This window comes from Allobosea robiniae, from assembly GCF_900102525.1.
Taxonomy (GTDB): Bacteria; Pseudomonadota; Alphaproteobacteria; order Rhizobiales; family Beijerinckiaceae; genus Allobosea; species Allobosea robiniae.
Map to the genome: position 1 here is coordinate 445,624 of NZ_FNBZ01000004.1, position 54,974 is coordinate 500,597.

58 protein-coding genes and 1 pseudogene (1 of these 59 running past the window's edge) are annotated in these 54,974 nt (G+C 64.9%); 22 read left to right on the forward strand and 37 right to left on the reverse strand.

Translation table 11 applies throughout. The annotated features are described in order from the left end of the window. The 3 genes in view from BLQ70_RS13960 to pdxR are tightly spaced (at most 58 nt apart) and all read right to left on the reverse strand, a layout consistent with a single transcriptional unit that may run on beyond the window. Nucleotides 1–717, reverse strand: the 5' portion of a protein-coding gene (locus tag BLQ70_RS13960; RefSeq protein ID WP_170843411.1) for an aminotransferase-like domain-containing protein. Its footprint begins 489 nt before the window's first position; 717 of the gene's 1,206 nt are visible here — the first part of the coding sequence; the start codon lies at nt 715–717; its stop codon lies off the left edge, out of view. Nucleotides 718–735: 18 nt separating this feature from the next. Then, complete coding sequence (locus BLQ70_RS13965; RefSeq protein ID WP_091857511.1) at nt 736–1,518, reverse strand: 2-keto-4-pentenoate hydratase; 783 nt, start codon at nt 1,516–1,518, stop codon at nt 736–738. Between the two features lie 58 nt (nt 1,519–1,576). Then, nucleotides 1,577–3,061, reverse strand: a complete 1,485-nt coding sequence (pdxR, locus tag BLQ70_RS13970) for a MocR-like pyridoxine biosynthesis transcription factor PdxR (protein WP_170843412.1) — start codon at nt 3,059–3,061, stop codon at nt 1,577–1,579. A gap of 200 nt (nt 3,062–3,261) precedes the next feature. Here pdxR and BLQ70_RS13975 point away from each other — a divergent pair, with 200 nt between their 5' ends. The 6 genes from BLQ70_RS13975 to BLQ70_RS14000 all read left to right on the forward strand — a co-directional run bounded on the left by BLQ70_RS13975 (nt 3,262) and on the right by BLQ70_RS14000 (nt 8,041). Beyond that, nucleotides 3,262–4,038: an ABC transporter ATP-binding protein gene (locus tag BLQ70_RS13975; protein ID WP_210184292.1), complete on the forward strand. Its 777-nt coding sequence runs from the start codon at nt 3,262–3,264 to the stop codon at nt 4,036–4,038. 11 nt (nt 4,039–4,049) lie between these two features. Further along, nucleotides 4,050–4,847 (forward strand): transporter substrate-binding domain-containing protein, encoded by a 798-nt coding sequence (locus BLQ70_RS13980; RefSeq protein WP_091857514.1) that lies wholly within the window; start codon nt 4,050–4,052, stop codon nt 4,845–4,847. A gap of 82 nt (nt 4,848–4,929) precedes the next feature. Then, nucleotides 4,930–5,628, forward strand: a complete 699-nt coding sequence (locus tag BLQ70_RS13985) for an ABC transporter permease (RefSeq protein WP_061968616.1) — start codon at nt 4,930–4,932, stop codon at nt 5,626–5,628. Nucleotides 5,629–5,630: 2 nt separating this feature from the next. Further along, on the forward strand, nt 5,631–6,359 hold the full coding sequence (locus BLQ70_RS13990) for an ABC transporter permease (protein ID WP_091857515.1): 729 nt from the start codon (nt 5,631–5,633) through the stop codon (nt 6,357–6,359). Next, on the forward strand, nt 6,349–7,155 hold the full coding sequence (locus BLQ70_RS13995) for an inositol monophosphatase family protein (protein ID WP_091857516.1): 807 nt from the start codon (nt 6,349–6,351) through the stop codon (nt 7,153–7,155). The genes BLQ70_RS13990 and BLQ70_RS13995 overlap by 11 nt, the downstream gene beginning before the upstream one ends. 40 nt (nt 7,156–7,195) lie before the next feature. Continuing rightward, nucleotides 7,196–8,041, forward strand: a complete 846-nt coding sequence (locus tag BLQ70_RS14000) for an inositol monophosphatase family protein (protein WP_091857518.1) — start codon at nt 7,196–7,198, stop codon at nt 8,039–8,041. Here the strand turns inward: BLQ70_RS14000 and BLQ70_RS14005 are convergent. The 4 genes from BLQ70_RS14005 to BLQ70_RS14020 all read right to left on the reverse strand — a co-directional run bounded on the left by BLQ70_RS14005 (nt 7,980) and on the right by BLQ70_RS14020 (nt 11,235). Beyond that, nucleotides 7,980–8,252, reverse strand: a complete 273-nt coding sequence (locus BLQ70_RS14005; protein ID WP_091857520.1) for a mechanosensitive ion channel domain-containing protein — start codon at nt 8,250–8,252, stop codon at nt 7,980–7,982. The genes BLQ70_RS14000 and BLQ70_RS14005 overlap by 62 nt on opposite strands. Next, a complete protein-coding gene (locus BLQ70_RS14010) occupies nt 8,242–9,255 on the reverse strand; it encodes a DUF1214 domain-containing protein (protein ID WP_210184293.1) in 1,014 nt (337 codons plus the stop codon). Before BLQ70_RS14010 ends, BLQ70_RS14005 begins: the two co-directional genes overlap by 11 nt. Nucleotides 9,256–9,382: 127 nt before the next feature. After that, entirely contained in the window at nt 9,383–10,210 is an 828-nt protein-coding gene (locus tag BLQ70_RS14015) for an acid phosphatase (RefSeq protein ID WP_091857816.1), read from the reverse strand. Nucleotides 10,211–10,257: 47 nt separating this feature from the next. Continuing rightward, nucleotides 10,258–11,235, reverse strand: coding sequence for a hypothetical protein (locus BLQ70_RS14020; protein WP_139163545.1), 978 nt, complete (start codon nt 11,233–11,235; stop codon nt 10,258–10,260). 50 nt (nt 11,236–11,285) lie between these two features. Between BLQ70_RS14020 and BLQ70_RS14025 the strand changes: the two genes are divergently transcribed. Beyond that, on the forward strand, nt 11,286–12,284 hold the full coding sequence (locus BLQ70_RS14025) for a helix-turn-helix transcriptional regulator (protein ID WP_091857526.1): 999 nt from the start codon (nt 11,286–11,288) through the stop codon (nt 12,282–12,284). A 150-nt stretch (nt 12,285–12,434) separates the two neighbouring features. Here BLQ70_RS14025 and BLQ70_RS14030 read toward each other — a convergent pair whose 3' ends face one another. The 7 genes from BLQ70_RS14030 to BLQ70_RS14060 are packed head-to-tail and all read right to left on the reverse strand — an operon-like array spanning nt 12,435 to nt 17,811. After that, entirely contained in the window at nt 12,435–13,613 is a 1,179-nt protein-coding gene (locus BLQ70_RS14030; RefSeq protein WP_091857528.1) for an MFS transporter, read from the reverse strand. Next, nucleotides 13,610–15,016 (reverse strand): FAD-dependent oxidoreductase, encoded by a 1,407-nt coding sequence (locus BLQ70_RS14035; protein ID WP_091857530.1) that lies wholly within the window; start codon nt 15,014–15,016, stop codon nt 13,610–13,612. Before BLQ70_RS14035 ends, BLQ70_RS14030 begins: the two co-directional genes overlap by 4 nt. Nucleotides 15,017–15,072: 56 nt before the next feature. Next, nucleotides 15,073–15,390, reverse strand: coding sequence for an ArsR/SmtB family transcription factor (locus BLQ70_RS14040; protein ID WP_091857532.1), 318 nt, complete (start codon nt 15,388–15,390; stop codon nt 15,073–15,075). Nucleotides 15,391–15,449: 59 nt separating this feature from the next. Next, nucleotides 15,450–16,502 carry an ACR3 family arsenite efflux transporter gene (gene arsB / locus BLQ70_RS14045; RefSeq protein ID WP_091857819.1) on the reverse strand — a complete coding sequence of 351 codons (1,053 nt, stop codon included), beginning with the start codon at nt 16,500–16,502 and terminating at the stop codon, nt 15,450–15,452. Between the two features lie 7 nt (nt 16,503–16,509). After that, entirely contained in the window at nt 16,510–16,935 is a 426-nt protein-coding gene (gene arsC, locus BLQ70_RS14050) for an arsenate reductase (glutaredoxin) (protein WP_091857534.1), read from the reverse strand. Then, nucleotides 16,935–17,462 carry an arsenate reductase ArsC gene (locus BLQ70_RS14055; RefSeq protein WP_091857535.1) on the reverse strand — a complete coding sequence of 176 codons (528 nt, stop codon included), beginning with the start codon at nt 17,460–17,462 and terminating at the stop codon, nt 16,935–16,937. Before BLQ70_RS14055 ends, arsC begins: the two co-directional genes overlap by 1 nt. Then, a complete protein-coding gene (locus tag BLQ70_RS14060; protein WP_061971467.1) occupies nt 17,455–17,811 on the reverse strand; it encodes an ArsR/SmtB family transcription factor in 357 nt (118 codons plus the stop codon). The genes BLQ70_RS14055 and BLQ70_RS14060 overlap by 8 nt, the downstream gene beginning before the upstream one ends. A gap of 272 nt (nt 17,812–18,083) precedes the next feature. Between BLQ70_RS14060 and BLQ70_RS14065 the strand changes: the two genes are divergently transcribed. After that, nucleotides 18,084–18,536, forward strand: coding sequence for an SRPBCC family protein (locus BLQ70_RS14065; protein ID WP_091857537.1), 453 nt, complete (start codon nt 18,084–18,086; stop codon nt 18,534–18,536). Nucleotides 18,537–18,725: 189 nt separating this feature from the next. Here BLQ70_RS14065 and BLQ70_RS14070 read toward each other — a convergent pair whose 3' ends face one another. Genes BLQ70_RS14070 through BLQ70_RS14100 form a run of 7 tightly spaced genes read right to left on the reverse strand, consistent with a single transcriptional unit; the run spans nt 18,726 to nt 27,035 of the window. Further along, entirely contained in the window at nt 18,726–19,625 is a 900-nt protein-coding gene (locus tag BLQ70_RS14070; RefSeq protein WP_061968609.1) for an ABC transporter permease, read from the reverse strand. Nucleotide 19,626: 1 nt separating this feature from the next. Then, on the reverse strand, nt 19,627–20,595 hold the full coding sequence (locus tag BLQ70_RS14075; protein WP_061968607.1) for an ABC transporter permease: 969 nt from the start codon (nt 20,593–20,595) through the stop codon (nt 19,627–19,629). 47 nt (nt 20,596–20,642) lie between these two features. Beyond that, nucleotides 20,643–22,220: an ABC transporter substrate-binding protein gene (locus tag BLQ70_RS14080; protein WP_091857539.1), complete on the reverse strand. Its 1,578-nt coding sequence runs from the start codon at nt 22,218–22,220 to the stop codon at nt 20,643–20,645. Nucleotides 22,221–22,263: 43 nt separating this feature from the next. After that, a complete protein-coding gene (gene ggt, locus BLQ70_RS14085) occupies nt 22,264–23,862 on the reverse strand; it encodes a gamma-glutamyltransferase (protein ID WP_170843419.1) in 1,599 nt (532 codons plus the stop codon). 22 nt (nt 23,863–23,884) lie between these two features. Beyond that, nucleotides 23,885–25,288 (reverse strand): dipeptidase, encoded by a 1,404-nt coding sequence (locus tag BLQ70_RS14090; RefSeq protein WP_091857542.1) that lies wholly within the window; start codon nt 25,286–25,288, stop codon nt 23,885–23,887. Then, nucleotides 25,285–25,665 (reverse strand): AtuA-related protein, encoded by a 381-nt coding sequence (locus tag BLQ70_RS14095; protein ID WP_091857544.1) that lies wholly within the window; start codon nt 25,663–25,665, stop codon nt 25,285–25,287. Before BLQ70_RS14095 ends, BLQ70_RS14090 begins: the two co-directional genes overlap by 4 nt. Continuing rightward, a complete protein-coding gene (locus tag BLQ70_RS14100; protein WP_244512018.1) occupies nt 25,662–27,035 on the reverse strand; it encodes an acyclic terpene utilization AtuA family protein in 1,374 nt (457 codons plus the stop codon). The genes BLQ70_RS14095 and BLQ70_RS14100 overlap by 4 nt, the downstream gene beginning before the upstream one ends. A 142-nt stretch (nt 27,036–27,177) precedes the next feature. Here BLQ70_RS14100 and BLQ70_RS14105 point away from each other — a divergent pair, with 142 nt between their 5' ends. The 5 genes from BLQ70_RS14105 (at nt 27,178) to BLQ70_RS14125 (ending at nt 31,579) form a co-directional block, all read left to right on the forward strand. Beyond that, nucleotides 27,178–28,065, forward strand: a complete 888-nt coding sequence (locus tag BLQ70_RS14105) for a LysR family transcriptional regulator (RefSeq protein WP_091857548.1) — start codon at nt 27,178–27,180, stop codon at nt 28,063–28,065. Nucleotides 28,066–28,459: 394 nt separating this feature from the next. Next, entirely contained in the window at nt 28,460–29,845 is a 1,386-nt protein-coding gene (locus BLQ70_RS14110) for a YncE family protein (RefSeq protein ID WP_210184294.1), read from the forward strand. A gap of 12 nt (nt 29,846–29,857) precedes the next feature. Further along, nucleotides 29,858–30,298 (forward strand): DUF305 domain-containing protein, encoded by a 441-nt coding sequence (locus BLQ70_RS14115; RefSeq protein ID WP_091857550.1) that lies wholly within the window; start codon nt 29,858–29,860, stop codon nt 30,296–30,298. 1 nt (nt 30,299) lies between these two features. Continuing rightward, the gene (locus BLQ70_RS14120) at nt 30,300–30,815 is read left to right on the forward strand and encodes an RNA polymerase sigma factor (protein ID WP_091857552.1); all 516 of its coding nucleotides are present in this window, start codon (nt 30,300–30,302) and stop codon (nt 30,813–30,815) included. Continuing rightward, nucleotides 30,812–31,579 carry an anti-sigma factor family protein gene (locus tag BLQ70_RS14125; protein ID WP_061968592.1) on the forward strand — a complete coding sequence of 256 codons (768 nt, stop codon included), beginning with the start codon at nt 30,812–30,814 and terminating at the stop codon, nt 31,577–31,579. The genes BLQ70_RS14120 and BLQ70_RS14125 overlap by 4 nt, the downstream gene beginning before the upstream one ends. 313 nt (nt 31,580–31,892) lie before the next feature. Here BLQ70_RS14125 and BLQ70_RS14130 read toward each other — a convergent pair whose 3' ends face one another. Both BLQ70_RS14130 and BLQ70_RS14135 read right to left on the reverse strand, forming a co-directional pair. Further along, complete coding sequence (locus tag BLQ70_RS14130; protein ID WP_061968591.1) at nt 31,893–33,248, reverse strand: sensor histidine kinase; 1,356 nt, start codon at nt 33,246–33,248, stop codon at nt 31,893–31,895. Then, nucleotides 33,245–33,961, reverse strand: a complete 717-nt coding sequence (locus BLQ70_RS14135) for a response regulator (RefSeq protein WP_091857824.1) — start codon at nt 33,959–33,961, stop codon at nt 33,245–33,247. The genes BLQ70_RS14130 and BLQ70_RS14135 overlap by 4 nt, the downstream gene beginning before the upstream one ends. A gap of 417 nt (nt 33,962–34,378) precedes the next feature. On the opposite strand from BLQ70_RS14135, the gene BLQ70_RS14140 reads away from it, so the two are divergent. The 5 genes from BLQ70_RS14140 to BLQ70_RS14160 all read left to right on the forward strand — a co-directional run bounded on the left by BLQ70_RS14140 (nt 34,379) and on the right by BLQ70_RS14160 (nt 37,960). Then, nucleotides 34,379–34,693, forward strand: a complete 315-nt coding sequence (locus tag BLQ70_RS14140; RefSeq protein WP_091857554.1) for a cysteine rich repeat-containing protein — start codon at nt 34,379–34,381, stop codon at nt 34,691–34,693. A gap of 89 nt (nt 34,694–34,782) precedes the next feature. Then, on the forward strand, nt 34,783–35,307 hold the full coding sequence (locus tag BLQ70_RS14145) for an SH3 domain-containing protein (RefSeq protein ID WP_091857556.1): 525 nt from the start codon (nt 34,783–34,785) through the stop codon (nt 35,305–35,307). Between the two features lie 107 nt (nt 35,308–35,414). Next, nucleotides 35,415–35,864 (forward strand): hypothetical protein, encoded by a 450-nt coding sequence (locus tag BLQ70_RS14150; protein ID WP_091857558.1) that lies wholly within the window; start codon nt 35,415–35,417, stop codon nt 35,862–35,864. After that, entirely contained in the window at nt 35,857–37,089 is a 1,233-nt protein-coding gene (locus tag BLQ70_RS14155; protein WP_091857560.1) for an HlyD family secretion protein, read from the forward strand. The genes BLQ70_RS14150 and BLQ70_RS14155 overlap by 8 nt, the downstream gene beginning before the upstream one ends. Nucleotides 37,090–37,507: 418 nt before the next feature. Continuing rightward, nucleotides 37,508–37,960 (forward strand): DUF2721 domain-containing protein, encoded by a 453-nt coding sequence (locus BLQ70_RS14160; RefSeq protein WP_061968582.1) that lies wholly within the window; start codon nt 37,508–37,510, stop codon nt 37,958–37,960. Nucleotides 37,961–38,246: 286 nt separating this feature from the next. Here the strand turns inward: BLQ70_RS14160 and BLQ70_RS14165 are convergent, their stop codons facing one another. Continuing rightward, nucleotides 38,247–39,152 carry a LysR substrate-binding domain-containing protein gene (locus tag BLQ70_RS14165; protein ID WP_091857562.1) on the reverse strand — a complete coding sequence of 302 codons (906 nt, stop codon included), beginning with the start codon at nt 39,150–39,152 and terminating at the stop codon, nt 38,247–38,249. A 93-nt stretch (nt 39,153–39,245) separates the two neighbouring features. Here BLQ70_RS14165 and BLQ70_RS14170 point away from each other — a divergent pair, with 93 nt between their 5' ends. Then, nucleotides 39,246–40,271: an amino acid ABC transporter substrate-binding protein gene (locus BLQ70_RS14170; RefSeq protein WP_091857564.1), complete on the forward strand. Its 1,026-nt coding sequence runs from the start codon at nt 39,246–39,248 to the stop codon at nt 40,269–40,271. A gap of 7 nt (nt 40,272–40,278) precedes the next feature. Then, a complete protein-coding gene (locus tag BLQ70_RS14175; protein WP_170843413.1) occupies nt 40,279–41,607 on the forward strand; it encodes a threonine synthase in 1,329 nt (442 codons plus the stop codon). Nucleotides 41,608–41,802: 195 nt separating this feature from the next. Here BLQ70_RS14175 and BLQ70_RS14180 read toward each other — a convergent pair whose 3' ends face one another. From BLQ70_RS14180 to BLQ70_RS14195, 4 genes are read right to left on the reverse strand one after another with little or no spacing between them, the layout of a single operon-like run. After that, entirely contained in the window at nt 41,803–42,690 is an 888-nt protein-coding gene (locus BLQ70_RS14180) for a glycine betaine ABC transporter substrate-binding protein (RefSeq protein ID WP_091857568.1), read from the reverse strand. 41 nt (nt 42,691–42,731) lie between these two features. Next, entirely contained in the window at nt 42,732–43,472 is a 741-nt protein-coding gene (locus tag BLQ70_RS14185; protein WP_280140809.1) for an ABC transporter permease, read from the reverse strand. Further along, nucleotides 43,465–44,577, reverse strand: a complete 1,113-nt coding sequence (locus BLQ70_RS14190) for an ABC transporter ATP-binding protein (RefSeq protein WP_091857570.1) — start codon at nt 44,575–44,577, stop codon at nt 43,465–43,467. The genes BLQ70_RS14185 and BLQ70_RS14190 overlap by 8 nt, the downstream gene beginning before the upstream one ends. After that, the gene (locus BLQ70_RS14195) at nt 44,574–45,227 is read right to left on the reverse strand and encodes an ABC transporter permease (protein ID WP_091857572.1); all 654 of its coding nucleotides are present in this window, start codon (nt 45,225–45,227) and stop codon (nt 44,574–44,576) included. Before BLQ70_RS14195 ends, BLQ70_RS14190 begins: the two co-directional genes overlap by 4 nt. A 279-nt stretch (nt 45,228–45,506) precedes the next feature. On the opposite strand from BLQ70_RS14195, the gene asnB reads away from it, so the two are divergent. Then, complete coding sequence (asnB, locus tag BLQ70_RS14200; RefSeq protein ID WP_091857574.1) at nt 45,507–47,036, forward strand: asparagine synthase (glutamine-hydrolyzing); 1,530 nt, start codon at nt 45,507–45,509, stop codon at nt 47,034–47,036. Between the two features lie 130 nt (nt 47,037–47,166). On the opposite strand, the pseudogene BLQ70_RS14205 reads toward asnB, so the two are convergent. The 9 genes and pseudogenes from BLQ70_RS14205 to BLQ70_RS14245 form a co-directional block, all read right to left on the reverse strand. Further along, nucleotides 47,167–48,055, reverse strand: a pseudogene (locus BLQ70_RS14205) (ribokinase). A gap of 17 nt (nt 48,056–48,072) precedes the next feature. Continuing rightward, complete coding sequence (gene rpiB / locus BLQ70_RS14210; protein WP_091857576.1) at nt 48,073–48,519, reverse strand: ribose 5-phosphate isomerase B; 447 nt, start codon at nt 48,517–48,519, stop codon at nt 48,073–48,075. A gap of 62 nt (nt 48,520–48,581) precedes the next feature. Continuing rightward, a complete protein-coding gene (locus BLQ70_RS14215; RefSeq protein WP_244512026.1) occupies nt 48,582–49,337 on the reverse strand; it encodes a transporter substrate-binding domain-containing protein in 756 nt (251 codons plus the stop codon). A gap of 60 nt (nt 49,338–49,397) precedes the next feature. After that, nucleotides 49,398–50,150, reverse strand: coding sequence for an amino acid ABC transporter ATP-binding protein (locus BLQ70_RS14220; RefSeq protein ID WP_091857580.1), 753 nt, complete (start codon nt 50,148–50,150; stop codon nt 49,398–49,400). A gap of 14 nt (nt 50,151–50,164) precedes the next feature. Continuing rightward, a complete protein-coding gene (locus tag BLQ70_RS14225; protein WP_091857582.1) occupies nt 50,165–50,833 on the reverse strand; it encodes an amino acid ABC transporter permease in 669 nt (222 codons plus the stop codon). Between the two features lie 10 nt (nt 50,834–50,843). Next, nucleotides 50,844–51,527 carry an amino acid ABC transporter permease gene (locus tag BLQ70_RS14230; protein ID WP_091857584.1) on the reverse strand — a complete coding sequence of 228 codons (684 nt, stop codon included), beginning with the start codon at nt 51,525–51,527 and terminating at the stop codon, nt 50,844–50,846. 8 nt (nt 51,528–51,535) lie between these two features. Further along, on the reverse strand, nt 51,536–52,459 hold the full coding sequence (locus tag BLQ70_RS14235) for an NAD(P)-dependent oxidoreductase (protein WP_244512027.1): 924 nt from the start codon (nt 52,457–52,459) through the stop codon (nt 51,536–51,538). Nucleotides 52,460–52,467: 8 nt separating this feature from the next. Continuing rightward, nucleotides 52,468–53,217, reverse strand: a complete 750-nt coding sequence (locus BLQ70_RS14240) for a FadR/GntR family transcriptional regulator (RefSeq protein WP_244512019.1) — start codon at nt 53,215–53,217, stop codon at nt 52,468–52,470. Between the two features lie 547 nt (nt 53,218–53,764). Continuing rightward, complete coding sequence (locus tag BLQ70_RS14245) at nt 53,765–54,199, reverse strand: CBS domain-containing protein (RefSeq protein WP_091857590.1); 435 nt, start codon at nt 54,197–54,199, stop codon at nt 53,765–53,767. Nucleotides 54,200–54,552: 353 nt separating this feature from the next. Here BLQ70_RS14245 and BLQ70_RS14250 point away from each other — a divergent pair, with 353 nt between their 5' ends. Beyond that, a complete protein-coding gene (locus BLQ70_RS14250; RefSeq protein ID WP_082617690.1) occupies nt 54,553–54,969 on the forward strand; it encodes a DUF1236 domain-containing protein in 417 nt (138 codons plus the stop codon). Nucleotides 54,970–54,974 lie beyond the last annotated feature (5 nt).

The window sequence follows — 54,974 nt, forward strand, 5'->3', positions numbered from 1 at the left end:
CGCCAGGATCTTCGAGAAACTGCCGAGATAGATCACGCGGCCTTCGGTATCGAAGCTCTTGATCGGCGGGATGCGCTCGCCCTCGAAGCGGATCTCGCGATAGGGCGAATCCTCGAGGATGATGATGTCATGGGCATTGGCGATCTCGACCAGGCGCTTGCGACGCGCCAGGCTCATGGTGACACCGGTCGGATTGTGGAAATCCGGAACCGTGTAGATGAACTTCGCGCCCGGATTGGCCTTCAGAGCCGCGTCGAGCGCCTCGACATCCATGCCGTCCTCGTCCATGCCGACGGTGACATAGCGCGGCTCGCAAGGGTTGAAGGCGATCAGCGCGCCGAGGAAGGTCGGGTCCTCGACGACGATGACGTCGTCCTTGTCGACCAGCATCTTGGCGACGAGGTCGAGCCCCTGCTGGCCGCCCTGGAGGATCAGTACCTCGTCGGTGGTGCAGGGCACGCCGTCGCGCGTCATGCGCTCGGCGATCTGACGGCGCAGCAGCGGCATGCCGTTCGAGACGGTGTATTGCAGCGCCTCCTGTCCGTTCTCGGCCAGCGTCTTGCGGAAGACCTCGTCGAGCCCCGCGATCGGGAACAACGAGGCGTCGGGATAGCCGCCGCCGAAGGAGATCACATTGGGATCGGCACCGAGCCGCAGGAGTTCGCGGATGGCCGATGGTTTGACCCGGCTCATCCGGGCAGCGAGGCGAGACGTCATGATCGTACTTTCCGGCACTCAAGTGATGACATTGAGTTCGACGGCGCCGATGCCTTCGAGCTCGAAGCGATAGATTTCGCTCTCGGTCGGGAAGCGGGTGGTGACGAGGCTGCCGGTCATCACGATCTCGCCGGATTTCAGGCTCTGCCCCTTTGCCGCCAGCGCATTGGCGAGCCAGGCGAGCGGCGCGAAGGGATGGCCCAGCGCGTCGCGACCATAGCCGCGATCGATCTCCGTGCCATTATGGCTGATCGTGCCCGAGACGGCGTCCAGCGCCGGCCAATCGCTGCAGAATCTCGACAGGATCACGCCGCCATTCCAGGAGTTGTCGGCGACCAGCGAAAGCACGTCGAGCTCGGCATAATCGGCGGCCCGGTCGTCGACGATCTCGATCGCGGCGCAGACGCCGGCGACATGGGCCGCGATGCTCTCCTGCGTCCAGGCCGGCCCTCCGATGGGGAGATCGCTGGCCATGCGCACCGCGATCTCGAATTCGAGACCCATGCGGCCGTAATCGGCGATGGCGAGGCGTGCGCCGGAATGATGCAGCCGGTCGGCCAGTACGACGCCCGCGATCGGATGGGGAATGCCGCACATCGTCTGCATGCGCTGCGAGGTCAGGCCGATCTTGTAGCCGACGGCAGCGCCGCAGCGCGGCTTCAGCAGCGAGACATAGCGCTCCTGCACCGCGTAGGAATCCTCGAGCGAGGCGATGCCGTTCGCCGCGGCGAAGGGCCGGAACTGCTCGTTCCGGTCATGCTCGTCGATCAGCCTGTTGGCCAATCCGTCCGTGTCGATCATCCCGTCCTCCTGTCCCGGTCCTGCTGATGCCCGGGGTAGCGATCGATTCCAAAAAGCCCTAGGCGGCGGCCATGATCTCGGCAAAGCGCCGCACCGCCGGAGTTATGCGTTCCGGCACGGTATTGCCGAAGCCGAAGACGAAACCCGTCGCCGTGCGGTCCTGCAAGCGGTAGCGCGACAAGGCAGGCGCATCGATGCCGCGCTGGCGCGCAGCATTGGTGACGGCCGCATCATCCAGCGGCCCCAGCGCGTGGGCCGTCAGGTGCAATCCCGCGGTGACATCTGGGATGAGGAGCCGGTCACTGAGAGCCTGACGCAGCGCGTCGACCAGGATGGTTGCCCGCTCGCGATAGATCAGCCGCATGCGCCGGACATGCTTGGCGAGAACGCCGCGGCCCATAATGTCGGCCACCATCTGCTGGAGGGGCGGCGGCAGGTAGCAGGAGAAGACGAGCTTCGCCCGGTAGAACAGCTCGACCAGGTCCGGCGGCAGCACCAGATAGGTCAGGCCCAGCGAGGGCGAGAAGATGCGGTTGATATTGCCGATGAAGATCACGCGCTGGTCGGCATCGAGCGAGAGCAGCGAGGCGAGCGGCTGGCGGTTGATGCCGATCGGGCTGCTGTAATCATACTCGATCACCCAGGCGTTGCGGGCCCGCGCCCAGGCGAGCAGGGAAAGCCGGCGCTCCATCGACATGGTCGAGCCATAGGGAAACTGGTTGGTCGGCGAAGCGATCACCATGCGGGCATCATGCGTTTCCGGCCCGAAGCGATCGATGCAGAGCCCCTCCAGATCGACGCGCTGCGGCAGGATGCGGGCGCCGTTCGCCACCATCGCTGCCGTCCGCGTCGGATAGCCGGGGTCCTCGATGACGACGCCGTCGCCAGGGTCGAGCAGCAATTGCGCCAGCAGGATGAAGGCCTGCGTCGTGCTGGCGACAACGGCGATCTGCTCCGGCCGGCAAGGCACGCCTTCGTATTCCCCCAGATATTTCGCGATCTGCTGGCGCAAGGCGGGCAGGCCGAGGCGCTCGCTGAAATTGAACTGGGGCCAGGGCTCCGAACCCCAGTACTCGGCGGTGCTGCGGCTGATATCCGCGAACGGCAACTCGTCCAGCGCCGGCAGCAGGGGGCTGAGATCGTAGCCGAGCTCGCGCTCGCTCGGCAGCGGCAGCCCCATCAGGGCGCAGCCGCGCGCCGCCAACACGCGCGGCTGCGGGGGCGGCTGCGGAGCGGGCGACGGCTCGCCGATCCGGCGGTGCATGTCTTCGGGCAGATCCTTCTCGATATAGGTGCCCGCGCCTGTACGCCCATGCGCGTAGCCTTCGTTCTTCAGGCGGTTATAGGCGAGCACGATGGTCGATCGGGAGACGCCGAGCTCGTCGGCCAGCTTGCGCGAAGGCGGCAGATGCATGCCGCGGGGGATCGCGCCGTCGACGACCAGCGCCCGAATTTGCCCGGCGATCTGGTCATAGAGCGGCTCCGGCCCGTCCGGCGCCAACGCGATCGTGTTCCAGAAAGGGTAGTTGAAGCTCGCGTTCATATCCTGTCGCGGTCGGGGCGGGTCCGGTCGGTAGCTCTCGGCGATTGAGCGGCGCGTCGCACGAGCGGTCAAGCATGTCGCCGGATTGGTATGCTCGACTCGAAAGAATTGGTACTTGAGGCTGTTTTTAGCCGTCGGTACCGTCCCTGCCAATCGCGATCGGACAAAGCCGGTCATCCAGCGCAAGCGGAGGGGAAAACGTGTCTCGACCCGAGGCGAAGACCGTCCTCACGGCGGACGGCATCCACAAGAGCTATGGCGACTTCCCGGTTCTCAAGGGCGTCAGCCTGGCAGCCCGCGAACGCGACGTCATTTGCATGATCGGGGCGAGCGGCTCGGGGAAAAGCACCTTCCTGCGCTGCATCAACCTCCTTGAAACGCCCGAAGCCGGCTCGATCCACTTCGAAGGCGAGCAGCTGAACCTCGGGCGCCGTGGCAATGGCGCTGCGGCTCTGGACGCCCGCCAGATCAACCGCATCCGCAGCCGGATGGGCATGGTCTTCCAGAGCTTCAACCTCTGGAGCCACCTCACCGTCCTCGACAATGTCATGATCGCGCCGATCAAGGTTCTGGGCGTGCCCAAGGCGGAGGCCAAGGAGCGAGCCGAGATCTTGCTCGCCAAGGTCGGCCTGTTCGACAAGCGCTTCCACTACCCCGCCCATATCTCCGGCGGCCAGCAGCAGCGCTGCGCCATTGCCCGTGCACTGGCCATGGAGCCCAAGCTCCTGCTTTTCGATGAGCCGACCTCGGCCCTCGATCCCGAACTGGTCGGCGAGGTGCTGGGCGTCATGCGGCAGCTCGCGGAAGAGGGACGCACCATGATCGTCGTGACCCATGAAATGGCCTTCGCTCGCGAAGTCTCGAACGAGGTGCTCTTCCTTCACGAGGGGAAGATCGAAGAGCGCGACACGCCGGAGAACATCTTCGGCAATCCGACGTCCGAGCGGTGCAGGCGCTTCCTGCAGCGGGTTCTGTGAGGAGAAGAACCATGAAGAAGACGGCACTCACCCTACTGACCGGCGCAGCGCTGCTGCTGGCCGGCTCCGCCTTCGCCCGCGAGGTCAAGGTTGGCACCGAATGCACCAACCCGCCCTTCAACTATCGTACGGCGGGCGGAGAGCTGACCGGCTTCGACGTCGACCTCGCCCGCGAGATCGGCAAGCGGGCGGGCTTCGAGTTGCAATTCGTCTGCCAGGCATTCGAGGGACTGATACCGGCCCTCTCGGCCCGCAAGTTCGATCTCATCCTCGCCAGCCTTTCGATCACGGAAGCGCGCCAGAAGAGCATCGATTTCAGCATTCCCTATCGCGCCTCGACCGGCCGCTTCGTCGGCCCGAAGGGTTCCAAGCTGCAGCCTGTGACCGCGGATGGGAAGCCAAATCCCAAGGCGCTCGACGGCAAGGTCGTGGGCATGATCCGCGCCAGCACCTATGACCGCTATTTCACCGAGCTGTTCCCCGGCGTGCAGATCTCGCGCTACGAGAATTACGAGACCTTGCTGCTCGACCTCATCTCGGGCCGGGTCGACCTGATCATGGCCGGACCGATCAAGATGGCCGGCTTCTTCGAGGACAAGCAGGGCAAGGACTTCGCCTTTGTCGGCCCCGAGCTGGAAAGCATCAAGTATTTCGGGCCGGGTGTCGGCGTCGGGCTGCGCAAGAACGAGCCGGAGCTGCTGGCCAAGGTCGACGAAGCGCTGAAGGGCATGTTCGCCGACGGCACCTTCAAGGCGATCAACCAGAAATACTGGAAGTTCACGGTCATGCCGAGCGTCTGGGCCGACTGAGCCGCCCCGGCTGCAAGGGCATGGTCCGATGCCGCAGGTGCCGGCCATGCCCGGCGCTATCCTCCCCTGACGGGAACGCAATATGACGGCAGACCTCTTTCAGGGCTGGGGCACCCAGCTCTTCTGGGGAACGATGGTCACGCTCAAGGTCGCGTTCCTGGCCTTGGCGGCGGGGCTCGTGATCGGGCTCCTCGTCGCGCTCGCCAAACTCTCTTCGTCGCGGTTTCTGCGAGCGGCCGGCGATCTCTACACCACCTGCATTCGCGGCACGCCGGAGCTGCTGATCATCCTGCTCGTCTATTTCGGCAGCACCGTCGCCTTGTCGGCCGCGCTGCGCTGGATCGGCGGGCCGAACACCTCTTTCGAGATGCCGGCGCTCGGCGCCGGCGTGCTGGCGCTGAGCCTGGTCTTCGGCGGCTACGCGGCCGAGATCTTCCGCGGCGCCTTTCTCGCCATTCCGCCCGGCCAGATCGAGGCGGCCAAGGCCTTCGGCATGTCGCCGCTGACGCTGTTCATCCATATCCGCCTGCCGCTGATGTGGCGCTACGCCCTGCCGGCGCTCGGCAATATCTGGATCTCGCTGATCAAGAACACCTCCCTGATCTCGGTGGTCGGCCTCGAGGAGCTGATGCGCGTCAGCTACATCGCGACCTCGGTGACGCGCAGCCCGTTCCATTTCTACATGCTGGCGGCGCTCATCTATCTCCTGCTGACGATCGCCAATTCCCTCGGCATCGAATGGCTGGAGACCCGCGCGAACCGCGGCGTCCGGAGGGTCTGATCATGGACCTCTCGCTCATGATCGAGAGCCTGCCGCGTCTGCTGGAAGGCGCGGTCCTCACCCTCAAGCTCCTGCTGCTGACGGAGCTCATCGGCTTCATCTGCGCGCTGCCGCTCGGCATCCTCTATGCCAATGGCAGCCGTGCCGCCCGCACGCCGATCTACGCCTTCGTCTATTTCTTCCGCGGCACGCCGCTCTTGGTGCAGATCTTCATCGTCTATTACGGGCTCGCGCAGTTCGATTTCGTCCGCCAGAGCGTCCTCTGGCCCTGGCTGCGCCAGCCCTTCGTCTGCGCCCTGCTCGCCTGCGCGCTGCATTCCACCGCCTATACGACGAACATCCTGCGCGGCGCGATCCAGGCCGTGCCGGCCGGCGAGGTCGAGGCGGCGCGCGCCTGCGGCATGTCGGCCTTCCAGGTCCAGCGCTTCATCGTGCTGCCGATCGCGTTCAGGCTGATGCTGCCCGCCTACAGCAACCAGGCGATCGGCATGCTGAAGGGCACCTCGCTCGCCAGCACGATCACGCTGATGGAATTGACCGGCGTCGCCAACACCATCGTCGCCAGCACCTTCCAGCCCTACGAGGTCTTCATCATGGCGGCGCTGATCTACCTCACGATCACGCTCGTGATCACGCGCTGCTTCAAATACCTCGAATATGCGCTGAGCAAGCACCAGCGCCCCCTCAAGAGCAGTGCTGCGATCCCCGGACAGGTCCGTCATGCCGACTAGCGACATCAGGAACTTCATTGCCTTCGCCCAGGGGCTGGCCGACGCAAGCGGCGCGATCATCCGCGAGGCCGCCAGCCGGAACAACGCCTTCGTTTCCAAGGGCGACGACAGCCCGGTCACGGAGATCGACCGCGGCGTCGAGACGGAACTGCGCCGCCGCATCGGCGCGGCCTTTCCGGATCACGGCATTCAGGGCGAGGAATTCGGCGCGCAGGCGACCGATGCCGAGTATGTCTGGGTGCTCGACCCGATCGACGGCACCAAGGCGTTTGTCGCCGGCATTCCGGTTTTCGGCACGCTGATCGCGCTCACCCGCCGCGGCATCCCGATCCTGGGCGTCATCGACCAGCCGATGACCCGCGAGCGCTGGATCGGTGCCGAAGGCTACCCGACCACGTTGAACGACACCCGCGTCGCGACCTCAGACCGGAAGCTCCTTACCGAGTCCGTCCTCTCGACCAGCAATATAGAGCTCTACGATCCCGAAACCTTGCCGGTTTTCCAGGCGCTGCGCACGTCGGTGCATTGGTGCGTCTATGGCGGGAGCTGCTACTCCTATGGGCGCCTCGCCTCAGGCGGGATCGATATCGCGATCGACCGCTTCACCACCCCGCATGACGTGCTCGCCCATGTCCCGGTCATCGCTAATGCCGGCGGCGTCATCTCCGACTGGGACGGCGCGCCGCTGACCCTGCATTCGAGTGGCCACTGCCTCGCGGCGGCCAATTCCGATCTGCACCGGGCGGCGCTCACCCAGATCGCGGCTCCGCGCGCCGGAATGATGTCGGCGGCGTGAGCCGTCCGAGCTGTGTACCAACTCAACCAGGCTAGCCGTCATGACCATCAAGCCCCGGACACGCAAAGAGATCGTCGAGGCCATGAAGGAGGCCGCGCGCATCGGCGGCGCCTCGCTCGCCGCGAATTTCGGGCGCCTCTCCGCGCTGCCCATCCTGGAAAAGGGTCCCTCGGACTTCGTCTCCGCCGCTGATATCGAATCTGAGCGCCTGATCGTCGCCCATCTCAACGCGAAGCTGCCCGAAGTCGCCGTGCTGGGCGAGGAGGGGGCGGCCTCTCCCGATGCCGGTAACGGGCTCAGGATCATCATCGACCCGCTGGATGGCACCAACAATTTCCTGCATGGCATCCCACAATTCTCGGCCTCCCTCGCCCTGATGGAGGGCGACGAGGTGACAGCCGGCGTGACCTTCAATCCGCTGAGCGGTGAGATGTTCTGGGCCGTGGCCGGGAAGGGCGCGTATCTCGGCGAGAAGCGACTGAACGGCTCCAGCCGCAAGTCCCTCGCGCATGCCGTCGTCGGAACCTGCTTCCCCTATAATGGCAAGGGTGACACCGAGAAGGCGGCTCGCGAGATGGCGGCGATCATGCCGCGCGTCTCAGGCATCCGCAGCCCGGGCTCGGCCGCGCTGGAGATCGCCTATGTCGCGGAAGGCCGTTTCGATGGCTTCTGGACCTCCGGTGCCAAGCTCGATCTCTGGGATCTCGCAGCAGGCGTGATTATCGCGCGGGAAGCAGGCTGCCTCGCGACCGAGATCGACGGCAAGGGCGATCCGCTTCGGTGCCGCAGCCTCGTCGTCGCGCCCAGGCAGTTCCATGGCCAGTTCATCGACATCTTTGGTCCGACCTGTGCGACAGGCGCACCGAACAAAACCGCTCTTGCCTAGCCACGATTTCAAAGTCCGGTTTGAAGTCACCTTTCAATGTCTGCAGCTGGCCGAAGGGGATTGTCGCAACCGGGCCGCGCGGATGCCTCGAGGAGACCGAGCGCAGCGAGATTCTCTCGACCGTACCCCTGGCCCCCGCGGTCTCAATGCACTCGTCATGGCGGAAGGTGTCATCGACGAGGAAGAACAGGCCAGGCGGGCTACGATGCAGGCTGCGCCACCGGCAGCTTCCACGTGCCGTTCAGATACGCGGCGCGGGGCCGGTAGAGCCGGAATGTGTAGTTCCACCCCTGCGTGATCGGCAGGCAGTTCGCGATCTTGCCGTCGCAGCCGCCGAACTGGATGTCGATCGCGCCGTCGGCGCTCTTCTTGCCGGTGATGCTGTTGACCGAATAGGCGTCGTAGTCGTTCTTCTGGAAGAAGCCCTTGTCGTTGTAGACGCTGATCGACCAGAACGCATCGACGGGGACATCCTTGAGCCTGAGCTTGTAGACCGTCTTGCCGTCGTTCTTGGCGGGGGTCACCGAAGGGTAGGATGCGTCCTTGTCGGGGTTTCCGCCCCAGCCGGACGCGGTGCCGAGCAGGTGCTTGACCGGATCGACCTTCCCCTTCGGGCCGAAAGCGTTGCTGAAGTCGCCTGACGCCGCGGAGAGCGTTTCCAGTGCCTCGCGGATCTTCTTCTGCTGAGCCAGATCCCAGTTCGGGGCCTCGAACTTGCCGGCCGACTTCTGCTGCACCTTCAGCGCATCCTGCAAGGCGTGAACCTGCGCAAGATCCTTGGCGTCGTTGGGATCGACAAGGATACGGACCGCAACGAACACGTAGCGGGTCCCGACCTTGGCCTTGGTGAGCGTCGTGGGGCCCGGCTTGTAGACCACCATCGGGGTGTAGTGGTCTTCACTGATGACCTGCATCGAGACGAAGCGCTTGCCGGCCTCTGGAAGGGTGATGGTCACCGAGTCGGCGTTGAGATCGAAGACCGCCTGGGAATAGAGCGTATCCCGGTTCATCCGGACCACGGGCTGCTTGTCGATCGGCGTCGGGGTCCTGTTATGGACGAACTTGCCGAGAGCACCCGCATCGACCGTTTTGGCCATATAGAAATCGGACTCGGCTCGCTTGAAGTTGTCGACGGTCACCGGAACCGGCTGTGCGGACGCCACGCAGGGCGCCAGAACCAGGAAACTCAGGCTGCAGGCCAACGTCATGCGCATTGAACGATACCTCATTGGTGTCTTTGATTGATGTGCTCATCGGACAGGCCCGAATGGCTCCGCACCCGTGCCTCGGCTGATCGTCGGCTACGCTCCGCCCGGCTGGAAATGTCCGGTTCCGAGCCCGCTACTGCGCGGACAGCGCGGCAGCCTCCGCGGCACATTCGGCGGTCGAGGGCAGCCGTTTCGCCTTCGCCGCCTTCACCTCCACTTTCGCGGCCTTGAGATCGGCGAGGAAGGTCGGGTCGGTCTGCAGCCGCGCGACGGTCGCCGCACCCATGATCCGCCCCGCATCGACATCGCTCTGCCAATGCGCGTCGCAGATCACGCGACTCTGCCCGAATTCGATGCCGCGCTTGAAGAGGGCATCCGCGCGCTCGGGGTTGATCTGCGCGAAGACGAGAGCCCAGCCCCAGCCGGCAGCCGTGTGGCCGGATGGATACGAGCCGTCGTTCCGCAGAATGGCCTCCTGATCCGCCCGGCAGGTCGCCTCGTTATGGACCACGAAGGGGCGGACCCGGTTGTACTTGTTCTTCACGCCATAGGTGGAGAGGCCGAAATCCGACAGCATCTTCTGCATCATCGCGTAGAGGCGTGGGGTCTGCTGGCCGTCGATCCGGACGCCCATCGCGCAGGAGAAGTTATCCGCGGCCTGCGGAAAGGCGAGATCGGCATCGGTAATAGCGAGCTTCCAGCGCGCGGTGTTGCGCAAGGGAATTGTCGTCTTGCGCGCTTCCTCGTCCCGGGCGAGCGCAGCCGAGTCCGCAGCGGGCGGCGCCCCGAGCAGGACAAGGCTGTCCGGCAGGTCGGACCGCTTCAGATAGCCCGGCGCGATCTTGAAATGCGGGTCGGTGACCTTGGGCTGGGCCTCGCCCGCCTGTGCCAGCGCCTGCCCGCAGAGCGCGAGCAGTGCCAGCAGGGAAACATGTGCGGCTCGCACCGCAGTCCCGGTCATCGACATTCCCATTCCTCTCGACATGGCGCGAACGCGTGAAGCTCCGGTCAGAACCGGTATGTTGCGGCGACGGCGGGCCCGTGCTGGGTCACGTCATACGAAAAGCCGCCATTGCGATAATCGACATAGAGCGCCCGGTAGCCGGCTTTCAACGTCAGCTTCTCGTTCCAGGCGTAGTCGACGCTGCCCAGGCCTTGCCAGGTCAGGCGCGAGCCGACACTGAGGCCGCCGATGTCGCCGGCCACCGTCAAGCTCCAGGGACCGTCGAGCTTTATTCCGAGGCGGGCGCCGAGGATCGGATCGGCCCACATCTGCGATTGACGGTGATCGATACGAAGATTGGCGAGTCCTGGCAGAATTTCGAGCTTGGTGTCGAGATTCCAGAACCGGATACCGCCGCCCACGTCCAGCGCAAAAACCGAGTCCTCGTGGATACGGTAGAAGGCGGAGCCCTGCAGGGTCGTGGTCTGCGAGCGCAGCTTCAGTGCGGAAAAGAAGGGGCCGGGCAGAGAGCCGCCGGTCGTCACCTGCGAGAACTGCCCGTCGACCAGGACGCTCCAGCGGTCGATGCGCATCTCGGCGGATGCCATCAGCGCGCCGTTGAGCTCCTTGAGCACGTCGCGGAAACGCAGGCTGAAATCCGCAGCCGGCAGCGGCGGCAGCGTCGCGCTTTTGCCGTCGATCGCCGTCGCCCAGACATAGCTCGTGACCGAGAAGCTCGGCGTCGACGCGAGGGCAGGCGTCGGTGGCGCGGCGGGCTGCCGGAGGTCGGACGCCCAGGCCGGCCCGCACAGGCAAGCCGGCATCAAACCGATAGCGAGATAGCGCGGCGTTGCGCCTGACATTGCTGCCTGTCCCCTGCCCTGCCAGCGCCTGCACGAACGCTCCGGCTCGCTACGGCCCGTGATCGCGGCCAAACGGCCAGCACATGTCGTCGCGAGCATTTCGTGCATGGGGAGCCTGCCCGTCTTGCCATTTCGCGCCAATCGCAATCGGCTAGTCTGCACTCTATGGGTGCGATTCACCCGGAAGCCCGCCTGAGGAAGAGCTGATCCGGTGACAACGATGCGATCCGATGGCTGATATCCCTTTGACGCGCGGTCAGTTCCTGCTGCCGTTCGTCAGCATTCTCGACGATATCGGCGCACCGACGGAGACGCTCCTGGAGAGGTCCCGGTTGCCAACATCCCTGGCCGAGAAGAGCGAGCTCTACCTGCCGCTCCTGCCGGCCCTGCGCTTCGTCGAGACCGCACAGAGAAGCCAGGGTATCGAGGATTTCGGCTTCCTTGCCGCCCAGCGCCTGCATTTCTCGCATATGAGGGAAAAGACGCGGGCCCTGATCGCGCATTCCCCGACGCTGCTCGTCGCGCTCCGGCACGCCTGCCATGAGGCGTCGGGGGAAGACACCATTCTGAGCATGTGGATCGAACATGACACGGATCACGTGCGAGTCTGCAGCAGGCTCACCGGGCCATGGCTCCTGCAGCTGAAACACGCGCAGTGGATCCAGAACATCTTCTCGGTCTACATCATCAGGCAATTCGCAGGGCCCGACTGGATGCCGGCAGCGATCGGCTTTGAATCGTCTTATGGGCCAAGCCCTGCGACGCGATCCTGCTGGCCGAATGTGCGGTTTCTGTCGGGCCAGCATGCCGCTTGGATCAGCGTGCCGACCAAGCTGCTCGGCCTCCCAAACCGTTCGCCCCCCTCGTTTGCGCCGCCGCGCGACAATGAGGACGGCCCGTCCGCCTACAGCATCGTCGACCTTCTCAAGCTGATGCTTCCGGCCTATCTCGACGAGGGAACAACCGCTCTTGCTGACGTCGCCGAGATCGCGGGCCTCAGCGCGCGGACGCTTCAACGCAGGCTCGCCCAACTCGGCCTGTCCTATTCGGACATCCTCGACACCGTCAGATACGAGAACGCGAGCAGGCTGCTGCGCGACACCGATTGCAGGATCATCGATGTCGCCTTTTCCTCCGGCTACACCGATCCGGCGCATTTCAGCCGCGCCTTCCGCCGGATGACGGGCGTCACGCCACGTCAATTTCGGGAGCAGTCACGGCTCGGCTGAAGGCGTTTCGTCTCACGCCACCAGCCAAGAAATACCCCGTTCAAAAGGGCGCCTTCAAGCACCGTTCCAAACTATGCGAACGTCCGCTCCGGAGCTATGCGCCAACGTCGACAATTGGCGCAAGCTGGAAGAGCACGGGCGATGATGAGATTATGGCCGTTTTGCTCGGAAACTCGCCCACAGACCAAGGCATAGCACCACATTTGCTGCGGCCAGCAGCAAGAGTGTGCCGTAGGCTCCGGTGACGCCGGCATGTTCTAAGATCCAAGCGCTTGCCGCCGGAGCGAGTGCTTGGGCTACGAGACTTGGCCGTGCCAAACGCCCGATAATTGGCGCATAGCGATCTGCGCCGAACAGCGCCAACGGCACTATTCCCTTGGCAATCGAAAACACGCCGTTTCCGGCACCATACAGCAGGATTGCCATCGACACCGGGCCCAATCCAAAGGTGAGTAATCCGAGCCCGAGAGCTACTAGCACCAGTGCGGCGGTCATGGTCCAGAGAGGGTGATGCTTGCCCTTGCCGGCCATCTCGATCACCCGGCCGCCAACCTGTGCGGGCCCGACGAGCACTCCCAGCGCCACCGCAGCCGCCAGCGTGATGCCTTGTGCCTGGAGTAGGGTCAGAAGTTGCACGCCGACGATCGAGCCGATCGCGCCGCCGATGACCAAGAGGCCGGCGAGCAGCAGGAACATCGAACGATCATTGCCCGCGAGCTTTATGTCCTGGGAGGTCGTCCTCGCTGATTGGGAAATGTCGATCGCGGCCGGCGGCACCGTCGTCAGAACTAGCGGAAGCGAGATGAGAAGCTGGATAGCCGCATAGGCAAAGCAGGTCTCACGCCAGCCGAACTGGGCGACCATATAGGCCGAGAGTGGCCAGCAAACGGTACTGGCGAAACCGCCCCATAGCGTCAGGACCGTGATCGCCGAACGCGCGGTCCCGCCATAGAGACGCCCCAGCGTCGAGAACGCCGCATCGTAAAGGCCTGCCGCCATCCCAGCTCCGATCACCACCCAGCCTGCGATGAAGATCGGGAGGTTTGGGGACAGGCCAAGGATGACCTGACCGGCGGCGAGGAGCAGGGCCGCCGCAGCGAGGACCGGGCGCCCTCCGCGTTCACCGATGACACGACCAATGAGGGGAGCGATGGCACCAGCGGTCAGAAGCCCGATCGACAATGCGCCGATGACCCACGACAGCGGCCAGCCGGTGTCGTCGGCGATCGGTGCGGCGAGGACAGCGGAGAGATAGTAGGAAGAGCCCCAGGCGAGGATCTGCACCACACCCAGGGCCGAGATGACCGTCAGGCGGCTCCGCTCGGTCACGCGGCTCTGCCGCAGCAGGAGGACGTTGCCGGCTCAGGCTCCTTCACCGGACCACAACCACAACCGGCCTGGCCGCCAGCCTTTGCCAAGGTATCCTCAGCGCAGCAGGCGTTTGCTTCGACAGGAGCCGGGCGGCCGCAGCAGTCGCCCGCCGGAGCTGCCTTGCAAACCCCGGTTTCCGGTAAGACGAGATTCACATCGTCTGCCGCGGCGAGATCGCCGGCAATTGCCGCAGCAATCGAGCGGACCTGCTCGTAGCCGGTCAGCATCAGGAAAGTCGGCGCCCGCCCATAGCTCTTGATCCCGACGGTGTAGAACCCCGGTTCCGGGTGCGACAGCTCGCGGTGACCATGTGGCGGCACCGAGCCGCAGGAGTGCAGGTTCGGATCGATCAGCGGGCCGAGCGCTTTGGCACTTTCCAGCCAGGGATCGAACTCGACCCGGAGCTCTCGGGTCAGCGAGAGATCCGGGCGCTGACCGGTGCAGCCTACGATGCGATCGACCGGTCCAATCGTCCGGCCAACGCCGTCGACCTCTCCGTCCACGAATAGGCGCCCACCGTCTTCGCGAACACCGGTGACACCGAAGCCCGACACCAGGGTGGCGCGCCCCTCCTCGACGAGGCGGTGCAGGCGCTGCCCGAGCTCGCCACGCGCGGCGAGCTGATCATTTGCTCCGCCGCCAAACACCCGGGACAGATCACGTCCGCGCGTAGCCCAGATTGCCTTGGTGCCGGGCTCGGCGACCGCAAGCTCTTCGAGATCGAGCAGGACGTTCGCCGCCGAGTGGCCCGCACCGATGACGAGCGTCGCCCGCCCGGCATAGGTCGATCGATCGCGGCTCGATACATCGGGTATCCCGTAGGCGATGCGATCCTTGAGCGCTTCCTCGCCATCGGCAGCAAGTCCGCCAGCGCCGATTGGGTTAGGGAATGTCCAGGTTCCCGATGCATCGATGATCGCTCGCGCCTGGTCGCGCCGTGTTGTCCCATCGCTCCCGACGACGGTCAGCACGAAAGGACGCTGGTCCCGATCTCGGCTGACCACCTTGTCGATGCCGTGGCGCCCGATAGCGGTGATGCGCGCGCCATATTCGATCACGGCAGCGAGCGCCGGAGTCACCGACAGAGGGGCGAGATAGCGATCCACGAGCTCGCCCCCGGTAGGGTAGGCCTGCCCATCAGGTTCCTCCCAGCCGACATTTGCCAGCAACGCTCGTGCGGCCGGTGCGATGTTGAACTCCCAAGGCGAGAACAGCCTGACATGACCCCATCCACGGATGTTGGCGCCTGCCTCCTGACCGGCCTCATACACCTTCACTGCGATGCCGCGCTCGACGAGATTGGCGGCGGCGGCCAGCCCGACGGGCCCTGCTCCAATGATCGCGACGGGAAGCTCAGTCATTCTGTTATCCACTGATTCTAGAATTATGGAATTATGTGGCAAATAAAAAGGGCTTCTCAGGCGGCCTTTTCCGGCGCTTGAGAGCAACCCTCTTCGATGCAGCATTCGTCGCCGAGGAAGCCGAGGAGGGCATCCATGGCCGGGTAGACAGCACGGCAGATCAGCGTGGTGGCTTGACGCTCCTGCGAGACGAGGCCGTTACGGATCAGCCGCTGAAGGTGGTGTGACAAGGTCGAGGCCGGGATCCCAAGGCGCTCCTGCACCTGATTGACGGGCAGGCCACCGTGACCCGCCCGGACGAGTGTCCGGTAGAGCTCCAACCGGGTTGGATTCCCGAGAGCCTCAAGCTGCTTCGCTGCTTCTTCGACGTTCATGGAAATAAGTAGACATGGACGGGATCGTTCCGTCAAGCTCTATTTCGATGATCATCGAATTACTTGGCTGCCTGAACCTTTCGCACGCTGTCGCCGCGCTCGTACCAACCCTTCGATCGGTTCACGATCCAGACGACGGTGAGCATCACCGGAACCTCGACCAGAACGCCGACGACCGTGGCGAGTGCCGCTCCGGAGTTGAAACCGAACAGGCTGATCGCGGCGGCGACGGCGAGTTCGAAGAAGTTGGAGGCGCCGATCAAGGCGGACGGCCCCGCGACGCAATGCTGTTCGCCGGCGATCCGGTTCAGGAGATAGGCCAACCCGGCATTCAGATAGACCTGGATCAGGATCGGCACCGCCAGCAGAGCGATCACCATAGGCTGGGCGAGGATCTGCTCGCCCTGGAAGCCGAAGAGCAGGACGAGCGTGGCGAGCAGCGCGACCAGAGAAACTGGCCCGAGGTGGCGGAGCAGCCTGTCGAGCGCGGCCTGTCCGCCCTTCGCCAGAACGCTGCTGCGGACGAGCTGCGCGACGATTATGGGAATGACGATGTAGAGGACGACCGAGAGGGCGAGCGTTCCCCACGGCACGGTGATCGCCGACAGGCCGAGCAGCAGGCCGACGATCGGCGCGAAGGCGACGACCATGATGGCGTCGTTGAGCGCGACCTGGCTGAGCGTGAAGTGCGGCTCGCCCCTCGTCAGGTTCGACCAGACGAAGACCATCGCCGTGCAGGGCGCGGCCGCCAGGATGATGAGACCGGCGATGTAGCTGTTGATCTGGTCGGTCGGGAGCCACGGCCGGAACAGCCAGGCGATGAAGAACCAGCCGAGCGCCGCCATCGAGAAGGGCTTCACCGCCCAGTTGATGAAGAGCGTGACGCCGATCCCGCGCCAGTGCCTGCTGACCTGTCCGAGCGCCGAGAAGTCGATCTTCAGCAGCATGGGGATGACCATCAGCCAGATCAGGACTGCGACGGGCAGATTGACCTTGGCGACCTCGGCCGCGCCGATGGCCTGGAACACGCCCGGCATGACATGGCCCAGCGCGATCCCGACGACGATGCACAGCGCGACCCACACCGTGAGGTAGCGTTCGAAGATGGACATGAGGACCTCAGGCGAGAGCAGTCGGGCGGCCGGAGGCATCCACGACGAGCTCGCCATCCTCCTTGCGGAATTCGCCAAGCTGCGGCGGCAGGAGCGGCAGCACGACCTCAGACGGCCGGCACAGCTTCACGCCCTTGGGCGAAACGACCAGCGGGCGATTCATCAGGATGGGATGGGCCTCGATCGCATCGAGCAGGGCATCGTCGGAAAGGCTCGGGTCACCGAGGTTGAGTTCGGCGAAGGGCGTTCCCTTCTCGCGCAGGATGTCCCGGACGGTCAGCCCGGCGCGCTCCAGAAGCTGCTTCAGCAGCGTCCGGCTCGGCGGCGTCTTCAAGTATTCGATGACATGCGGCTCGACGCCCGCATTGCGGATCAGCGCGAGCGTGTTCCGGGACGTCCCGCAGACAGGGTTGTGGTAGATGATCACGTCCATCAGGCGACCTCCGGGCGGCGACCGCTCGCGCCTTCGAGGCCCCCGATCCGCCGAACCTGCTGAGCCAACGCCATCTCGTCGAGGCTGGCGACGGGCAGCGACAAGAGGACGTTGATCCGGTTCCTGAGATAGCGCAGCGCCGTCACGAAGGCTCGCTCGCGCTCGATCTCGCTACCCTGGACGTTGGACGGGTCTTCGATGCCCCAATGCGCCGTGATCGGTTGCCCCGGCCAATGCGAGCAGGCCTCGCCCGCCGCCTGGTCGCAGACGGTGATCACGAGATCCATGACGGGCGCGCCGGGCTGCGCGAAGACATCCCAGGTCTTCGACGAGAGGCCCTCGCTCGGGATGCCTTCGGCATCCAGCACCTTGAGCGCCATCGGCTTCGGCCCGGGACCGCCTTCGCTGCCAGCGGAGAAGGCTCGAAAGCGCCCTTCCCCGAGATGGTTGAGCAAGGCCTCGGCCATGATCGACCGAGCGGAGTTGTGAGTGCAGAGGAACAGCACGTTGTGGATGCGATCAGGCATCGGTCGTGACCTTCGGTGGGCAGCAGGGCGTGAGCTCAGCCAGAAGCGGCGCGCAGATCTCAGCGCGGCCACCGCAGCAATCCTTCAGGAGGAAGGCGATGGCCGATCGAAGCGCGTCGAGATCAGCCCGGTAGACGATCGAGCGGCTGAAGCGCTCGGAACGGACAAGCCCTGCCCGGCTGAGGATGCTCAGATGGGACGACATGGTGTTGTGGGGAACGGCGAGGCGCCGGGCCACCTCGCCGGCAGGCAATCCCTCCGGCTCCGCGCTCACCAGCAGGCGGAACACGTCGAGGCGAGTGCTCTGCGCCAGCGCCGCCAGGGCGAGGATGACTTGCTCGTTTTCCATATGTCGAGAATTATCGACATATTAAATGCAACGCAAGGCTCATTTTCGGGTTGGAAGCGAGCAGCCAGCAAGGTCCCGCCAAAAATCCGCTTCCTGGCGGTAGCTCAACGCCAGCTGCTGGTCGGAAGCGGGCTAATCGATGTCCGTCGCCCGCGCCGCGCCGGTCGGGGGAATTGCCCCGGCCGAAACCGTCGCAGGCTGAAATCGGGTGGTTCGCGAACCTCCGAGTTCTTTAAATTCGTGGTCATGCAAACCTAAAAAGGATCAGATACATGACCAGGGCGTACTACAGCACCATTTTCGAGGCACCTGCCGAAAATGTATGGAATACGATCCGTTCCTTCGGTGATTACGATTGGGCCGGCGTTCCGAGTGTCACCGTGATTGAGAATGGGCGTGCCGGCGACCAAATCGGCGCGGTTCGACGTGTCGAGATGGCTGACCGTACTATGCGCCAGATTTTGATAGCTCACTCGGATCGTGAGCGTTCCTACAGCTATGAGTTTTTGAGCGGAATGCCCGTGAATGCGGAGAACTATATCGCAACGTTGCGGGTCACTCCGATTATAGATGGCAATAAATCTTTTATTGAGTGGTTCGCTGACTTCGATGCCACGCCCGACGACCGCGACCTGATCAGAGATGCTTTCGTCACCAATGGGTTCGCCGTTTGGCTACGTTCCTTGCGGGCTCGCTTGGCTCAGTCAGAATGGGATTGGGGTTGAGGCAGCCTCGCGGCTCGCGACGGGAGCCGGGTAGCCCAACTCGGACCTGCCCAAGGTCCGAGTTGGGTCAAGAACTGCCGTTCGAGCCAGAGTCGGGAACGTCCGCTTCCGGGCAGCGGCCCAGTGTCCGGTCATGGCGCTCCGCGGTACTTTGTATCGGCCATGCACCGGCCTTGGCGTGCCTCTGGATCAATCCGCATTGCGCGGGTTGAGTACGTCCCGGAGTCGGTCTCCGATCAAGTTGATGGCGACGACCGTGATCAGCAGCGCGATGCCCGGATAGAAGCTGATCCAGAACTTCCCCGAAAGCATATGCTGGTAGCCGTTGGAGATCAGGAGGCCCAGGCTGGGCTCCGTCACAGGCACACCAAGCCCCAGGAAGGAAAGCGTCGCTTCAAGCGCGATGGCGCGGGCGACCTGAACCGTGACAATCACCATCAGCGGCGGCAGGCAGTTCGGCAGCAGATAGCGGAACAGCACGCGCAGCGGGGACGATCCGTAGGATAGCGCCGCCTCGACATATTCCTTCTTCCGCTGGACCAGCGCACTGGCGCGGGCGGTGCGCGCATAGGCCGCCCACTCGACAATCACCAGCGCGAGGATGACATTGCCCACGCCCTTACCGAGAAATGCCAGGATCATCAGCGCGACGAGAATGGCTGGAAACGATAATTGCAGGTCGACAAAGCGCATGATCGCGTTGTCGGTCCGCCCGCCGGCATAGGCCGCGATCAGGCCGAGCGTCGTGCCGATGGCCGCGGCGGCGATGGCAGAGCAGAATCCGACCAGCAGGGAGATGCGAAGCCCGTAGAGGATGGCGGAGAGCATGTCGCGACCCTGCTCATCGGTGCCCAGCCAATAGGTCATGCCGGTCGCAGCCTGCGATCCCGGCGGCAACTGGCCGTCCATGATGTCGAGCTGCATCAGGTCGTACGGGTTCTGCGGCGCGATCCACGGCGCGAACACCGCCAGCGCGACGATGCAGGCCAGCACGGCAAGGCCGAGCATGGCGAGGGGCGAGCTGGCAAAGGCGCGGAGCGTCCGCTGGAGCGGGGTGCGGGTCGCAGGGGCCGAAGTGATTGCGGACATCTCAGTTTTCCAGCCGTACGCGCGGATCGAGCACGGTGTAGAGCAGGTCGACGATCAGGTTGATCAGCACGAAGAGCACGACGATCACCATCAGGTAGGCCACGATCATCGGCCGATCGAGCAGATGGATGCTGTCTATGATCAGCTTGCCCATGCCCGGCCATGAGAAGATCGTCTCGGTCACGACCGAGAAGGCGATGACCGAGCCGAATTCGAGCCCCACGATCGTGACGACCGGAATGAGCGTGTTCTTCAGGACATGGGTGCGGATCACCGAGCCCTCGGACAGGCCCTTGGCGCGCGCGGTCCGGATATAGTCCTGCGGCACGACCTCGCGGGTCTCGGCCCGTACGAGTCGCATCACCAGCGAGATCTTGAACAGCGCGAGATTGAGCGCAGGCAGCGCGAGATGGCGCAGGCCATCGAGGGTCAGGAACGACCATCGCACGCCGAGGAACTCGGCCGTCTCGCCGCGCCCGCCGGCGGGCAGCCAGCCGAGCTGGACCGAGAACAGCATGATCATGACGAGACCAACCCAGAAGGTCGGGAGCGAGAAGCCGAGGATCGAGCCGGCCATCACGGCCTTGGCGCCAGCGGAGTTCGGCCTGACGCCGGCATAGAGACCGAGCGGGACGCCGACGATCACGGCCAGCAGCATGGCGGCGATCGCCAGCTCCAGCGTCGCCGGCATCCGCTGCAGGATGACCGACAGCGCCGGCTCGCTGAAGACGAAGCTGCGCCCGAGATCGCCACGCAGCGCACCGGCCAGGAACGAGAGATATTGCTCCCACAAGGGCCGGTCGAGCCCGAAGGAGGCGATGACGCGCAGCCGCTCATCCTGCGTCGCGTCGGGCGGCAGCAGCACCGCGACCGGATCTCCGATCACGTTCACGCCGATGAAGACGATGACGGTCATCGCAAGGACGACCGCCACCGCCTGGATCACGCGCTTGGCAAGCCAGCTGATCATGGGACTTTCCTGTCAGCGGCGGGCTCCGGAGAGCCCGCCGGCGATACTCACTTTGCGGGACGCGCATCCATCGCGAGCGTGCGCTCGTCGCGGCGGGCGTCGATGCTGATCCCCTTGCGGGTCACCCAGGCATTATCGAGGATGTAGAGGGGGATGATCGGCAAGGTGCGGGCGAAGGTCTCGGTCGCGGCGACGAAGAGCTTCTCGCGCTTGGAGTCGTCGATCGTCGCGAGAGCCTCGACGATCTGCTTGTCGAGCGCCGGGTCGCTGTAGCGGCCGTAGTTGAAGACGCCGAGGCCGCGCGCCGGCGTGTTGGTGGCGACCACGTTCGACAGCAGATAGCCGGCCTCGCCGGTCGGGCTGCCCCAGCCCCAGAGACCGACACCGAATTCCTGCTTGCCGCCACGGCCGACATAGCTGCTCCAGGGCAGCGTCTCGACCGCGGTCTTCACGCCGATGCGGGTCCACATCTGCGCGATCGCCTGCGCCGTCGCGGCATCGTTCGGATAGCGGTCATTGGGCGAGAACAGCGTCAGCTTGAAGCCTTCGGGGAAACCGGCCTCGGCCAGCAGCGCCTTGGCCTTGTTCGGGTCGTAAGGCGGAACCGCCACGCTCTTGGCATAGGAGTAGGTGCCCGGCGGCAGCCACTGGCCGGTCGGGCGGGCCGTCTTCTGCATGATGCGGTCGGCCAGCCCCCCACGGTTAATGGCGATGGAGAGCGCCTGCTTGACCTTGAGATCCAGCAGCGGGTTCTTCGGCAGCGGCTTGCCGTCATTGGCGGTCACCGTGGCGGCGACCGGCTCCTGGGAATTCAAGGCGAGATAGATGACGCGCAGGCCCTCGGTCGTCGCGATGGTGACGCGCTGATCGGTCTTCAGTTTTTCCAGGTCGCCGGCCGGCGGAGTGTCGATCACGTCGACATCGCCCGACAGGACGGAGGCGACGCGTGCACCGGCATTGGTGATCATCCGCAGCGTGACCTTGTCCCAGGCCTGCTTCGGCCCCCACCAGGCATCGTTGCGCGTGAGCTCGACGCGATCGCCGGGGGTGTAGCTGACGAACTTGTAGGGGCCGGTGCCGATCACGGCCTTTCCGGTGTTGTAGTCCTCGGTCGTCGCCTTCTCGCCGACATGGCGCGAGATGATCGGAACGAAGGCGAGTTCGCGCGGCAGGTTCGGAGCCGGTTCGCCGGTGTCGATGCGCAAGGTCAGCGGATCGACCACCTCGACCTTCTTTACCGCCCGCAGGAAGCCGCCGAAGCCGCCGGGGCTGTTCGGCACGTTGCGGGCACGCTCATAGGTGAAGGCGACGTCGTCGGCGGTGAACGGCTTGCCGTCATGCCAGGTCACGCCCGGCCGCAATTTGAACTCCCAGACCGTGTCGGAGATCGTCTTCCAGCTCAGCGCAAGGCCCGGCTTCAGGCTGACATCCGGTGCGCGATCGACAAGACGGTCGAAGATATGCATCGCGACGGAGTGGTTGGGCGTCGCGTTGTAGAAATGCGGGTCCATCGAGGTGAAGGCTCCACCGATCGCGATCCGCAGCGGCTCGGCCTGAACCCCGCCCGTGCCTGCGCCGGCCATGACGGCACCGGCAACGAGCAGTCCTCGCATGAGTTGTTTCATCGGTTCGTTCCCATCCTTTTCTGGAAATCTCTCGGCTGCGGCTTCAGCCGCGCAGCCACATGCCGTCGCGCTGCGGATCGGCCCCCGCCGACAGGCGCCCGTCCCGGTTCAGCACCGCGTGCAGGGCCGCGAAGGCGAAGCCCTGATAGGACCGGGCGACCCGGTAGCCGTCGCGCTCCAGTTCGGCGGTGACATAGCGCGGGATGCGGTTGGAGACGTCGATCGCGTTGCTGGTCACGCTGATGCGCGGCGCGGCCACGGCATCGAAGATCGGCATGCCGAAATCGACGACGTTGCTGATGCCCTGCGCCATGGCCGGCAGGATCGCCGTGCCGCCGGGGGCGCCAATGACGATGAAGGGCTGATCGTCCCGGAAGACGATGCTCGGCATCTGCGAGCTGGTGCGGCCCTTGTTCGGCGCCAGCGATCCCGGCCGGCCGGGCCGTGGGTCGAAGGCGCTCATCAGGCCGTTATACATGAAGCCGAGCCCGTCGGTGATGACGCCGCTCGGGATGTTCAGCGTGTGCGTAAGGGTGACGGCGTTGCCGTCCTGATCGACGACGCAGACCTGCGTGGTGTCCTTCGGCTCCTGCTTGAGCTTCATGCGCTCCAGCGAGGCTCTCTCCCCGCGCCGGATGCTGTCGGCGAGCGTCGCCGCATAGTCCTTCGACAACAGCCGATCGACCGGCACCTCGACGAATTCGGGGTCGCCGATATGGGTGTCCTTGTCGATGGTGACGCGCTTCAGCGCCTCGGTGAGGATGCGCAGGTGTTCCGTGCCGTTATGCTCGAGGGCGCCGATGTCGAAGCCTTCCAGCACATGCAGGAGCTGGATCAGCGAGACGCCGCCGCCGGGGGGCTGGACGCTGGCGATCCGGTGATCCCGGTAGCGACCCCAGACAGGCGCGGAGCGCCGCAATTCGTATTGCGCGAGATCGTCATAGGAGAGCAGGCCGCCATGGGCTTGCATGTCGGCGGCGATCTGCTCGGCGATCTCGCCGCGATAGAAGATGTCGGGGCCGGCGACGGCGATGCGTTCGAGCGTGCGGGCAAGGTCTGGATTGGCGACGATGTCGCCCGGCCGCTTCATGCTGCCATCCGCTCGGAAATAGACGTCGCGCCCGGTCGCGCTGAAGCGCAGCAATTTCTCGTTCGGCACCCGGCCCATGGCCGATGGATCGAGCGCCATGAAATAGTGCATGTACGGGCGGATCATGAAGCCGTCGCGCGCATAGGCGATGGCCGGCGCCATGATGTCGGCGAGATCCATCGTGCCGTAGTCGGACAGGGCCGTCGTATAGCCCTTCAGATTGCCGGGCGAACCGATCGACTGATAGCCGATCTCGTTGACCTGCCCCTCGACGATGAAGGAAAAGCCGTCTGGCGCCTCGCCCAGCACCTTGTCGGCCCACATGTCGGCGCGCGTGGCGCGCGGGCTGCGCGCATAGAATTCCAGCACCTCATGCACGCCGCGCCGCGGCATATAGACCTGCATCGAGCCGTAGCCGGCGATGCCGGTCATCTGCGGATCGACCACGCTCTGGACGAAGGCGCAGGCGATCGCGGCGTCGATGGCATTGCCGCCCCGGCGAAGAACCAGGGCTCCGGCCTCGACGGCTTCAGGCTGTGCGGCGACGATCATTCCGGCCACGGCAACGCTCCCCTCAACCGGCTTGCTGATGGAATGCGGCAGGGGCGTATCGCGCCAGTTCCTGCAGCAGCATCGGCCAGGCCCGGAGCCCGAGCGCGACCGAAGGAACATGGAAGAACTCGTTGGGCGCGTGGACGTCCTCGTCCGGCAGGTTGAAGCCGAACATCAGCGTGTCCAGGCCCATCGTCTCCTTGAAGATCGCAGTGATCGGCACCGTCGCGCCGAGCCGGACATGGACGGGCTCCTGCCCGGAGGTCCGGCGCAACACGGTCGTCGCCGCCTGGACCAGCGGATGTTCCGCCGCCAGCGTGGACGCGGGCGAACCGCCGCCGATCGCCTCGAAGCCGACCTTAACGCCCAGCCTTGCCGCCGCGAGGATGTGCTCCTTCAGCGCCGCGCCGGCCTGGTCGGGGTCCTGTCCCGGCGCCAGGCGGATGGTGATCTTGGCGCGCGCCTCGTCCGGGATGACCGTCTTGGAGCCGGTGCCGGTGTAACCGCCCCACATTCCGTTCACGTCGATCGCGGGGCGCAGCGTCAAGCGCTCGCGGATGCTGTAGCCGGGCTCGCCGGCGGCGATGCCACCGACATCCGCGACGAAGGCGGCCTCGTCGAACGGCAAGGCGGCCGTATCGCGCCGGTCGCGCTCGGAAAGTGGGCGGACGGCGTCCATCAAGGCGGGGACGGCGATGGCGCCTTCCGCGTCGTGGAGGGAGGCGACGATCGCCGCGAGCTCGTGCAGGGCATTGCGGACCGAGCCGCCATAGCGGCCGGAATGCAGCTCCTTGCCGGCAGTCCGGACGACGAGCTCGAGCTTGGTCAGCCCGCGCGCGCCGACATTGATCGTGGGCACGGTCGGGCTCGCCCGGCCGCCATCGGCCGAGATCATCGCATCGGCCTTGAGCAGGTCGCCATAGCGGCGGACGATCTCGTGCAGGCTCGGGCTGCCGGTCTCCTCCTCGCCTTCGATGAAGAGCTTGATATTGACCGGACAGCGCCCCTCGACGGCGAGAAAGGCCGCCACCGTCTCGATCGCGATCGTGGTCGAGCCCTTCACATCCGAGGCGCCGCGCGCATAAAGGCGCCCGTCACGGATCGTCGGCTCGAAGGGCGGCGATTGCCAAAGCGCCAGCGGGTCGGGCGGCTGCACGTCGTAATGGCCGTAGACGATGATGGTCGGCGCACCCGGCGCGCCGAGCCAGGCGCCATAGACGGCCGGCTGCCCGCCGCCATCGAGAAGCTGGACGTCGGTCAGGCCGATGCCTTTCAGCCAATCCAGCAGGAAAGCGCGCGTGTCGGCCATGCCTTGCGCATAGGCGGGGTCGGTACTGACGCTCGGCAGCCTGAGGAAGGCGTCGAGCCGCGCCATCACGTCGTCATGGCGGCGCTGCAGGTAGTCGACGACGGATTCGGCGCTCATCGCGAGCCTCCGCTCATGAGTTCGGGAGCAGGCTCTTCGGCCAGAGACAGCAGCCCCGCCGGCATCTCGATCTCGGCCGAGAGCAGCAGGAACGAGAGTGTCTTGCCGTGGCCGTCGAGCCCGAGGCTGCCGTTGACGCCGCCATCCAGCACGTCATCGAGCACGAAATTGAAGGCATGGAGCTTGGGCAGCTCGTAGCGTTTGACGGCAGTGGGTCGGCGCTCGCGGAAGACGCGCGCGACGAACGTCTCCGTCAACCGCTCGCGCAGCGGCTCGAAGAACCGCGGCTCGCGGCAGACCACCGCGATATTGAGCCGATTGCCCTTGTCACCGGAGCGGGCATGGGCGAGCTCGTAGAGGGAAACCGCGCGGGTCATGCCGTCTCCAGAAGCGAGATCTGCGGGGTGACGCGCTTGCGATCGACCAGGCAGGATGCGCTGCGCAGCCGCGGGGTCAGGCGCTTGCGGACGCCACCGCCGCCGGCAGGGCCGGCGCAATACAAGGCCTCGACCTCGTCGAGCAGGCATTCCGCCGCGGCGCGATCGGCGGTCTCGGCCGCGAACCGAACGCGCAGATCCCCGTCACGGACACCCGGAATCCCGGCACTCAGCAGCGAGCCGGACGTATCGCCGAAGACGCTCACGATCCCGATCACATCCGCGCGGACATGCAAGGACGGATGAAGGAAGGCCAGACGCTTCGTCACCGTTTCGATGGCGAGCGCGGCGCGGGATTTCGCGTTCGGGCCGGCATAGGAGATCTCGGCTTCGGCCAGCAACCCACCGTCGAAACAGACCGTCGCCTTCAAGGTCTCGGGCCGGGCACGGCCACTTGCGCCTGTCACGCGGATGCGATCGGACCCGACCTCCGTCAGCTCGACCTGCGTGAGATCGAGGATCGCATCCGGCGTCAGATAGGCGGCGGGATCGTGGATTTCGTAGAGAATCTGCTCGGTCACAGTCCGGCGGTCGACCAATCCGCCCGTCCCGGCCGGCTTGGTGATCGTGAACACGCCGTCCGGATCGACCTCCGCGATCGGATAGCCCAGCACATCCATCCCCGGCACGTCCTTGACGCCGGGATCGGCGAAATAGCCGCCTGTCACCTGCGATCCGCATTCGAGGAGATGACCCGCGAGGATACCGGCCGCGAGCCTGTCCCAATCGTCATCCGCCCAGCCGAAGCTGTATTTGAGCGGGCCGAGCACGAGGGCGGGATCGGCGACGCGCCCAGTCACGACGACATCAGCGCCCCGATCCAACGCCTCGGCGATCGCATCCGCGCCCAGATAGGCATTCGCCGAAATGATCGCAGGCTCACTGCTTAACAGGGCGCCATCGATCTCCATGCGGGCGAAATCGGCCGGTGCGAAGGTGTCACGCATGTCGTCGCCCGAGACGATCGCAATCTTCAGATCGGCACAGCCGAGTTCAGTAGCCCAAGCCTGGATCTTTGCGGCCGCGCCGAAAGGATTGGCCCCGCCGAAATTGCCGATGATCTTGATACCCGCCGCTGCGCAAGGCGCCAGAGCCGGCCAGAGCAGGCGCTTCAAAGCCGGAACCTCGCCGCGCGCCGGATCGGCAAGGCGGTCGAGCTGCGCGAGCGCGAGCGTGCGCTCCGCCAGGGTCTCGAAAATCAGAAAGCGCGGTCCGTCGTGACGCGCAAGCGCCTCGATCAATGGACCCGAAGAGTCGGGACGATCGCCTGCGAAACCGGCCGCCGCTCCGATCCAAACCTGCTGTGCCACCACTGCGTTAGCGTCCCGCCTGCGCCTTGTCCCACGCGATCGAGGCAGAAAACGTCCGTATGGCAAAATGTCAAATAATGGCTATTAATTTATACATAGCCTTAGTTTATGAATTGCGGACTTCTCCCGCCTCGGCGCCACGATGAATCTTACCCTCCGCCAGCTCGAAATCCTCGTCGCCATCGGCGATACGTTGAGCCTCACCGCCGCCGCGGAGAAGCTCGGCGTCTCCCAGCCTTCCGTTAGTGAAACCTTGAGGCGCGTCGAGGGCGAGCTGGGCTGCAAGTTGGTCGACCGGACGACGCGGCAACTGGCCTTGACCTATGAAGGTCACCATGTCGTGGCCAGCGCTCGGGAAGCGATGCGAAGCCTGGCCGGCACCTTCGAGGCGATTGCGCGTCGTGGTGATGGTGTCCATGGCCGCTTGTCTATCGCCGCTTTGCCATCAGCGGTCTGTACCTTGCTGCCGCCCGCGTTACGCAGCTTTCGCAAATGTTATCCGGGCATCGCGGTTTCGGTCCGCGACGCCCTGCAGGATCGAGCAATGGCGATGCTCGAAGACGGCAGCGTCGATCTTGTCATCGCCGGCCAACCGGCGTGGCAGGGTGGCTTCGTCTTCGAGGAGATCGCGAGCGATCAGCTCAAGTTGGTGGTGTCGCGCCATCATCCCTTGTCCGGGCGAGACAGAGTCGGCTGGAGCGAACTGGCGGCTTTCGAATTTATCGCCATGTCCACGTCCTCCTCCGTCCGGCGCCTGACCGATGCCGGTTTCATCCACGCCAATCTGCAGACCGCGCCGGCTTACGAGGTCGATCAGATTTCTTGCGCTGCTGCGCTCGCAGCCGCCGGGCTTGGTATAACCGCGCTCCCAACGATGACGTTCGCCATGTTCAATGCCGATGAACTGACCGTGATCCCTCTGGTCGCGCCGACCATCGAGCGCAGCATCGGCATGACGTGGTTGAAAGACCGGCCCCTCTCGGCCAGTGCGATCAAGTTCGTCGCCGCCTTGCGCGCCAGACGCGCTTAGTTTGAACGGGCGAGCTTGCGCAGGCTTTGCTCTTCAGTTTGTGCGGCGTGAATGTCTGCTTCTGAGCGCTACCCCAAGGTCCGCTCTTGGCGCAACGCAGCTAAGAGCCTCTTAGTTGGCTCGAAAGCCTCGGTTGGGTGGAGAGCCGACGCTCACCGTGGATCCGATTGAGCGTCGGATCGCGTCAACGGTGCGCATTGGCCCTCCGACCGAAAGCGGACTTCAAAGCGGAGACGTCGCGCCACCGAGTTGGTCCACGATCAGCAAGGAAAGCTGCACGCGAAGCGCTTCACAGGGGGAATAGACTGTCGTGGTCACGGAAGCGTGAGGTCGGTCTGGCTAGCGGAATAATTGACGCCGCAGCGCATCTCACCTGCTCAACAAGGAGCAGGGCATGTCCAGCAATCACCCGATCAAGCCAAGCCGTCGCACAGTGCTTCAGGGAGCCGCAGCGGTCGCGATGAGCCCGGTAGTGGCCAAAGCGCAGACCAAAGCCGCGGAGACGGGGCCACGCGCAGGCGACCGGATCTTCCTGACCAACGAAGATTCCAACACGTTAAGCGTGATCGATCCGGTGACGGACGAGCTCCTGCCGACGGTCAACCTGACCAGCTTCGACGAGGATTCGCGCCCTCCTTTCCGCTTCGTGACGGGCAACGTCACTCCCACCCATGGCGAGATGGTCCAGAAGCCGCTCTATCACGGGGCGATCTCGATCCATGGCTGCGTGCCTTCGCCCGATTCCAGCATGTTCGCGACGGCCGGCCGCGGCACGAGTAATCTCTATCTCGTCGACACGACCAAGCTCAAGGTCATCGGCAATCAGCCGAACCCGCAGGCCGGCGCGACGACATCGCCGGACATCCTGACCTCCGGCATCTTGGTCGGGCGCGAGCCGCATGAGCCGACCTTCACCCGCAACGGCAAGGAAGTCTGGGTCGCGCTGCGCGGCGAGAGCAAAATCGCGGTGATCGACGTTCAGCGTGCCGTCGCCGAATCCGCTGGCGAGCTCCCTCGAGGCGCGGCGATCCGCCGGTTCATGCCCGTCCTGCCCGGCCCGGCGATGGTCTGGTTCTCGGCTGGCGGCGAGACCGCCTTCCTGATCTCGCAGAAGCAGCCTCGCATCGAGGTCTACAACGTCAAATACGACGCGCAGGGCTTCTCGACGACCGAGCGCAAGATGACGATCGACACCTCCGCACAGGACCGTTTCGGCTTCGCGCCCTTCGTCAAGATCACGCCGGACGGCCACGAGTTCTGGGTTTCCCAGAAGCTGGCGGATTGCCTTTCGGTTTACGAAGCCCGCGGGGAGCATCGGCTGCTCGACCACGTGCCGCTGGGCGAAAAGGCCCGGCCCAACCATGTCGAGTTCGTCAAGAACGCGCGCGGCAGCGTCGCCTACGCCACCTTCGCGCGGGTCGACGATGACGGCCCGGGAGGCCGGACATCGAGCCGGATCGCGATCATCGACCGCTCGGCGCCAGCCGGAAAGCGGCGCGTCGTCGGCCATTTCTTCAGCCACGGTCGCGAGTCGCACGGGATCTGGACCGATCCCTCCAAGACGAAGCTCTATGTCGCCCATGAGCTCGACGAGCTGCCCGGCTCGCCCCATGCCGGGCAGACCGTCTGCAGCGCGTTCGATATCAGCGACCCGCTGCAGCCGCGCTTCATCAAGCAGATTCCGCTCGGCACGCTCGACCTGCCATCCGGCAAGCTGCGCAACAAGAAGTCGATCAACCTAGTCTATGTGCGTCCCGGCGCGCGCAGCGAGACAGCGTGACGGGAGCGCAAGATGAGATTTTCTCTGGACACCATGTTGGCCCGGGTCGCCGGAGGAGCCGTGCCGGTGCACGATCATTCCAATCATGGCGGGGCGATGCCGCCTTCGCCTGACAAAACCACGGCTGCGGCCGCCGCCGCGCCGAAAGGCTATGATACCTATCTCAGCGACATGCATGTCGGCATGGAGAAGATGATGCGGGACATGCACGCCGACCCGCCGTCCGGGGACCCCGACATCGACTTCCTCGCCATGATGGTCCCCCATCACTGGGGAGCGGTCGAGATGGCAAGGCTGGTATTGCGCGACGGACGCGACCCGATCGTCCGCGAGATCGCCGAGGCCATCCTCGCCGGCCAGCAGACCGAGATGCAAGGTATGCGCGGCCGCCTCGAAGCCTTGCGTCGTGGCGACGACGACTATCCCTCGCTGAGTGGCAACCGGGGACCGTGACATGTTCGGCTGCGTGTCCGACCTCGAGATCGAGGCCCAGATCCCGGCGCTACGGCGGTTCGCGCGCTCGCTGGCGCGCAATCCCGACGATGCCGACGAGCTGGTTCAGGACACGCTGCTGCAGGCGCTCTCGCGCTGGAGGCAGCTACGGAGGCCGGAGAGCATCCGAGCCTGGCTGTTCCAGATCCTGTTCAATCTCCACCGCACCAGCGGGCGCGGTCGCCAGCGCGACCTCGCCCGCTTCACCGACGATGACTGTACCGACCATCCCGACCCGACCGGCGATCCGACGCAGGCTTTGCATCTCGGCGATGCGCTCTCGGCGCTGGCACGGTTGCCGCAGGATCAGCGCATCGCGCTCGAACTAGTGGCGATGGAGGACATGACCTACGAAGAAGTAGCCAGGGTGACCGAAGTGCCGATCGGAACTGTGATGTCGCGCCTGAGCCGTGCGCGCGAACGTCTGCGCTCCGAGCTCGAAGGCAGCAATGTGACTCCGCTACGGAGGCTGAAATGACGCAAGGCTCGCGCCCGATCGGCGACGACGATATCCAGGCCTTCATCGACGGAAGGCTCGCGCCGGCCCGCCAGCGGGAGGTCGAAACCTTCCTCGCATCGGAGCCTGCCCTGTGGAGCCGCGTCGAGCAGTTCCGGGCGGATGCCCAGGCGCTGCGGGCTGCAACGCAGCGTCGCTCTACCGAGCCGATTCCGGCCTCCTTACGGCTGAGCGAGGTCAGGCGCCGACGCGCGGCAGGAAGCTTGGCGTTCCATCGGCGGATAGCGGCCGGCATCTGTATCTTCGCCCTTGGCGCCGTGCTCGGCATGGCCCTCCCCCGACAGGAAGCGGAAACACCGACGGCACGGCCCCAGATGACCGATGCGGTCGTCGCCTTCCGTGCCTTCTCCGGGGGCGCCGGCGACGCGGTCGAGGTCCCGGCGGCCCAGACCGTCGCGTTGAAACGGATGATATCCCATCATCTCCGGCAGGACGTCGCCATCCCCGATCTCTCGGAGCTCGACCTGACGTTTCGCGGTGGGCGCCTGCTCGCGAGCGACGAGGGGCCGGGCGGCATGTTCGTTTATGACGAGCCCAGCGGCGGGCAGGTCGCGCTCTATGTGAAGACCCTCGCCAGCCCTCGCAAGGCGGCGCTGGCTTCGCGCCGTGACGGCGATCTCGTTGCCTATTTCTGGTTCACAGGCGCGCTCGGCTACGCGGTGCTCGGCGCTCCCGGCTCCACCTTCGTCAAACGGGCAGCCGAGCAGTTGAGCAACACCTCATGAAGCGGTGCTGAGCCATGGCAACCTTCCGTGGGTCGCATATTGCCGCGTCTCCAGGGCTCTCGCTACCTCATCGCGCAGGCCATGGCGTCGCGTTTCGCGAGCGACCGAACGGCCTGCTCTTCCATTTGGTCTCGCGTACTCGATCGTGAGCTCCCTCAGTTCAAATACAACCAGCTGCGGCTTGGGACTCGTCGCGTTGTGCCATGCCGCACTGGTGGGCGTCGGCATCGTCCAGATACCGACCATGGTCATAATCGACGACATCAGAGCCAGGCGGCTGAGTTCGGGAGCCTTCATCGTGCCTCGCACAGGCTCATACCGCCGCAAATCGCGGCAACTTCACCGTGAAGCGCGCGCCGCCATCAGGCGCATCGTCCACCGCAATCGTCCCGCCATGGCCTTCGACGAGGCTGCGTGCAATGGCCAGCCCCAAGCCGGCGCCACCGGTGCGTCGGCTACGCGAGTTCTCGGCCCGGACGAACGGCTCGAACAGGAGGTCGCGCAATTCAGGCGCCACGCCCGTGCCTTCGTCGTCGACGGTCAGCGTCAACAGCGGCTCGTCGGCGTGCAGGACGAGGTGAGCGGCATGTCCATAGGCGATCGCGTTGTCGATCAGATTGGCGGCGATGCGGCGCAGCGCGAGCCGGTCGCCGAGCACTGTCGCGCCGCGTGCCGCCCCGCTCAGGCGTAAATCGACGGGCATGCCGGCGCCCCGACGATCATCGACCTCCAGGCGCAGAAGTTCGGCGAGTTCCACCATCTCCTGCGCGAGTTCGCCTGCCCCGGTGCGACTCGCCAGCAACGCATCGTCGAGCAGCAGAATCATGGCCGCGATATCGGCAATGGCACGCTCGCGATGGACCCCCTCGGGAATATGGTCGGCGCGCAGCCGCAGCCGCGTTGCGAATGTGCGCACATCATGCGAGATGCCGCCGAGCAGGGCCATCCGGGCCCGCAGGAGCTGCGAAAGCCGGGCCTGAAGCCGGTTATAGGCATTGATCAGGGCCTGGATCTCGGGCGGGTGTGTCCGCGAGGCGGGCAGAGGCAGCGGGTCGCCCGAGAGGTCCATGGCATCGAAGGCCACAGCTAGACGCATCAGCGGGCGCGTTGCGCGATGCATGACCAACAGCGCGACGAGCGCGATCAGCGTGCCGACGAGCCCTGCTGCGAAGCCGACAGGCAAGCCGAAACTCGTCACCAGCACCGGGCTGCGGCTGGCGATCACCAAGGTTTCCCCGGTGGAGAGGGTAATCCGCAGCGTCGGCGGGCCGGTGACACCGGGCATCAACAGGGAGAGGAGGCTGCGCGGCCGCTCGACCACCGGCGAGACGATGGTCACCGGTCGGCCGCCGAGCGCGGCGCCGTAGGCCTCCCGCATCGCGGCGCGCGCCGGCGGATTCTCGTTCGGTGCGGACGGGATATCGGCCGCCTCCAGCCTTACACCGAGGTACTCGCTGCCGAAGGCGGCGAGCGCGAGCTCGCGCTCCCGGCCAGAGAGGCGCTCGAGCAGGTCCGCCATCGCCGCGACCTGGGACGGTGCGGGCGGCATGCCCTCGCGCTCGCCATCCTGCGAGCGGTAGTAGAAGCCCAGTGACACGATCCACACCGCCAGCACGGCGCTGAAGACGATCAGCGTGATGCGGGTCGCGATGCTGAAGCGCGGCGTCATGGCAGGGTCCGCACCGGAGCGGTGAAGAGGTAGCCGCGATTGCGCACCGTGCTGATCAGACTCAAGCCAGGGCTGGCGGCGTCGAGCTTGCGTCTCAGGCGCGAGACCAGCATGTCGACGGTCCGGTCGAACGGGTCTGCCGTCCGCCCGCGCATCCCGTCCAGCAGCTGGTCGCGGGTCAGCACCCGGCGCGCCCGCTGTACGAAGCAGGCGAGCAGATCGAACTCCGCGCTGGTCAATATTAGCATGCTGCCACCGCCATCCGTGAGCTGGCGCGCGTCAAGATCGATGACAAAGCCTTCGAAGCCGAAGCGGCGCGTCGGCGGCGCAGCCGGGCCGGCAGAGCCGCGCCGCAATACGGCACGCACCCGGGCCAGCAACTCGCGCGGCCCGAACGGCTTGGGCAGGTAATCGTCGGCTCCCATCTCGAGCCCGACGACGCGGTCGATCTCCTCGCTCTTGGCCGTCAGCATCAGGATCGGGACCCCGTCACGGGCCCGGATGCGTCGGCAGATCGAGAGGCCATCCTCGCCCGGCAGCATCAGGTCGAGAATGATGAGATCGGGCCGACTTCTGGCGAGGACGGCGTCCATGGCCGGAGCGTCCTCGGCCTCATCCACCACGTATCCTTCCTGGCGCATCAGTTCCGCGACGAGCTGGCGGATATCGGGATCATCCTCGACGATCAGGATCGTGGCAGCATTCGTGATCATGGCGACGTTCTTCAGGATACGCAGCGCGATGGCAAGCACCGCCGGCCGGCTTTTACATTTCGTTACAGACGGTTGACGCGATCCGACAAAACGATGCGGGCCGTTCAAACGCTGCTGACGTAGCCACGCCAGTTTCCTCGCATCGGCCGACGACCCGCCTCGTCGATCACAGGGGACACGAACATGACTCACTTCCTCATGCTCACAGCCGGCGCCGCCACACTGACCTTCTTCGGCGTCGCCATCGCACGGCGGCTTGCCCGGGCCATCGATCACGCCGATGCGCGCCGCTGAGGTGTGCGGACGCAACCATATCGGCCTCCTCGCATCGGCTGACAAGGAACCTCGCCGATCACAGGCGATGAGCGACATGACCATGTCCTCATGCCCGCGGCCGGTGCTGCAAGAGCACTCCCAATGATCACGACCCGGCATCCCGCCGACCTCCGCCTCGCCTGGGCAGCGCTTGTCCTCACGATCGGCTCCGCCGAAACCGCCTGCGCCCAGCAGCGCGCGAACCCGGCGATGCCGGCGGAAGCGAAAGCCTTCATACAAGCCTGTTCTCCGGATTATGTCCGGCACTGCTCCGGCGTGCGACCCGGCGGCGGGCGAAGTCTGGCCTGTCTGCGCGCGCTGGATCGCCAACGCCTGTCCTCGTCCTGCCGCGAGGCGTTGCCAGAGGGCGCAGCCCAGCAATCGAAAGCCACCGCTGCCGGCGCCATGCCGCGGTGAGTGGGGCCGGCGCGGGCCATCCATCACCCCTTGGTCCCGCGCCCGCCCAATCCCTATGCCATATGCCATCGCAAGGAAGCGAGAAGCCGATGAACCGGTTCATTACGAACTTAGTTGTCCTGGCGGCGACGGCGCTGTTGCCGGCTACGGCACAGGCCGCGAGCCCGGCGCGTGCGGTCAACACGGTCAATCTGCGCGCCGGTCCGGGCACACATTATCCGGCCATTGTCACCGTTCCGGCCGGGACCCGGATCACCACCTTCGGCTGCATCGCGAATTACAGCTGGTGTGATGTCGCCTGGGGGCCGAACCGGGGCTGGATGGCGGCCTCGATGATCCAGCTGTTCCATGCCGGCCGCCCTGTTGCGGTGACGCCAGCGGTGATTGCGGGCGCCGGGCTCGCCATCGTTGCCTTCAACCGGGCCTATTGGGCGACCCACTATCCCGCCCAGCCCTGGTACGGCGCCTGGCATCGCTATTATGGCCGGCCGCACCCAGCCCCGGTCGGCCGGGTCAGCGGCGCCACTTGCGGACCGAATGCGTGCGGCTACGGCGTGATTCGCCGGAGCCCCTACGGCACGACGGTGCGCCACGGGCGCATCACGCGGCCCTGACGGCAGCCTGCGGATGAATCCCATCGTCCTCCAGTGCGCCTCCAGCCGCTGCGGCGTCCGCCGCGTTAGCGCCGGCACGATACCCACATGTTGTTGGAAAGCTATGCATGACTGCGTCTCTTCATCCCGCCGCTCCGCACCACCTACCGGCCTTCATCACTGCGCCGGGCGAGACCGACTATCCGATGGTCGCGATGGCGGCGCTCCTGGTGGTGGCGGTGCTCCTGGTCGGGGTGCTATTTCTACATCTGCACACCTTGCCTGAGCGCATCGCGCACAAATCGAAGAAGATCCAGTTCGAGATCGTCGCGGTCCTAGGGCTATTGGCCCTGTTCACGCATATTCATGTCCTCTGGGTCGCGGGCCTGCTGCTCGCCCTGATCGACCTTCCCGATTTCTCCGGGCTGTTCGGCCGCATGGCCGGTGCGCTCGAGAAGATGGCAGGCGTCAGGTCCGGACGAAACGAAGACGTCGCGCTGCCCCAGCCGGCACCGAACCTCACTTCGCACTCCGCGGCGGATCACGCAGACGCTCCGGAGGAGCTGACGCGTGCTTGAGCTCCTTTTCTGTGCGCTTTTGACCGTTTGCCCCGATTATCTCTATCGCCGGTTTCGTCAGGGAAAGCGGATCGGTAAGGAGATCACGCTCTACTCGGTCTGGTTCGAGCTGCGCTGGGGCATTACCGCCTGCGTGATGCTGACAATCGCGCTCATCACGGTGATCTTCTACTACCATCCGTCCACGACCAGTGCGACGCTGTATTATCGGACGATCCCGATCATGCCCGAGACGATCGGGCGGGTCGCCGAGGTCCATGTCGGCACCAGCGGCATGGTCGCGAAGGGCGCGCCGATCTTCAGGCTCGACAGCACGAAGCAGGAGGCTGCCGTCGAGACAGCCCGGCGCAGGATCGCCGAGGTCGATGCAGCCCTCGTCGTCGCGCGGGTCGAGATCCTGCAGAGCGAGAGCAGGATCCTCGAAGCCAGGAGCGCGCATCAGCAGGCGCTCGACGAATTGCGCACGAAGCAGGAATTGCGGCGTCGCAATGGCGATATCGTCGCCACCCGCGAGATCGAAAAGCTCGAAAACCTTGTCGCCGGACGCCAGGCGGCCATGGACGCGACCGTCGCCGCCCGCAACACCGTCCAGGTCAAGATCTCGACCTTGCTTCCGGCCGAGCGCGCCAGCGCAGAGGCTGCGCTCGCCCAGGCTCAAGTCGATCTCGACAAGAGGGTGATCCGCGCCGGCGTGGACGGACGCGTCGAGCAGTTCGCCTTGCGGGTCGGAGATCTCGTAAACCCGGTGATGCGTCCCGCCGGAGTACTGATTCCACAGGAGGCGGGGCGCAAGGTCCTGCAGGCCGGCTTCTCGCAGATCGAGGCGCAGGTCATGAAGGTGGGTATGGTCGCCGAAGTGACCTGCATGTCCAAGCCTTGGACGGTGATCCCGATGGTGGTGAGCAATGTCCAGGACTATATCGCGGCCGGGCAGTTCCGGGGTGGTGAACTCCTGATCGATCCCCGGCAGGTTGCGCGGCCGGGAACGATCCTGACCTTCCTCGAACCCCTGTATGCCGGTGGACTCGAGGGCGTCACGCCAGGCAGTAGCTGTATCGCCAACGCCTATTCCAGCAACCATGAGGAGATCGAGGCGAAGGAGACCGGCGCCTCGCGGCGGATCGCCTTGCATGCGGTCGACGCGGTCGGGATCGTCCACGCGTTTCTGCTTCGAATCCAGGCGCTGGTGCTGCCGATCCGGACACTCGTCTTCAGCGGCCACTGATGGCCAGACACCACGGCAGAACGTCGCCAGCGCCGCCGCAGACCACAAGAGCGTCTCCTGCAGGTCACGCCGGGCGATCGCACTCGAACGGACGGCGCGTTGGGGATATCAGCTCGGGGGGCGACCGCTGCGCTCCGGGACCGTTGGAGGGACGATACATCGCGTGCCCCTCGTCGAATTGGTTCAACGTGAAGTTATGTCTCGAGGCAGAGAGGTCGCGCTGAGGAATTGCCATAAACCAAGAGAACGTCGCGAAGCTACGCTAGATAAACTCTGGTTTCGCAGGGCCGGAGCGATCCGCTCGACGAAGGCGACGGCGGTTGCCTTCGTTGCCAAAAAGGAGGGTGACTAAGTTATTTCGCACGGAAGCACTGCGCGCCTTTGTCTTAGGCATAGGCTCGGGGTAAAAAGGGTACTTATGGACACCCCGACTGTTGTTAGAGATTTTGCCTCGATCATACAAACGTCTCTCGCACCCGTGTTCCTATTGGCGGGCACGGCGGGTTTTGTAAATATTTTCGCGATGCGTCTTGGCAGGGTATCGGATCGCTTGAACGATGTCGCGGACCGGACCGAACAGAACAGGATGTCGCTCGTTCAACTTGCCTATCTACGGCGGCGAGTGCTCGCGCTCGAGATAGCGTTGGTCATGGGCGTAGGGGCAGGGTTCTGCACGGGCGGTGCGATCTTAAACCTGCTTGCCGGAGCACTGCAGTTCGGTCTTCGCGAGCAGAATGTCTTCTGGTTCTTTGGTGGCGCCATAGCCTTGCTCATCGGGTCCCTTGCCGCATTCCTGGTTGAGCTGCTCATTGCTGCACGGAACATGTTGCGACAGATGCAGATGGCTCGAACAACCGCCGGGCAGGACTAACTTTTCTCTGCGGTGGTGCGCGAGCGGGATTGCCGGGACTCGTCGAGGGCGGTGACCGCACCAAGGCGGAAACGGCCCGTTGAACCAGCTTAGGAGAACGACGGCAGAGGGTAATCTCGCGAGCTGACCCGTGAAGGGCAGCGGATCCCGAAAGGGCATCTAACGCGACGGGCGTTGCGGTTAGCCGCTGCCTGGTCTGCCAAGGGTAAAAAGAGAGAGCATCCACACGGTCAGATGGGCAGCGTCCGGTTTTGGGCAAGGAGGCAGAGTCCGCTTGTGGCGCTTCTCAGCTGTTGTCGACTTGGAGGGCAAATCGATTCCTCACCTCCGCCAATACACCCAGGAAATCGCGAACGAGCTGAGGCCGCGGACGCCCTGGCGGAAAGACGAGATGCTTGCGGAAATGCAAGGTTGGCTCGAAGCGCAAGACTTTGAAACCTGAGCGGTCAAGCCCCGGAATAGCAGCGGGATTGACCAAGCCGATCCCTGCCCCTTCCGAGGCCAAAGCGCATACGGTTGCAGAATATTCGACGTCCACGACGGCGCGGGGCTTCACCTGGGTGGCGGCGAATGCGGCCTGGAGATCGCGGGACAGGCGCTCGTCGAAATCAAGCCGCAATAACGGCTGATCGTGGAGGTCTCCCGGTCTGATCACCGCCCGCTCCGCGAGAGGATGATCGCGTGGGACGACCGCCACCATCCGATAATCGGCGAAGTGCTGATGCTCGACGCCGTTCAGGTCGATCTCCTCCGAGCATAATCCGAGATCGAACTGCCCGGACGCAACGAGATCCCGAACCTGGCTCGATGACTGAACCTGAAGCGTCACATTGATCCGTGGGAAAGCCTTCTGGAACAATGCCACGGCCTTCGGTACCAGCTTGCCGCCGAGCGAGTGCAGGCTCGCGATTTTCAGCTCGCCGGCACCGAATTCACGAATGCGGGTGGCCGCGGCCTCAAGTTTCGCCATTGCCAGGAAGTGGCTGTCGACCTCACGGAAGAACATCTGGCCCTCGAACGTTGGGACCATCCGGCTGCGAATCCGGTCGAACAATGCAAAGCCCAGCTCGCGCTCCAGCTCGGCGATGCAGCGGCTGATCGCCGGTTGAGTGACGCCCAGCAATTCCGCTGCGCGCGAGGCGCTGCCGCTGGTCATCACTGCGGCAAAGGCCTCGATCTGCCGATGCTGCATAAGTATCAGCTTTCGCTATTGGATTGAGCCATTCGGACATTGGACGCATGGAACGGGCTTGCCTAGCCTCATCGAACAAGAATGGAGGGGCGAATGGTCCAAGATTTCCTCAAAACGACGGTACTGGCGGCCAGTTTGCTGCTGTCATCGCTTCCACCGGCGGCGGCTGGGCCGCATCTCGACGCATTGAGGCAGCGTGGCGTCCTCAAATGCGGCACCTCCGAGGGGACGCCGGGCATCACCATGCCGGATCGCGAGGGCAATTGGACCGGCATCTACGCCGACCTTTGCCGGGCCATCGCGGCGGCCGTCCTGGGCGATGCGACCAAGGTCGATTTCGTTCCGACGACGACAGTCACGCGCTTCACCGCCTTGCAGAGCGGCGAGATCGACGTGCTCTCACGGACGGCGACGGTGACATTGACTCGCGAGGCCCAGCTTGGCCTGCGCTTCGCGCCGATCTGGTTTTACGACGGGCAAGCGATCATCGTCCCCCGCAAGCTCGGCGTCACCAGCGCCAAGCAGCTCAGCGGCGCAACTGTCTGCATCCAGCAGGGCAGCACCTCCGAGCTCAACCTCTCCGAATATTTTCGCACCCACGGCATGACCTTTTCGCCGGTGACGGTCGCAACGCTCGATGCGGTTGAAGATGCCTTCTTCTCAGGCCGCTGCGACGCCTACAGCAACGACTCGACGCCGTTGATCGGGATGCGGCTAAAGGCGGAGCGGCCCGACGACTACGCCCTGCTGCCTGAACGTCTCTCCAAGGAGCCGACCGCGCTCGCGATCCGCAAGGGCGACGAGCAATTCTATGATGTCGTCCGCTGGGTCGTATTCGCTCTGATGGAGGCCGAGGAGATGGGCGTCACCTCTGCCAACGCTGCCGAGCTTGCCATCAACGGGCCGCCCGCACTCAAGCGTCTCCTCGGCAGCGAACCCGGCCTCGGCAAGGCGCTGGGCCTCGATGAGCGCTGGGTCGCGCGGATGATTGCTGCAGTCGGCAACTATGGCGAGATCTTCGAGCGCAATCTCGGCAAGGGCTCCCGCATCGGTCTCGATCGCGGCCAGAACGACCTCTGGACCCGCGGCGGCCAAATCTACGCCTTGCCGCTGCGCTGAGGCGAGCATGAGCGCTTTTGCCGACCACCGGCCTGTCACGGGTTCCGACCCAGCACGCCAGATGGTCTTACCTGCGTGGGTCGGCACGTCGCCCTCGCTGGCCACCAGCCTGATTTCGATGTTCGACGGCGAACGACAGCCGCTTTATCCGCAAACCGTGCCGTTCATCGCCCATGCCGGTAGCCTCGCCGGTGAGGCATTCCACTATCCATACGAGGTCGGCTACGCTTATGAGCGGCTTCCGGGCGATCTGTTCGCGCCGCGCTTCGGCTCCGGTCTCGAACGCTGGTCGCCGCTGCTGCCACCTCTTCTGCCCGGGCTGAGCTGTGGCGAGGGGGCGACGCCGCTGGTCAAGGCACCGCAGGCCGCAGCCTGGGCCGGCGTACCGGAGCTTGTCATCAAGGACGAGAGCGCCAACCCTACCTGGAGCCACAAGGATCGCCTGAGCCTGTGCACCGTCAGCGCTGCTGCGGCGGCAGGCGCAATGGGTACGATCATCTCATCGTCCGGTAATCACGGTGCCTCCGCCGCAGCTTACTCCGCCCGGGCCGGCTTGAAATGCATCGTGCTCTGCGACGACGGTGTCTCGGGGGCGCATGCCAGGCAAATGCGCGCTTATGGCGCCGCAGTGGTCGCTATGCCGCGGGCTGCGCGGTGGCCGCTCCTCGACGTCCTGTCGCACCAGCCCGGTTGGTATCTGATCGGCAACACGGCACCGACCCATACCGGCCATCCGTTCGGCCCGGAGGGCTACAAGACGATCGCTTATGAGCTCTTTCTGGAGTCGGGGCGAGTACCCGCCGCAGTGTCGATTCCGACCAGCTATGGCGAGCTGCTGTTTGGGATCGGCAAAGGTTTCGCCGAACTCAAGGCATTGGGCCTCACCAAGGATGAGCCCATGTTGATCGCTGCCGAGCCGGAGGGCTCTGCAGCGATCGGGCGGCTTTATGGCGGCGGTTCACCCTGCACACTCGAACCAGGGGAGACCATTGCCCACGGGATCGGATCTGCCTGCGGCAGTTTCCGCGGCATCACCGCGCTGCGTCGGTCGCGAGGACTCGCGATCGCGGTCAGCGATCAAGACATTGCCGATGCACAGGCAGCCCTTGGGCTCGACGGCTTATGGAGCGAGCCCGCTTCAGCCGCGGGCCTGGCAGCATTGCGCATCGCGGCCCGACAGGCGCTACTGCCTGCGGGGCCCGTCGTTCATATCTCCACATCGACAGGTCTGAAGGAGCCTCACCGTGCAGCCTGCGAGATTCCACGTATTTCACACGCCGATTGGCCCGAACTGCGCTCCATCCTGACAATGAGCTATCATCTGCCTCTCGACTAGCGATGGTATGCCTCTCGGAATGTCCGCTTCCAGGCGGTCATCCAACGTCCGGTATTGGCGCTAGTTGCTGGATGCGGTCGGCGCTCTGGGCCTCATTTTCGCCCCGGCAGCATGAACCTTCGGCGATCGAGCCGCAAGGCTGACAGGAGCGCCCCACGAACACCGCTACTGATGCCGCGAAGCGCTTTTGTCTCTTCAGATGAGGCCGGCGGTATTCAGAAACTCACGCGAGACGTCCGGGATCGAGGCCTTGTCGACATCGACCTTGGCGTTGAGCCCTTGCAGGACCTCGTCGTCGAGCTTGGCCGAGAGGGCTTCGAGCGTCTCCTGGAGCTTCGGATTGGCCTTGAGCACCTCGGTTCGGACGACCGGAACGGCGGCGTAGTTGGGGAAGAAGCCCTTGTCGTCGGTCAGGATGCGAAACTTGAAGCCCTGGATCCGCCCGTCGGTCGCGAAGACCAGCGCGACGTCGACCTGCCCATCCTTGAGGGCCTGATAGGTCAGTCCGGAATCCATCGAGCGCAGATTGGCGCGGCTCGTCTTGAAGCCATAGGTCGATTGCAGGCCCGGCAGCCCATCCGGGCGGCCCGGGAACTCGGCATTGACCGCGATCACCGGCTTGTCCTTGCCGGCGTTGAACACGGCGGCGAGATCCGACAGCGTCTTGATCGCGTCCGTCTTCGGGTTCTCCTGGCGGACGGCGAGCGCATAGGTGTTGTTCGCGGCCGAGGGCTTGAGCCAGGTGAGGCCGAGCTTGGCGTCGAGCGCCTTGACCCGCTCATAGGTGTCCTTGGCGTCCAGCCGCTCATTGACCTTGTTGTAGGTCACGAGCGAGGTGCCGGTGTACTCCCAGTACACATCGACCTGGCCGTTCACCTGCGCGTCGCGCAGGACCTGCGAGCCCAGCCCGTCGCGCTTCTCGACCTCGAAGCCCTTCTTCGCAAGAAGCTGCGCCGTGATTTCGGTGAGCAGAAGCTGTTCGGTGAAGTTCTTGCCTCCGACGACGATCGGCTTGGCCTGCACCGGCATCGCCCAGGCGGCTGCGATCGCGGCCACGGCAAGAATCCGGGATGGAAGCTTCATGGGAATCTCCTTGCATTCGTTGCTGAAAGGCCCGGCGGCGGTCAGCGCAACGGATTGACGCCGCGGGGGATGGTCCAGAACTGGAGCTGGGCCACGATGAAATCGATCAGGACGGCAAGAAGGGCGGTCGGAATCGCGCCGGCGAGCATGGTTCCGAACTCGTTCAGGGCGATGCCGGTGAAGATCAGCTCGCCGAGGCCGCCGCCGCCGATCAGGAAGGCCAGGGGAACGGTGCCGACATTGATCGCGAGCGCCGTGCGGATGCCGGTGTAGATGACGAACAGACTGTTCGGCAGCTCGACCTGCAGCAACGTGTGGCGCGGCGACAGGCCCATGCCGCGCGCGGCTTCGAGCAGCGCGGGCGGCACGTCGCGCAAGCCCGCCATCGTGTTGCTGACGATCGGCAGAAGCGAGGCGATGAACAGCGCGAAGACGGCCGGCGTGTTGCCGAGGCCGAGCAGGCTCATCGCCAGCGCCAGCACCGCCAGCGTCGGGATGGTGGCGCCGATATTGAGGATCTGCATCGCGGCAGCGCCGACCTGGCGGAAGCGCGGCCTAGTCAGCAGGACGCCGAGCGGGACGCCGAACAGGATCGCCGCGCCGCCCGAGAGGGCGACCAGCTCCACATGCTGCTGGCCGAGATAGGCGATGTCCTCCCACCTCTCCAGCAGGCCGGGCAGGAGCCCGCTGCCCCAGGCCCAGGCTCCGAGCAGGAAGATGCAGAGATAGGCCGCGTTCCGGCGCATCTGCGCGACCATGCCGGGCACCAGCGCGTCAACCATCCCGATAGGTCTCTGAGAGCAGATGCGTGATGCCGCGCAGCGTGACGTAGCCGACGAACATTCCGTCGTCGTCGACGCAGGCGAGCCACTGCGTATCGTACCGGAACATGGTCGAGACTGCGGTGCGCAGGTCTTCATGCGGCCGGATGGTCGTGGGCAGGGCTTCGTAATTCTCCCCGACCGTTCCGTTGCCGCCGCGCGCCGTCTGCAGATTGACGTAGCCGCGCGCCCTGCCGCGCGGGCCGACCAAGACGATCGACTGGTGGCCGTGCGCCTCCATCGCGGCCGCGGCCTGCTGCAGGCTATCGGCCGCCCGGACCCGCGGCGGATCGGCGATCATCGCATCGCGGACGGTGAGCAACTGCAGGCGCTTGAGCGTGCGGTCCCCGCCGACGAAATCGGAGACGAACTCGCTCGCCGGATGGGCCAGCATGTTGTCGGGTGTGTCGTACTGGACGAGCCTGCCATTGCGGAAGATGGCGATCCTGTCAGCCATCTTGACCGCCTCGTCGATGTCGTGGCTGACGAAGAGGATCGTCTTGCGGATCTGCGCCTGCATCTTCAGGAACTCGTCCTGGATGATGACGCGGTTGATCGGGTCGATGGCGCCGAAGGGCTCGTCCATCAGCAGGACGGGCGGGTCCGCCGCGATGGCGCGCAGAACGCCGATGCGCTGCTGCTGGCCGCCGGACAGCTCCTTCGGGTAGCGCTTGAGGAACACGCCGGGGTCGAGCGCGACCATCTCGAGCAGCTCGGCCGCGCGCTGGCGCGATTTGCGCCGGTCCCAGCCGAGGATGTCGGGGACGATGCAGATATTGTCCTCGATCGTCTTGTTCGGAAACAGGCCGATCTGCTGGATGACATAGCCGATGCTGCGCCGCAGCTGTGTCACGTCGTAGTCGGAGGTGTTGCGGCCGTCGATGAAGATGTCGCCCGAGCTCGGCTGGATGAGGCGGTTGACCATCTTCATCGTCGTGGTCTTGCCGCAGCCGGACGGGCCGAGCAGCACGCAGATTTCGCCTTCCGCCACCTCGAGCGAGACGCGGTCGACGGCCGGCATCGTGGTGCCGGGGAAGGTCTTGCTGACTTGGTCCAGTCGGATCATCGTTTCCTGAGTCCCGGGGAGGTCAGTCGCTTCTGCAGCCCGAGCAGGGCGAGATCGGCGACGACGGCAAGGATGCTGACCGCGAGGGCGCCGGTGACCAGCTGGCGCGGGTCGGTCTGGCTGATGCCGCGTGCGATGAAGGCGCCGAGGCCGCCGGCGCCGATATAGGTCGCGATCGCCGTGACCCCGATATTCATCACCACCGCGACGCGCACGCCGGCCATGATCACGGGCAAAGCGATCGGAAGCTCGACCTCGCGCAGCCGCTGCCCCCGGGTCAGCCCCATGCCTCGGGCAGCTTCACGCAGCGCCGGGTCAATATTGCTGATCGACGCATAGGTATTCCGGATGATCGGAAGCTGCGAGTACAGCAATACCGCGATCACCGCCGGCAGGTAGCCGATGCCGTGGCCGATCAGCGAGAGCACCGGAATCATCATCCCGAACAGGGCGATCGAGGGGATGGTGATCATGATCGACGCGGCATAGAGCACCGCGTCGGCGACGCGGCGGTTCTGGGTGATGGCCACGCCGATCGGCACGCCGGTGGCGATCGCCAAAGCGACCGCAACCCCGACGATGGCAACATGTTCACCTGTCCGGGTGGCTATCAGCCCCCAGTTGTCGATAATGTAATTTAAAATGTCCATTGCCTCGCGGCGATTCCTAGAGCAGGATATCGGCTCGTGACAACCCCTTGCCCACAAAAAATGAGGAAATTATGTAGTCTATTTTGACAGACAGCTATTACTTGAACTCAAGTCTTCATGACTTTGATTGGACGTTTGGGGAATTCATATCAAAATTTATTGTGAAAATCGAAAGACGAAAGACGAATTTGTTCTATAGTATCTTAAGAATCTATCCTTTCGACGCTGCCCTTCGCCCAGCGCAATTCGCCAAACAGTGAGAGAAGAACGAGACGGTCCATGTGTGGTTTTGTGTGTCTTTGGAAGGTCGATGACGTAGGCGGGAGCCTGATCGAAACGATGCTCTCGCGCCTCGGCCATCGGGGCCCGGATGCGACGCAGGTCGCCCGGCCAGTGGGGCTACCGCTTGCGATGGGGCATTGCCGGCTGGCGATCATCGGCGCCGAAGACGGCGTTCAACCTATTGCCGTTGATTCAGAGATACTTGTCGCGAATGGGGAGATCTACAATCACGACGACCTCAGGGCGATTCTGGACCCGGATATCTTTCAGACGACGAGCGATAGCGAGACTATTCTTCACCTCTTCCGCAGCGGGGCGCAGCGCTGGGTCAACCGCCTCGACGGCATGTTCGCCTTCGTGCTCGCGACGCCGGATCGGATCGTCGCGGCGCGCGACCCGCTGGGTATCAAACCGCTCTACATGGCGCGGCGCGGGAAGGGGCTGGCTTTTGCTTCGGAGCTGAAGGCGTTCGACGGGCTCGGCTTCGACGACATCGCCGCGCTTCCGCCCGGCGCGCTGTTCGACAGCGCCAATGGCTTGAGGCACTGGTACCGCGTGCCGTCCGGAGCGGCGGTGGCCGAGCCGGGATTGGACATCGGGTCGATTGCCGGCGAGTTGCGCCTCACGCTGGAGGAGGCGGTCGCGAAGTGGATGGTCGCCGATGTCGAGGTCGGCTCCTTCCTGTCCGGTGGGCTCGACAGCTCGGTCATCGCCGCGATCGCACAGAAGGTCAGGCTGGCGGCCGGGCAGGCCCCGTTGAAGACCTTCGCCGTGGGCACTGCCGGCTCATCCGATCTGCGCGCCGCCAGGCGCGTCGCCGATCATATCGGCTCCGATCATCACGAATACAGCTTCTCGGCGCGGGACATCGCCGAGAACCTGCCGCATGTCATCTACCACCTCGAAAGCGCCGATGCGGATCTCGTGCGCAGTGCCGTGCCCACGCTGTTCGCGGCCCGGCTGGCACGGCGCCATGTCAAGGCGGTCCTGACCGGCGAGGGAGCGGACGAGCTCTTCGCGGGCTATGCCTATCACCATGCCTATGTGGACGATCCGCGTGCCCTCGCTGACGAGCTGACGCGTAGCCTGGGGGCGATGCACAACATCAATCTTCAGCGCGTCGACCGGATGACCATGGCGGAGTCGTTGGAGGCGCGCACGCCGTTCCTCGATCGGGACCTGATCGCCTTCGCACAGTCTGCACCGGCGGAATTGAAGCTACGCCGTACAGACCCGAACGCGCAGGAAACGACCGGGGCCACCACCGAGAAATGGCTGCTGCGGAAGGCCTGCGCCGATCTGCTTCCGGCGGATCTCGTCTGGCGCAAGAAGGCGCAGTTCGATGAGGGGTCGGGGACGGTCGAAGCCCTGCAGCAGGCGCTGCGGCTCCTCATCGGAGGCGAAGGGGCGGTCACGCGCCTGCGAGAAGAGGCGCTGTACCGTGAGACTCTTCGAGAGCGCTTCGATGATCCGGACATGATCCTGAGCCAGGCCGGACAGTGGAACGCCAATCGAGTGGCGGCCTGAAGCCAGCAAGCATTTTCGACGGGAGCTTATGCCGGTGCAGGTTACTATTGGTCCTCGGCCAAGGGTGAAGGTCCGCTTTGAGGCGCTTGTTGAACATCAGGAACTGGCGCATGCTGCTCTTTCTGCCGGTTCAAAACCTTCGGAGCGGCATGCCAGCCTGCGCACCTTGCGCGAGACAGGTCGTGGCGGCTGCGCGGCAACCGAGGTCGAGTGCCTGGGCGAGTTCGAGACCTTCGTCCAGCGCCATCGCGACGGCGCCGACGAACGTATCGCCGGCTCCCGTGGTATCGACCGGCTCGATACGCGGCGCCGGCACATGGATCGTCTCGCCAGCGGGCGTATAGGCGAAGGCACCTTCCGCGCTGGCCGTGACGATACAATTGGTGGCAGTGCTCCGACTGAGGCCGCCTGGTCCCGTGCTAGGCTGCTCGAGGATAGCGGCAATATCGGCCGCCTCATGCTCGTTGACGACAAGGACCTCGCTGGCCGCGAGCAGTGCGGAGGCGGCGGCGGCGCTGAAGCCGTCCGGCACCGGCGCGCAGTTCCAGATCACCCGGCCGCCGGATCGTTGGACACGCTGGGCAAGCGCTAGCGATTGGGCGAACGGCACCTCCATTTGCAGCACCAGCGTCGTGCTGGCCGTCAGCATAGCATCCGGCACATCAGCCGCGTTGAGTTGGAGATTGGCACCGCTGGCGACCGTGATCGCGTTCTCCGCGCGCGTCGACGGTGATGAACGCACAGCCGGTCGGGGCTGTGCCGATGCGGACCAGATCGACCGCGACGCCATTGGTGACGAGGTCATCGGTCGACTCCCGGCCAAAGCTGTCATCACCGATGCAGGCTGCCAAGGCGACCCGCCCGGTGACCGAGAGGCGTGCGGCGGCCACGGCCTGGTTGGCTCCCTTGCCGCCGAAATGGCGGTCATAGAATGACGCAAGCATCGTTCTGCCGGGCCCCGGAATGGCGGCGACCCGCGCCACCAGATCGACATTCACCGAGCCGAAAACCAGGATCATCGCGTGGCTGTCCCGTCTCAGCCTTCGGCGTCCATCTGGTGCAGCTTCTCGACCCGACGGCGGAAATCCTCGTCGGTCGAGAATTCGGCGGCGAGATAGGACGAGATCAGGTCGCTGGCGAGCCAGGGGCCGACGATCTTGGCGCCGATGCACATCACGTTGACGTCGTCATGCTCGACGCTCTGATGGGCGGAATGGATGTCGTGGCAGACGGCCGCCCTGATGCCCTTCATCTTGTTGGCGGCGATCGAGGCGCCGACGCCGGTGCCGCAGACCATGATGCCTCGCTGCGCCTCGCCGGACGTGACCTTGCGGGCGACCTCGCGGGCGATGTCGGGGAAGTCGACCGGCTTGTCGTCATGGGAGCCGACATCGACGACCTCGTGGCCCAGCGATTTGATGTGGTCGATGACGTGCTGCTTGAGGGACCAGCCGGCGTGGTCGGAGCCGATGACGAGGCGCATGGGATGTCCTGTTGGTTGGAGCAAAGCGCCGGCGCCCCTGTCGGGCGCCGGCGGGAAACGGTTCAGCCGCGCATGTCTGCAGGCAGTTCGGTACCGTGGAATTTCTTGTAAATCGCGTTGAGCTTGCCGTTCTTGAGGTTCTGCTGGACCCAGGCGTCGAGCTTCTCCAGCAGCTTGGGCTCGCCCTTCTTGACGCCGATGGCGAGGTCGAAATTGGTGATCGAAACCTTGGGCTCGAAGGCGCGCGCCGGCGCCTTGACGCCGATCTGCGAGACGATCGTCGCCGAAGTCGCTACGCAGTCGGCCTGGCCGGACACGGCCGCCGTGACCATGGTCGCGTCGTCCTCATAACGCGAGAGCGTGAGGTTGCGCTCCTTCATGTTGGTCAGCGTCGTGTCCTGCGTGGTTCCGCGCGAGACCGCGATCGTCTTGCCCTTCAGGTCGTCCCAGCTCTTCACGTCGAGCGACTTCAGGCAGCCCACCACCGATTGCAGCGCGGCATAGGGCTTGGAGAAGTCGATGACCTTGGCACGCTCGGGCGTGACCGACAGTGTTGAGATGATGATGTCGGCCTTGTTGGTCTGGACATTGGGGATGCGGGTCGCGCCGGTGGTCTGGACGAATTCGAGCTGCAGCCCCCAGTCCTTGGCGAGGAGCTCGGCGGTCTCGACATCCGAGCCGGTCGGCTTCATCGCGCCGTCGATCATGCCGGAGGGCGGGATCGCAAGGTCGGTGGCGATGCGGATCTTGCCGGCCTTGGTGATGTCGTCGAGCAAATCGGCGCGGGCGGCCTGGCTGGCGCAGGCCAGCGCCGTCATGCCGAGCAGGGCAAGCGTGAGAGAGCGTTTCATCCTTGGTTTCCTTCCCGTTTTTGGCTGTTAGAGCCCCGTTCCGACGAACTGGGCGAGTTCCGGCGTTGCCGGTCCGGAAAGGATCGAGGCACTTCCGGCCTCGTGGACCCTTCCGGCGTGCATGAACACCACCTGGTCGGCGATGCCCCGTGCAAACCCCATCTCATGGGTGACCATGACCATGGTCATGCCATCCGCCGCGAGCCGCTCGATGACCTTGAGCACCTCGCCGGTCAGCTCCGGATCGAGCGCGGAGGTGACCTCGTCGAACAGCATCACCTTGGGCTGCATGGCGAGTGAGCGCGCGATCGCCGCGCGCTGCTGCTGGCCGCCGGAGAGCTGCTCGGGATAGGCGTCGAGCTTCTCGGAGAGGCCGACTTTCGCGAGCATGGCCTTTGCAAGCTCGCGGGCCGCAGGCTTCTTCATGCCCTTCACCGAGACCGGCGCGAGCGTGATGTTCTGCTCGATCGTGAGATGCGGAAACAGGTTGTAGCTCTGGAAGACGATGCCGACGTCCTGCCTGAGCGCCCTGAGATCGACATCGGCGGCATCGACGCGGTGATCGCAGACGCGGATCTCGCCGGAATCGATCTTCTCGAAGCGGTCGATGCAGCGCAGCGCGGTGCTCTTCCCGGAGCCGGAGCGGCCGATCAGCACCAGAACGTCGCCGCGCTCGACGGTGAAGCTGACGCCGTCCAGTACCTTGAGGGAGCCGAAGCTCTTATGGACCTTGTCGAGGACGACGATGGGGCGTTCGATGACGATGCGTTCCTGGTTCATGGCTTTCGGTCTCGTCATGCCGGCATCAGCTTCGCCCGGCCGACGCCCATTCGACGCTCAAGACGCCGGCTGAGGAGCGAGATCGGGAAGCAGAGCGCGAAGTAGATGAGGGCGATGATCGCGTAGATCAGGAAGGGCTCGAACAGCGAGTTGTTGATGATCTGGCCGGAGCGGGCGAGCTCGACGAAACCCACGACCGACGCCAGCGACGTGTTCTTGATGATCTGCACCATGAAGCCGACGGTCGGCGGCGTGGCGATGCGCATCGCCTGGGGCAGTATGACCTTGAGCATCCGCTGCGTACGGCTCAGGCCCAGGCCCTCGGCCGCCTCCCATTGGGGACGGGGCACGGCCTGGATGCACCCGCGCCAGATCTCGCCGAAATAGGCGCCGACATAGATCGTCAGCGAGGCCCCAGCCGCCCAGAGCGGCGTGATCCGCAAGCCGAGCGCCGAAAGCCCGAAATAGCCGAGGAACATGATCACCAGCAGCGGCGTGCCCTGCACGAGCTGCACATAGGCGCCGCTGAGCAGCCGCACCGCCTTGCGCGGCGAGACGCGGGCGAGCGCGATCAGGAAGCCGACGAGCCCGCCGCCGATCAGCGCGATGGCGGAGAGCCCGATGGTCCAGAGCGCGCCCTGGCCGAGGAAGAGGAGATGGTTCGCGTTGAGGGTGCCGCCCATGATCACCCCCTTAAAGCGGCGTGCCGAGGCGCCGCTGGCGCGGGAAGAGGACCTGCCCCAACACCCAGAAGGCGGCACGCAGGACGAGCGAGAGCGCGATGTAGGCAAGCGCGACGAGGATATAGGTCTCGAACGCGCGATAGGTGTCGGACTGGACGTAATTGGCGACCGCCGTCAGCTCCTCCGCCGAGATCTGCGACGTGACCGAGGAAGCCAGCATCAGCAGCACGAACTGGCTGGTCAGCGAGGGATAGACCTTCTCGATCGCCGGCAGCAGGATGACGTGCCAGTAGATCTGGACGCGCGAGAGTGCGAGGCCTTCGGCCGCCTCGATCTGCCCGGGCGGGATCGCCTCGAAACCGGCCCGCATGATCTCGGCGGTATAGGCGCCGACATTGATCGCGAGCGCCGCCGCCGCGACCGAAAAGGCCGAGAATTTGAAGCCGATGCTGGCGAGGCCGAAATAGACCAGGAAGATCTGGACGAGCAGCGGCGTGTTGCGGATCGTCTCGACATAACCGGCGCAGAGCCCGGCGATGAAGCGGTTGCTGCTGCCGCGGCCGATGGCGCAGAAGGTGCCGATCGCGCCGCCGATCAGGATCGCCATCAAGGCGAGCTGCAACGTCATCACCGCGCCGTCGGCGAAGAGCGGCCAGCGCTCCAGAACCACGGAGAAGTCGAGATCGAGACCCATCGCCGCCGTCAGGCCCGGTTCGTCATGCGGTCATAGACCTTGAACAGCGCCTGATTGCCGTTTCCGCCCTCGCCATGGGCGCGGGCCTCGATGTACTGGCTGGTGACGAGCGCGGTGCCGGGCAGGGGCACGGAGAGCGCCTGCGCCTGTTCCTGCACGAGGCGCAGGTCCTTCAGCATCAGGTCGATGCGGAAGCCGGCTGATGCATCTCCGGCGATCATGGCGGGCCCGAGCTTGTCGAGCATCCAGGACGCCGCCGATCCTCCCATCAGCACTGATCGCATCTGATCGAGATCGACACCGGAGGCGCGTGCCAGCGCGATGGCCTCGCAGACACCCTGGAGATTGATCCCGCAGATCAGCTGGTTGCAGAGCTTCACCGCCTGGCCGGCGCCGGACGCACCGACATGCGTGATGGTCGTGCCCATGCCGCGGAAGAAGGGCTCGGCCCTGGCGAAGGCGTCAGCCTCGCCGCCGGCCATGATCGTCAGCGTCGCATTCTTCGCACCGATCGGACCGCCCGAGACCGGTGCATCGATGAAGTCGGTGCCCGCCACTTTGAGATCGGCCTGCATCCTGCGGACGGCAACCGGCGAGATTGTGCTCATATCGACGATCAGGCGACCACGCGGAGGCGAGGCCAGGAGACCGGACTCGCCATAGATCACGTCCTCGACCTGGGGCGTGTCGGGCAGCATGGTGATCGCGATATCGGCACCCGCCGCCGCATCTGCCGGGCTCTTTGCCGGCCTTGCGCCCTCCGCCGCCAGCGCGGCCACCGCGTCCCCGACGATGTCGAAGACGGCGACGTGGTGTCCCGCCTTCAGGAGATTGCGCACCATCTCGCGCCCCATCGTGCCGAGGCCGATGAAGCCGACGCTGCCCGTCTTGTTCTGTCCCATGTCCTGTTCTCTCGGCCTTGCGTGTGGAATCCGGGACGTCAGGTTCCCTGCGCGCTGCGCGCCTCGACCCTGTCGCCCTCGCCGGTGACGGCCCGGCGCCGATACTCGTCGCCGATCGCGAAATGGCGCCGCAGCGTCACCTCGGCACGATCGGCATCGCGCGAAACGATGGTGTCGAAAACGCGCTTGTGGTCGTCGATCAGGTAGCTCTTCATCGAGCTGAATTGCTGGACGAGCTCGCGGCGGCTGCGATGCGAGCGCGCCAGCAGCGTCGACATGGATTCATGCAACACCGCCAGCGTCGGCGAGCGCGATGCCAGCACGATGGCACGGTGAAAGTCGAAGTCGGCGGAGCCGCCTGCGTCGGCGTCGTCAATCGTCTCGCCGATCCGGACGAGCGCGCGTTGCAGCCGCTCGAAATCGGCGATGGTGGCGCGCTCGCAGGCCAGGCGCACGGCCTGGCACTCGATCGCGATGCGCGCCTCCATCACATCGTCGATGAGGTCGGCCTGCTGGGCAAGGGCGAGCGTGAAGAAGTCCTTCAACATCGAGGCGTCGGGCCGCTTCACGATGGTGCCGACGCGCTCGCGGATCTCGATGATGCCGAGCATGTGCAGGGCGCGTAGTGCCTCGCGCACGATCGGCCGGCTCACGCCGAGCTGGAGCGCCAGTTCTCGTTCGGCCATGAGCCGCTCGCCTTGCTTCAACGTACCGTCGAGCAGCCGCTCCCGCAGATAGACGAAGACGCGCTCGAACCCCGACGCGCTGTCGGCATCTTGAGTTTCCATCCCTGAAACCATTCTTCTTCGTTCTGGTAAGACCAGTACGATGACCAGAGAAACGAGTCAATGACATGCGGCATTGCAGCCAGTGCGTCCGCGAATTGGTTTGAGTCGAGACGCGTCAGCGCGAAGAGGGTACCAAGCGAGCTCGTGCCGACGTCAGCCGCGGCCGCGGATGTCCAGAGGCTGGTTCATGATCCGAAGGCCGCTCTCGCAATGATACGGCTAGATCGCTCAAATGGCAGGCTGCTCGGCGAACGTCCGGTTGCTGGCCGAGCGCCAACGTCTGGTTCTGGCGCATCTCACCCGGAAGGAGGATGGTGCTTTTTGGCCCCTTCCCGACTCTGGATACGTTCGGTTTCTGGCAATCCTTCCGGCAGCTTTACGGTAAGGCCGGACCAATCGAGACTAACTACACAAGATGCCTTTTCGCCGAAACCGCAGGGGTGAGCTTGTAGCCTGGGCCGTCTCGCGTGAGTGCTTCCTGCCTGGATGCCCCTCGCGATGAACTGACCTTGTTCGCAGCGAATCCACTGATCTCGATGAGCATCCTCTAACCGGTCTGGCTATGCTGACCACCCGGACGCGAGATGCCGGCTAGCGCCTCGCCCGCTTCGCCATTGGTGGCGGCGGTGGTCGCATCGCTGAGCGCCAGGATGCCGACCAGTCGTTTGTCGCGATCGATGACCGGTAGGCGGCGCACCTGAATATCCGCCATATTCTGCAGGACCTCGTCGATCTCCTGATCAGCGAAGCAGTACCTGACCGCATGGCTCATGATCTCGCTGACCTTGGTCAGTGGGGCCTTCCCTTCGGCGACGCCGCGAATGGCAATGTCGCGATCGGTGATCATGCCCATCAAACGATCGTCATCCCCGACCGGCAACATGCCGACGTCGAGCCCGGCCATCAGCCTGGCGGCCTGCTGAATGGTTTCCTGCGGATTGGCTACGCAGACTTCCCGCGTCATCAGATCGCTGACTCGCATCGCGGGCCTCCTGGACTGTTGGTTGGATGATGCCGGCGCTCAAACCTGAGAGCGCCGCATCGATTGTCGCTGCTTGTGGAACAGCGTGCGTTCCCTCTGGTTCCCGGGTTTCATCATCACTCGCCCCAAGAATCATCAGCCTGGGTCGCTTTCTGCCCGGCCCCTCGGCTTACGTGACCGCGACAATTCCGGCGCGTGAGGCAGTTTCCAGGGCCTGGCGAAAAGCGGATTGCAGCGAGGATTTCACCTTCCAGATCTGGTGACCGTCTGCCGATTGTGACCTCGTTCTGGAACTGTGCCCAGTCCGCAATGGTTTGCTGGTTGTGTCTGGGTCATTCCAGGAGGACGAAACCATGAAGAGATTAGCTCTGATCGCCGTACTGAGCATGATCCCAGCACTTGCCTTCGCGCAAAATCCACAGGGCGCTCGCGGCGGAGCCGCTGGAGGAGCTGCAGCAGGCGCCGTGGGCGGCGCTATTGTTGGCGGCCCTGTCGGGGCTGTGGTCGGTGGTGTTGGCGGAGCGGTGGCGGGCGGTATCGTCGGCGACAATACACCCCGCTTCCGGGAATATGTCGTCGAACAGCGCGTCCCGTCCTATTCCTACGACGAAGACCTGCGTGTCGGAGCCGTGCTTCCTCAACGCGGCGTGGTCTATCACCGCGTACCGGCGGAGTACGGCGTGAGGAAGCAGTATCGGTACACGGTCGTGAATGAGCGACCGGTCCTGGTCGAGCCGCGCACGCGCCGGGTTGTCCAGATCATCGAGTAGCAAGC

Bases quoted from the DNA above. Each gene is read 5' to 3' on its own strand.
- BLQ70_RS13965 (WP_091857511.1), bottom strand. From the start codon at position 1,518: ATGATCGACACGGACGGATTGGCCAACAGGCTGATCGACGAGCATGAC.
- pdxR (WP_170843412.1), bottom strand. From the start codon at position 3,061: ATGAACGCGAGCTTCAACTACCCTTTCTGGAACACGATCGCGTTGGCG.
- BLQ70_RS13980 (WP_091857514.1), top strand. From the start codon at position 4,050: ATGAAGAAGACGGCACTCACCCTACTGACCGGCGCAGCGCTGCTGCTG.
- BLQ70_RS13985 (WP_061968616.1), top strand. From the start codon at position 4,930: ATGACGGCAGACCTCTTTCAGGGCTGGGGCACCCAGCTCTTCTGGGGA.
- BLQ70_RS13990 (WP_091857515.1), top strand. From the start codon at position 5,631: ATGGACCTCTCGCTCATGATCGAGAGCCTGCCGCGTCTGCTGGAAGGC.
- BLQ70_RS13995 (WP_091857516.1), top strand. From the start codon at position 6,349: ATGCCGACTAGCGACATCAGGAACTTCATTGCCTTCGCCCAGGGGCTG.
- BLQ70_RS14000 (WP_091857518.1), top strand. From the start codon at position 7,196: ATGACCATCAAGCCCCGGACACGCAAAGAGATCGTCGAGGCCATGAAG.
- BLQ70_RS14010 (WP_210184293.1), bottom strand. From the start codon at position 9,255: ATGCGCATGACGTTGGCCTGCAGCCTGAGTTTCCTGGTTCTGGCGCCC.
- BLQ70_RS14015 (WP_091857816.1), bottom strand. From the start codon at position 10,210: ATGACCGGGACTGCGGTGCGAGCCGCACATGTTTCCCTGCTGGCACTG.
- BLQ70_RS14025 (WP_091857526.1), top strand. From the start codon at position 11,286: ATGGCTGATATCCCTTTGACGCGCGGTCAGTTCCTGCTGCCGTTCGTC.
- BLQ70_RS14035 (WP_091857530.1), bottom strand. From the start codon at position 15,016: ATGACTGAGCTTCCCGTCGCGATCATTGGAGCAGGGCCCGTCGGGCTG.
- BLQ70_RS14040 (WP_091857532.1), bottom strand. From the start codon at position 15,390: ATGAACGTCGAAGAAGCAGCGAAGCAGCTTGAGGCTCTCGGGAATCCA.
- arsB (WP_091857819.1), bottom strand. From the start codon at position 16,502: ATGTCCATCTTCGAACGCTACCTCACGGTGTGGGTCGCGCTGTGCATC.
- arsC (WP_091857534.1), bottom strand. From the start codon at position 16,935: ATGGACGTGATCATCTACCACAACCCTGTCTGCGGGACGTCCCGGAAC.
- BLQ70_RS14055 (WP_091857535.1), bottom strand. From the start codon at position 17,462: ATGCCTGATCGCATCCACAACGTGCTGTTCCTCTGCACTCACAACTCC.
- BLQ70_RS14060 (WP_061971467.1), bottom strand. From the start codon at position 17,811: ATGGAAAACGAGCAAGTCATCCTCGCCCTGGCGGCGCTGGCGCAGAGC.
- BLQ70_RS14065 (WP_091857537.1), top strand. From the start codon at position 18,084: ATGACCAGGGCGTACTACAGCACCATTTTCGAGGCACCTGCCGAAAAT.
- BLQ70_RS14070 (WP_061968609.1), bottom strand. From the start codon at position 19,625: ATGTCCGCAATCACTTCGGCCCCTGCGACCCGCACCCCGCTCCAGCGG.
- BLQ70_RS14075 (WP_061968607.1), bottom strand. From the start codon at position 20,595: ATGATCAGCTGGCTTGCCAAGCGCGTGATCCAGGCGGTGGCGGTCGTC.
- BLQ70_RS14080 (WP_091857539.1), bottom strand. From the start codon at position 22,220: ATGAAACAACTCATGCGAGGACTGCTCGTTGCCGGTGCCGTCATGGCC.
- ggt (WP_170843419.1), bottom strand. From the start codon at position 23,862: ATGATCGTCGCCGCACAGCCTGAAGCCGTCGAGGCCGGAGCCCTGGTT.
- BLQ70_RS14090 (WP_091857542.1), bottom strand. From the start codon at position 25,288: ATGAGCGCCGAATCCGTCGTCGACTACCTGCAGCGCCGCCATGACGAC.
- BLQ70_RS14095 (WP_091857544.1), bottom strand. From the start codon at position 25,665: ATGACCCGCGCGGTTTCCCTCTACGAGCTCGCCCATGCCCGCTCCGGT.
- BLQ70_RS14105 (WP_091857548.1), top strand. From the start codon at position 27,178: ATGAATCTTACCCTCCGCCAGCTCGAAATCCTCGTCGCCATCGGCGAT.
- BLQ70_RS14110 (WP_210184294.1), top strand. From the start codon at position 28,460: ATGTCCAGCAATCACCCGATCAAGCCAAGCCGTCGCACAGTGCTTCAG.
- BLQ70_RS14115 (WP_091857550.1), top strand. From the start codon at position 29,858: ATGAGATTTTCTCTGGACACCATGTTGGCCCGGGTCGCCGGAGGAGCC.
- BLQ70_RS14120 (WP_091857552.1), top strand. From the start codon at position 30,300: ATGTTCGGCTGCGTGTCCGACCTCGAGATCGAGGCCCAGATCCCGGCG.
- BLQ70_RS14125 (WP_061968592.1), top strand. From the start codon at position 30,812: ATGACGCAAGGCTCGCGCCCGATCGGCGACGACGATATCCAGGCCTTC.
- BLQ70_RS14130 (WP_061968591.1), bottom strand. From the start codon at position 33,248: ATGACGCCGCGCTTCAGCATCGCGACCCGCATCACGCTGATCGTCTTC.
- BLQ70_RS14135 (WP_091857824.1), bottom strand. From the start codon at position 33,961: ATGATCACGAATGCTGCCACGATCCTGATCGTCGAGGATGATCCCGAT.
- BLQ70_RS14140 (WP_091857554.1), top strand. From the start codon at position 34,379: ATGATCACGACCCGGCATCCCGCCGACCTCCGCCTCGCCTGGGCAGCG.
- BLQ70_RS14145 (WP_091857556.1), top strand. From the start codon at position 34,783: ATGAACCGGTTCATTACGAACTTAGTTGTCCTGGCGGCGACGGCGCTG.
- BLQ70_RS14150 (WP_091857558.1), top strand. From the start codon at position 35,415: ATGACTGCGTCTCTTCATCCCGCCGCTCCGCACCACCTACCGGCCTTC.
- BLQ70_RS14160 (WP_061968582.1), top strand. From the start codon at position 37,508: ATGGACACCCCGACTGTTGTTAGAGATTTTGCCTCGATCATACAAACG.
- BLQ70_RS14165 (WP_091857562.1), bottom strand. From the start codon at position 39,152: ATGCAGCATCGGCAGATCGAGGCCTTTGCCGCAGTGATGACCAGCGGC.
- BLQ70_RS14170 (WP_091857564.1), top strand. From the start codon at position 39,246: ATGGTCCAAGATTTCCTCAAAACGACGGTACTGGCGGCCAGTTTGCTG.
- BLQ70_RS14175 (WP_170843413.1), top strand. From the start codon at position 40,279: ATGAGCGCTTTTGCCGACCACCGGCCTGTCACGGGTTCCGACCCAGCA.
- BLQ70_RS14180 (WP_091857568.1), bottom strand. From the start codon at position 42,690: ATGAAGCTTCCATCCCGGATTCTTGCCGTGGCCGCGATCGCAGCCGCC.
- BLQ70_RS14185 (WP_280140809.1), bottom strand. From the start codon at position 43,472: ATGGTTGACGCGCTGGTGCCCGGCATGGTCGCGCAGATGCGCCGGAAC.
- BLQ70_RS14190 (WP_091857570.1), bottom strand. From the start codon at position 44,577: ATGATCCGACTGGACCAAGTCAGCAAGACCTTCCCCGGCACCACGATG.
- BLQ70_RS14195 (WP_091857572.1), bottom strand. From the start codon at position 45,227: ATGGACATTTTAAATTACATTATCGACAACTGGGGGCTGATAGCCACC.
- asnB (WP_091857574.1), top strand. From the start codon at position 45,507: ATGTGTGGTTTTGTGTGTCTTTGGAAGGTCGATGACGTAGGCGGGAGC.
- rpiB (WP_091857576.1), bottom strand. From the start codon at position 48,519: ATGCGCCTCGTCATCGGCTCCGACCACGCCGGCTGGTCCCTCAAGCAG.
- BLQ70_RS14215 (WP_244512026.1), bottom strand. From the start codon at position 49,337: ATGACGGCGCTGGCCTGCGCCAGCCAGGCCGCCCGCGCCGATTTGCTC.
- BLQ70_RS14220 (WP_091857580.1), bottom strand. From the start codon at position 50,150: ATGAACCAGGAACGCATCGTCATCGAACGCCCCATCGTCGTCCTCGAC.
- BLQ70_RS14225 (WP_091857582.1), bottom strand. From the start codon at position 50,833: ATGGGCGGCACCCTCAACGCGAACCATCTCCTCTTCCTCGGCCAGGGC.
- BLQ70_RS14230 (WP_091857584.1), bottom strand. From the start codon at position 51,527: ATGGGTCTCGATCTCGACTTCTCCGTGGTTCTGGAGCGCTGGCCGCTC.
- BLQ70_RS14240 (WP_244512019.1), bottom strand. From the start codon at position 53,217: ATGGAAACTCAAGATGCCGACAGCGCGTCGGGGTTCGAGCGCGTCTTC.
- BLQ70_RS14245 (WP_091857590.1), bottom strand. From the start codon at position 54,199: ATGCGAGTCAGCGATCTGATGACGCGGGAAGTCTGCGTAGCCAATCCG.
- BLQ70_RS14250 (WP_082617690.1), top strand. From the start codon at position 54,553: ATGAAGAGATTAGCTCTGATCGCCGTACTGAGCATGATCCCAGCACTT.